Annotated in this window: 50 protein-coding genes and 2 pseudogenes (1 of these 52 running past the window's edge); 22 read left to right on the top strand and 30 right to left on the bottom strand. The window is 62.3% G+C overall.

Annotation, left to right across the window (positions count from 1 at the left end; genetic code table 11):
- Positions 1–181 precede the first annotated feature (181 nt).
- From BIWAKO_RS36890 to BIWAKO_RS29195, 8 genes and pseudogenes are all read right to left on the bottom strand, one after another.
- A pseudogene (locus BIWAKO_RS36890) lies at positions 182–313 on the bottom strand (NAD(P)H:quinone oxidoreductase); the annotation flags it as partial.
- Between the two features lie 983 nt (positions 314–1,296).
- The gene (locus BIWAKO_RS29225) at positions 1,297–1,827 is read right to left on the bottom strand and encodes a cucumopine synthase-related protein (protein WP_069881627.1); all 531 of its coding nucleotides are present in this window, start codon (positions 1,825–1,827) and stop codon (positions 1,297–1,299) included.
- Between the two features lies 1 nt (position 1,828).
- On the bottom strand, positions 1,829–2,251 hold the full coding sequence (locus BIWAKO_RS29220; RefSeq protein WP_069881626.1) for a hypothetical protein: 423 nt from the start codon (positions 2,249–2,251) through the stop codon (positions 1,829–1,831).
- 39 nt (positions 2,252–2,290) lie between these two features.
- On the bottom strand, positions 2,291–3,070 hold the full coding sequence (locus BIWAKO_RS29215) for an ABC transporter permease (protein WP_069881625.1): 780 nt from the start codon (positions 3,068–3,070) through the stop codon (positions 2,291–2,293).
- Between the two features lie 15 nt (positions 3,071–3,085).
- The gene (locus tag BIWAKO_RS34535; RefSeq protein ID WP_074471627.1) at positions 3,086–3,925 is read right to left on the bottom strand and encodes an ABC transporter permease; all 840 of its coding nucleotides are present in this window, start codon (positions 3,923–3,925) and stop codon (positions 3,086–3,088) included.
- The gene (locus BIWAKO_RS29205; protein ID WP_084651985.1) at positions 3,922–5,025 is read right to left on the bottom strand and encodes an ABC transporter ATP-binding protein; all 1,104 of its coding nucleotides are present in this window, start codon (positions 5,023–5,025) and stop codon (positions 3,922–3,924) included. Before BIWAKO_RS29205 ends, BIWAKO_RS34535 begins: the two co-directional genes overlap by 4 nt.
- A gap of 36 nt (positions 5,026–5,061) precedes the next feature.
- Positions 5,062–6,186, bottom strand: coding sequence for an ABC transporter substrate-binding protein (locus BIWAKO_RS29200; RefSeq protein WP_084651983.1), 1,125 nt, complete (start codon positions 6,184–6,186; stop codon positions 5,062–5,064).
- A gap of 496 nt (positions 6,187–6,682) precedes the next feature.
- Positions 6,683–7,597 carry a LysR family transcriptional regulator gene (locus BIWAKO_RS29195; RefSeq protein WP_069881622.1) on the bottom strand — a complete coding sequence of 305 codons (915 nt, stop codon included), beginning with the start codon at positions 7,595–7,597 and terminating at the stop codon, positions 6,683–6,685.
- Between the two features lie 324 nt (positions 7,598–7,921).
- Between BIWAKO_RS29195 and BIWAKO_RS29190 the strand changes: the two genes are divergently transcribed.
- Together BIWAKO_RS29190 and argC are read left to right on the top strand one after the other, a co-directional pair.
- Entirely contained in the window at positions 7,922–9,352 is a 1,431-nt protein-coding gene (locus BIWAKO_RS29190; protein WP_069879486.1) for an IS1182 family transposase, read from the top strand.
- A gap of 748 nt (positions 9,353–10,100) precedes the next feature.
- The gene (gene argC, locus BIWAKO_RS29180; protein ID WP_069881620.1) at positions 10,101–11,075 is read left to right on the top strand and encodes an N-acetyl-gamma-glutamyl-phosphate reductase; all 975 of its coding nucleotides are present in this window, start codon (positions 10,101–10,103) and stop codon (positions 11,073–11,075) included.
- A gap of 234 nt (positions 11,076–11,309) precedes the next feature.
- Here argC and BIWAKO_RS29175 read toward each other — a convergent pair whose 3' ends face one another.
- Positions 11,310–11,864 carry a GNAT family N-acetyltransferase gene (locus BIWAKO_RS29175; RefSeq protein ID WP_069881619.1) on the bottom strand — a complete coding sequence of 185 codons (555 nt, stop codon included), beginning with the start codon at positions 11,862–11,864 and terminating at the stop codon, positions 11,310–11,312.
- Positions 11,865–12,002: 138 nt separating this feature from the next.
- Between BIWAKO_RS29175 and BIWAKO_RS29170 the strand changes: the two genes are divergently transcribed.
- A complete protein-coding gene (locus BIWAKO_RS29170; RefSeq protein WP_069879486.1) occupies positions 12,003–13,433 on the top strand; it encodes an IS1182 family transposase in 1,431 nt (476 codons plus the stop codon).
- A gap of 166 nt (positions 13,434–13,599) precedes the next feature.
- On the opposite strand, the gene BIWAKO_RS29165 is transcribed toward BIWAKO_RS29170, so the two are convergent.
- Complete coding sequence (locus BIWAKO_RS29165) at positions 13,600–14,412, bottom strand: nickel-binding protein (RefSeq protein ID WP_069881618.1); 813 nt, start codon at positions 14,410–14,412, stop codon at positions 13,600–13,602.
- Positions 14,413–14,691: 279 nt separating this feature from the next.
- On the opposite strand from BIWAKO_RS29165, the gene BIWAKO_RS29160 reads away from it, so the two are divergent.
- Entirely contained in the window at positions 14,692–16,122 is a 1,431-nt protein-coding gene (locus BIWAKO_RS29160) for an IS1182 family transposase (protein ID WP_069879486.1), read from the top strand.
- A 179-nt stretch (positions 16,123–16,301) separates the two neighbouring features.
- Here BIWAKO_RS29160 and BIWAKO_RS29155 read toward each other — a convergent pair whose 3' ends face one another.
- Positions 16,302–16,679 (bottom strand): winged helix-turn-helix transcriptional regulator, encoded by a 378-nt coding sequence (locus BIWAKO_RS29155; protein ID WP_069881617.1) that lies wholly within the window; start codon positions 16,677–16,679, stop codon positions 16,302–16,304.
- A gap of 87 nt (positions 16,680–16,766) precedes the next feature.
- Here BIWAKO_RS29155 and BIWAKO_RS29150 point away from each other — a divergent pair, with 87 nt between their 5' ends.
- Entirely contained in the window at positions 16,767–17,768 is a 1,002-nt protein-coding gene (locus BIWAKO_RS29150; protein WP_069881616.1) for a zinc-dependent alcohol dehydrogenase family protein, read from the top strand.
- A 174-nt stretch (positions 17,769–17,942) separates the two neighbouring features.
- Here BIWAKO_RS29150 and BIWAKO_RS36535 read toward each other — a convergent pair whose 3' ends face one another.
- From BIWAKO_RS36535 to BIWAKO_RS29135, 5 genes are all read right to left on the bottom strand, one after another.
- Positions 17,943–18,323 carry a hypothetical protein gene (locus BIWAKO_RS36535; protein ID WP_210185099.1) on the bottom strand — a complete coding sequence of 127 codons (381 nt, stop codon included), beginning with the start codon at positions 18,321–18,323 and terminating at the stop codon, positions 17,943–17,945.
- 17 nt (positions 18,324–18,340) lie between these two features.
- Complete coding sequence (locus tag BIWAKO_RS37440; RefSeq protein ID WP_176733432.1) at positions 18,341–18,592, bottom strand: TackOD1 domain-containing metal-binding protein; 252 nt, start codon at positions 18,590–18,592, stop codon at positions 18,341–18,343.
- 8 nt (positions 18,593–18,600) lie between these two features.
- Positions 18,601–19,656, bottom strand: a complete 1,056-nt coding sequence (locus BIWAKO_RS29145) for an HlyD family secretion protein (RefSeq protein WP_069881615.1) — start codon at positions 19,654–19,656, stop codon at positions 18,601–18,603.
- Between the two features lie 13 nt (positions 19,657–19,669).
- The gene (locus BIWAKO_RS29140; RefSeq protein WP_069881614.1) at positions 19,670–20,920 is read right to left on the bottom strand and encodes a glycosyltransferase family 2 protein; all 1,251 of its coding nucleotides are present in this window, start codon (positions 20,918–20,920) and stop codon (positions 19,670–19,672) included.
- 131 nt (positions 20,921–21,051) lie between these two features.
- The gene (locus BIWAKO_RS29135; protein WP_069881613.1) at positions 21,052–21,429 is read right to left on the bottom strand and encodes a hypothetical protein; all 378 of its coding nucleotides are present in this window, start codon (positions 21,427–21,429) and stop codon (positions 21,052–21,054) included.
- 277 nt (positions 21,430–21,706) lie between these two features.
- Between BIWAKO_RS29135 and BIWAKO_RS29130 the strand changes: the two genes are divergently transcribed.
- A complete protein-coding gene (locus tag BIWAKO_RS29130; RefSeq protein ID WP_141740281.1) occupies positions 21,707–22,951 on the top strand; it encodes a hypothetical protein in 1,245 nt (414 codons plus the stop codon).
- Positions 22,952–23,202: 251 nt separating this feature from the next.
- Here BIWAKO_RS29130 and BIWAKO_RS29125 read toward each other — a convergent pair whose 3' ends face one another.
- The 3 genes from BIWAKO_RS29125 to BIWAKO_RS29115 form a co-directional block, all read right to left on the bottom strand.
- Entirely contained in the window at positions 23,203–24,150 is a 948-nt protein-coding gene (locus tag BIWAKO_RS29125; protein ID WP_069881611.1) for a G1 family glutamic endopeptidase, read from the bottom strand.
- Between the two features lie 20 nt (positions 24,151–24,170).
- Positions 24,171–25,097 (bottom strand): phosphatase PAP2 family protein, encoded by a 927-nt coding sequence (locus BIWAKO_RS29120; protein WP_141740280.1) that lies wholly within the window; start codon positions 25,095–25,097, stop codon positions 24,171–24,173.
- 402 nt (positions 25,098–25,499) lie between these two features.
- The gene (locus tag BIWAKO_RS29115; RefSeq protein WP_176733431.1) at positions 25,500–27,308 is read right to left on the bottom strand and encodes an adenylate/guanylate cyclase domain-containing protein; all 1,809 of its coding nucleotides are present in this window, start codon (positions 27,306–27,308) and stop codon (positions 25,500–25,502) included.
- An 818-nt stretch (positions 27,309–28,126) separates the two neighbouring features.
- Between BIWAKO_RS29115 and BIWAKO_RS29110 the strand changes: the two genes are divergently transcribed.
- The 4 genes from BIWAKO_RS29110 (at position 28,127) to BIWAKO_RS29090 (ending at position 31,636) form a co-directional block, all read left to right on the top strand.
- Positions 28,127–28,339, top strand: coding sequence for a hypothetical protein (locus BIWAKO_RS29110; RefSeq protein ID WP_069881608.1), 213 nt, complete (start codon positions 28,127–28,129; stop codon positions 28,337–28,339).
- 335 nt (positions 28,340–28,674) lie between these two features.
- Positions 28,675–29,337, top strand: coding sequence for a PAQR family membrane homeostasis protein TrhA (gene trhA / locus BIWAKO_RS29100; RefSeq protein WP_069881607.1), 663 nt, complete (start codon positions 28,675–28,677; stop codon positions 29,335–29,337).
- Positions 29,338–29,574: 237 nt separating this feature from the next.
- Positions 29,575–30,234, top strand: a complete 660-nt coding sequence (locus BIWAKO_RS29095) for a methyltransferase family protein (RefSeq protein WP_069881606.1) — start codon at positions 29,575–29,577, stop codon at positions 30,232–30,234.
- Between the two features lie 340 nt (positions 30,235–30,574).
- Positions 30,575–31,636, top strand: coding sequence for a methyltransferase (locus tag BIWAKO_RS29090; protein ID WP_069881605.1), 1,062 nt, complete (start codon positions 30,575–30,577; stop codon positions 31,634–31,636).
- Positions 31,637–31,815: 179 nt separating this feature from the next.
- On the opposite strand, the gene BIWAKO_RS29085 is transcribed toward BIWAKO_RS29090, so the two are convergent.
- The 4 genes from BIWAKO_RS29085 to BIWAKO_RS29075 all read right to left on the bottom strand — a co-directional run bounded on the left by BIWAKO_RS29085 (position 31,816) and on the right by BIWAKO_RS29075 (position 34,780).
- A complete protein-coding gene (locus BIWAKO_RS29085) occupies positions 31,816–32,118 on the bottom strand; it encodes a hypothetical protein (RefSeq protein ID WP_069881604.1) in 303 nt (100 codons plus the stop codon).
- A complete protein-coding gene (locus tag BIWAKO_RS29080) occupies positions 32,115–32,927 on the bottom strand; it encodes a DUF2092 domain-containing protein (RefSeq protein WP_069881603.1) in 813 nt (270 codons plus the stop codon). Before BIWAKO_RS29080 ends, BIWAKO_RS29085 begins: the two co-directional genes overlap by 4 nt.
- 213 nt (positions 32,928–33,140) lie before the next feature.
- Positions 33,141–33,617: a hypothetical protein gene (locus tag BIWAKO_RS34530; protein WP_244523579.1), complete on the bottom strand. Its 477-nt coding sequence runs from the start codon at positions 33,615–33,617 to the stop codon at positions 33,141–33,143.
- Positions 33,618–34,099: 482 nt separating this feature from the next.
- Complete coding sequence (locus tag BIWAKO_RS29075; protein WP_069881602.1) at positions 34,100–34,780, bottom strand: DUF2270 domain-containing protein; 681 nt, start codon at positions 34,778–34,780, stop codon at positions 34,100–34,102.
- Between the two features lie 436 nt (positions 34,781–35,216).
- On the opposite strand from BIWAKO_RS29075, the gene BIWAKO_RS34525 reads away from it, so the two are divergent.
- The 7 genes from BIWAKO_RS34525 to BIWAKO_RS29045 all read left to right on the top strand — a co-directional run bounded on the left by BIWAKO_RS34525 (position 35,217) and on the right by BIWAKO_RS29045 (position 42,255).
- The gene (locus tag BIWAKO_RS34525; protein WP_084652371.1) at positions 35,217–35,372 is read left to right on the top strand and encodes a DUF1127 domain-containing protein; all 156 of its coding nucleotides are present in this window, start codon (positions 35,217–35,219) and stop codon (positions 35,370–35,372) included.
- Positions 35,373–35,886: 514 nt separating this feature from the next.
- Positions 35,887–36,195: a hypothetical protein gene (locus tag BIWAKO_RS35625; RefSeq protein WP_141740279.1), complete on the top strand. Its 309-nt coding sequence runs from the start codon at positions 35,887–35,889 to the stop codon at positions 36,193–36,195.
- A 387-nt stretch (positions 36,196–36,582) separates the two neighbouring features.
- Positions 36,583–37,491, top strand: a complete 909-nt coding sequence (locus BIWAKO_RS29065) for a LysR substrate-binding domain-containing protein (RefSeq protein ID WP_069881600.1) — start codon at positions 36,583–36,585, stop codon at positions 37,489–37,491.
- A gap of 97 nt (positions 37,492–37,588) precedes the next feature.
- Positions 37,589–38,647 carry a D-2-hydroxyacid dehydrogenase gene (locus BIWAKO_RS29060; protein WP_069881599.1) on the top strand — a complete coding sequence of 353 codons (1,059 nt, stop codon included), beginning with the start codon at positions 37,589–37,591 and terminating at the stop codon, positions 38,645–38,647.
- 64 nt (positions 38,648–38,711) lie between these two features.
- The gene (locus BIWAKO_RS29055; RefSeq protein ID WP_069881598.1) at positions 38,712–40,358 is read left to right on the top strand and encodes an ABC transporter substrate-binding protein; all 1,647 of its coding nucleotides are present in this window, start codon (positions 38,712–38,714) and stop codon (positions 40,356–40,358) included.
- Positions 40,359–40,422: 64 nt separating this feature from the next.
- Positions 40,423–41,343 (top strand): ABC transporter permease, encoded by a 921-nt coding sequence (locus tag BIWAKO_RS29050; protein ID WP_069881597.1) that lies wholly within the window; start codon positions 40,423–40,425, stop codon positions 41,341–41,343.
- A 33-nt stretch (positions 41,344–41,376) separates the two neighbouring features.
- Positions 41,377–42,255: an ABC transporter permease gene (locus BIWAKO_RS29045; RefSeq protein ID WP_074471626.1), complete on the top strand. Its 879-nt coding sequence runs from the start codon at positions 41,377–41,379 to the stop codon at positions 42,253–42,255.
- A gap of 163 nt (positions 42,256–42,418) precedes the next feature.
- Here the strand turns inward: BIWAKO_RS29045 and BIWAKO_RS29040 are convergent, their stop codons facing one another.
- From BIWAKO_RS29040 to BIWAKO_RS29030, 3 genes are read right to left on the bottom strand one after another with little or no spacing between them, the layout of a single operon-like run.
- On the bottom strand, positions 42,419–42,685 hold the full coding sequence (locus BIWAKO_RS29040) for a hypothetical protein (RefSeq protein ID WP_069881596.1): 267 nt from the start codon (positions 42,683–42,685) through the stop codon (positions 42,419–42,421).
- Positions 42,686–42,739: 54 nt separating this feature from the next.
- Positions 42,740–44,083: a GAF domain-containing protein gene (locus BIWAKO_RS29035; protein WP_069881595.1), complete on the bottom strand. Its 1,344-nt coding sequence runs from the start codon at positions 44,081–44,083 to the stop codon at positions 42,740–42,742.
- Positions 44,080–44,553 (bottom strand): pyridoxamine 5'-phosphate oxidase, encoded by a 474-nt coding sequence (locus BIWAKO_RS29030; protein WP_084651975.1) that lies wholly within the window; start codon positions 44,551–44,553, stop codon positions 44,080–44,082. The genes BIWAKO_RS29035 and BIWAKO_RS29030 overlap by 4 nt, the downstream gene beginning before the upstream one ends.
- Before the next feature lie 375 nt (positions 44,554–44,928).
- On the opposite strand from BIWAKO_RS29030, the gene BIWAKO_RS29025 reads away from it, so the two are divergent.
- From BIWAKO_RS29025 to BIWAKO_RS29010, 3 genes and pseudogenes are all read left to right on the top strand, one after another.
- Positions 44,929–45,774: an arylamine N-acetyltransferase family protein gene (locus BIWAKO_RS29025; RefSeq protein WP_069881594.1), complete on the top strand. Its 846-nt coding sequence runs from the start codon at positions 44,929–44,931 to the stop codon at positions 45,772–45,774.
- 719 nt (positions 45,775–46,493) lie between these two features.
- Positions 46,494–46,667: a hypothetical protein gene (locus tag BIWAKO_RS36530; protein WP_210185098.1), complete on the top strand. Its 174-nt coding sequence runs from the start codon at positions 46,494–46,496 to the stop codon at positions 46,665–46,667.
- Between the two features lie 28 nt (positions 46,668–46,695).
- Positions 46,696–47,798 (top strand): annotated as a pseudogene (locus BIWAKO_RS29010) (IS3 family transposase); the annotation flags it as partial.
- 338 nt (positions 47,799–48,136) lie between these two features.
- On the opposite strand, the gene BIWAKO_RS29005 reads toward BIWAKO_RS29010, so the two are convergent.
- Entirely contained in the window at positions 48,137–49,348 is a 1,212-nt protein-coding gene (locus BIWAKO_RS29005; RefSeq protein WP_069881593.1) for a M24 family metallopeptidase, read from the bottom strand.
- 395 nt (positions 49,349–49,743) lie between these two features.
- On the opposite strand from BIWAKO_RS29005, the gene edd reads away from it, so the two are divergent.
- The gene (gene edd / locus BIWAKO_RS28995; RefSeq protein WP_069881591.1) at positions 49,744–51,600 is read left to right on the top strand and encodes a phosphogluconate dehydratase; all 1,857 of its coding nucleotides are present in this window, start codon (positions 49,744–49,746) and stop codon (positions 51,598–51,600) included.
- Positions 51,601–52,004: 404 nt separating this feature from the next.
- Here the strand turns inward: edd and BIWAKO_RS28990 are convergent, their stop codons facing one another.
- Complete coding sequence (locus BIWAKO_RS28990) at positions 52,005–52,352, bottom strand: hypothetical protein (protein ID WP_069881590.1); 348 nt, start codon at positions 52,350–52,352, stop codon at positions 52,005–52,007.
- 540 nt (positions 52,353–52,892) lie between these two features.
- On the opposite strand from BIWAKO_RS28990, the gene BIWAKO_RS28985 reads away from it, so the two are divergent.
- Positions 52,893–54,323, top strand: coding sequence for an IS1182 family transposase (locus tag BIWAKO_RS28985; protein WP_069879486.1), 1,431 nt, complete (start codon positions 52,893–52,895; stop codon positions 54,321–54,323).
- Positions 54,324–54,398: 75 nt separating this feature from the next.
- On the opposite strand, the gene BIWAKO_RS28980 is transcribed toward BIWAKO_RS28985, so the two are convergent.
- On the bottom strand, positions 54,399–54,956 hold the full coding sequence (locus BIWAKO_RS28980; RefSeq protein ID WP_141740278.1) for a hypothetical protein: 558 nt from the start codon (positions 54,954–54,956) through the stop codon (positions 54,399–54,401).
- A 120-nt stretch (positions 54,957–55,076) separates the two neighbouring features.
- Positions 55,077–56,994: the 3' portion of an autotransporter outer membrane beta-barrel domain-containing protein gene (locus BIWAKO_RS28975; protein WP_069881588.1), read on the bottom strand. 227 nt of this gene lie beyond the right edge of the window; only the last 1,918 of its 2,145 coding nucleotides appear in the window; the start codon falls outside the window, past its right edge; it ends in the stop codon at positions 55,077–55,079.

Raw genomic sequence — 56,994 nt, 5'->3', positions numbered from 1 at the left:
CTCGCGCGCGGAGCGGATGTACCCCTTGCCCGGAACCGGGCATTCGCGGACGGGGCGGGCAGCGTCGGCTGGCGAACCGACTGCGACATTCGCGGCGAGCCACTGAACGGTCAAAAGTGGCCCTTCTCAGACGCCGGGAACGTCCGCTCCCGGGCATTCTGGTTCGGCTGGCGATGGGGTGCGCGCCTTGCCTCCGCAGGCCGCCGGCCTGGTCGAGAAAGGCTGCCATCTGCGAGGTCATCCGCCCGCAACGGGTCCGGGTCCCGACGATGATGGTGTCGTAATTCTCAACCTCGGCGACAGGCACCGCACGGCTTCCAGCTGCAGTTCTGTACCGGCCCGACCGTCTCCCGCTTCGGCGCCGGCAAGGCCCGCCGAACCTCGAAGCCACCGAGGTCTCGGGCTTCGGCTCGGGCTCTCTAGTCGATGTCAAAGCGTGTTCAGCCCTAAGGTCCGGTTCCGGGCGACAGGCTAATGTCCGCAACTGGCGCTATGCCACCTCGAGGCTTCCACCCGCGACTAAGCATTGGATTGGATGGAAAACTGACATTCGCCCAACCTCTTCGGCAGATCGCATTGGTGCCAGGGGCGGACACTGGGCCATCGCCCCGGAACTGGGCATTCACACGCTCTTGAGCGGCGTCGGCTTTCGTTCAGCGAGAAAGCCGACGCCTTCCCCCCAAGGGAAACTAAGGCTCAACACGGCGATTTATCTAGGGGGATTCGTTCCGATGTCTCAAATCACGACTTGCCGCGTTAGCAGGAATGGACATTGCGCGATGTGGCTGGGGCGCTTTGTGGCCACCCTTTGAACGTCAGCGAAGTCCCTAACGCAGCCAAGCGAATGGCCAAGCTTAACGGCGGGCAGGTCATCCTAAGCGAAGAGGCAGAGCCTCACCTTGCCGCCTTGCCAATTCGAGGCCTTCGGCCGAATTCGACTAGCTTGAACTGTTCTGTCAATGCGCGTTCCGACCGAACTTGGCCCGATCTCTGGACGGGCATGCACGAGGGGAGGCTTCATTAAGCTATTGAATCAGATTGAGAATTAGAGCGTCATTCGAGATAATAGTGCGGACATAGGTCTTGCAAGAAGGTGCTGCCGACCAACAGGCGGCAGCACCTCTTTGAGACCGGTCATTATCCTTCCTTGCTTCGCGGATTGCTACTCACCGATCCGGAAAGCAATGAATTTGGCAACAGATTGCCGTCCCGCGAAATCCCTCCGCCGGTGCGTTCTGAATTCTGTTGCTGTCAGATTTCGCCGGTCTTAGCTCGGCGGCGACAACTCCGAAGGAGTTATACGATACCGGCCAGGCTCTTGATTTCCGCAGGCGAACGGTGCGGGAAGGCAACGCCAAGCTTCCATGGGAACATCAAATGGATCCACTGGTGAAGCTTGATGATGTACGTGTGCATTGATCCGGTGAGGTCGCGATACTCTTCCTTCGTGGTTACCAGGTCGAGCGCCTTATTGTAGCGATCGCCCAGTTCATGCATTCCGGTCAGGCCGAGGTCTTCCATGAATTCAAAGAGATGGAAGGTGCCGAACAGGAATTCCCTCGTGACGGTCACCATCTGATCGAGGCCGATGTTCTCGTGCAGCGAGCTTTTTTGAAAGCGGAAAATGATGTCCTGGCTGACGATCATGAGATACGCTTCCAAGTGAACAAGCACGCTGAAGACCTGCTTGCCCGAGCCGGCGCCGCTGTCTATCACGCCGGCGACGACCTTGCGCAGTTCCGGAGGCTCTTCAAGCCAGATCCGGTCGATATTGCTTTCAATGTCCTTGGCGACGTCGCGCCAATCCTTGACTTCTACATTTTTCATCTTACCACTCCTGAATGTTGACTTGGACGACGTGACGGACTGGGTTCGCCACGGTATCGGCCCAGACCTTGCTGCCAAGGTCACGAAGCGCGTCCAAATCCTCCTGAATGACTTCAGCGAACTGGTTGACGGTGGCGCTTTCGGTGATCTCGCCGTAGCAGAGGTTGATCTTCTGGCTGGGCTGGTAAAAGAACACCGATCCAAAGACACGGGGGACCATCACGCCAGGGCCATCGTAGCGAATTCGCGTAACCGCTCCCACCGTTTGACCTGACACGACGACGTGAGAGAAGATCGCTTGGGTCGGAACGGCCGCCTTGAGCACGCCGATCAGCCGCGCATTCCTTTCGAGCCAGCGAGCTCTTACCGTGAAATCGTATCGCGGCATGTAAAAACTGATTCCATTACCAGATGACATTGTCATTCCTTTGCTTCCTGGTGAGGGGCGGGGAGGGAAATCCGGCTAAATAGCCTTGAATTGCTTGACGCCCATGGCCCGGCTGACGAGCACGATAAAGGGGATCGCGATCAGGAACATGATGATGCCGTAAGCAGCGGCCAACGAGTCGTATTCGTTTGCCATGTAAGTAAACAGCTTCATGGCGAACATCTGGTTGTTTGACGTTCCAAGGAACGTGCTGATCGAGGCATCGTTGAAGACGGCGACGATCGCCATGACTGCGGCGATGACCGCGCCTCGACTGACCGCTCGCATGGTTGTTTCCATGAAGGCGCGAGTTCGCGACATGCCGAAAACGCGAGCGGCGTTCTCCACATCAGTATTGGCGTGCTGAAGAGAGCCGACAAAAGCCCGGTACATCAGAGGAAAGGCCACCGAAAGATAGGCGATGAAGAGGATCGTGATCGACCCAAGCAAATTGAACGATGCCGCCATGATCAGCATGGCGAACGCCATCACGCTGTGAGGAATAAAGATCGGCAAGACGGCAAGGAAATTGAGCGGTTTAAGCCATCCGGAACGACCCCGCGTGACGGCGACCGCCAGCAACATCGCCAGGACACCCGACACGATCATGACAGCCAGGCTGACGAAGGCGGATCTGCCAGCGGCCACAAGGTAATCTGAGCGAGACAAGGCCTCCTTAAACCATTCCAGACTGAACCCGGTCACGGGGTACGGTACGACGTTCTCATTGACCGATGCCACCGCCAGAAAGATGACTGGCAAGCAAATGATGAAGAGAACGAAGTATGTGAGCGTGCGACTTGCGATCATGCCCATGGCGAAATCCCTCCTTCAGACAACCTTGCGACGTGCCAGCCAATATTGAATGGTGAGGATGATGCCGCCGCTGATCATCAACAAGATAACCGACAGGCTGGCAGCAAGTGGCCAGTTGGCGCCAGAAAGACCCGATGATGATTGGTAGATCTGCGTCGAAATCATGTTGATGCGCCCTCGTCCAAGTAGCATCGGAACTTCGAAGGCAGCGATGCTTGGAGGCAAGGTGAAGACGATGCAGGTCAAGATGCCTGGCATCGATAGTGGCAGGTGGACGTGGTAAAGCCTCTGCCATCGGTTGGCGCCGAAGCAAGCTGCGGCATCTCTGTAGTAGTGCGGTATTTGCTCGAATTGAGAAAGCAGGACGAGGATGGTGATCGGGAGTGCCGTATAGACAAGGCCGATCACGATCGCCAATTCGGTTCCCATGAATATAATGGGGCTTGTAATCAGTCCGGCGCCTTTCATCATTTCGTTCAGCGGCCCGGCCGGCGCGAGGATGATCGACAGTGCAAATATCTTCACGATGAAGCTGACCATGTACACGGCCAGGATCACCGAAACGATCGTGTCCTTCTTCTTCTCGTTTCGGGAGATGTGAAACGCGACGAGATATCCGATGACGATGCAGACGATCGTTGACGTAATTCCGAGATAAATGCTCCGAACTACGGATCGATAAGCGAAAGGCGTTGTAAACACGGACCAGTAATTGCTTGACGTCAATGGAAATTGATAGAGAGATCGCGGATCTGAAGACGAAAAACTGACGAAGACAACCCAGATCACACTGGCGCAGAATAAAGCGATCAGCGGAAGCGCCGGAAGCGCGAGAAGACCGACCCTACTCTTCATCGGCCGCCCCCCTTTGCATCACTGCGGACGATCCGCAGGTCACGGTAATTGACGAAGAGGTCCACCCGATCCCCAATTCCATGATCGAACCCATCGCGTGCACGGATCGTGCAGAACGTATCCAGTCCGAATTCCGGAATGACCAAGGTTAATCTGTATTGATCACCCCGATAGATGATCGAAACGATCTCTGCCGGAAGGTGGAGGCCTGGGCGAGTATCCGCTGTGCCGATCGAAACATCCTCTGGGCGGACGAGCACGCTGTCTCCGCCGGCGACGGTGTCGGAGCCGAGTGCCGCCCGAAGAGAGGACATAACGGCTTCCGAGAAACGTCTGGTCGGCCAGATGTTCGCCTCACCCAATGTCTTTGCCGTCACGGCGAAATCAGGATCGCGATAAAGACGGTTCGGATTGTCGATCTCCACGATCCGGCCGCCGTCCATGACGGCGATTCGGTTCGACATCGATAATGCCTCGGACCGATCGTGGGTCACGTAGAGGACCGACAGCTTAAGCTTGCGCTGAAGGTTCATCAGTTCGACGCACATGTTTTCCCGAAGCTGTGCGTCCAGATTGGATAAAGGCTCATCGAGAAGCATGACGTCCGGCTCGGTGACGATGGCGCGCGCAAGCCCGACCCTTTGTTGCTGGCCGCCGCTGAGTTCCTTTGGGTGCTTGTGCTTGAATTCTTGAAGTCCGATCAGGTCGAGTACTGCCTCGACCTTTGCTGCGCGTTCAGCGACGGGCATTGCCCGTTTCATTTTGAGGCCGAAGCCGATATTGTCGAATACGTCCATATGCGGAAAAAGCGCATAGTTCTGGAACACCATGGAGATGTTCCTTTTCTCTGGTCCGACGTTTGTGACGTCCTTGCCGTTCACGGAAATCGTTCCAGAGCTTGCGTTGAGAAGGCCGGCGAGCAGCTTCAGCGTGGTCGTTTTTCCGCAACCACTGCGGCCCAGGAGCGAAACGAATTCACCTTTGCCGATTTGCAGGTTCAGTTTATCAATGCTGCCGCGTCCGATCGCATCGTATTTGAACGATATATCCTTCAATTCTACCTGTAGATCAGACATGCGCTCCCCTTCGATCTCATGCATCCGCACGTGTGCGCGGATGCGTGACTACGAGTTTTATTAATTTTCGACTGCGGCCAGGAAAGCTTTCCCGAGTTCCGACGAGATCGGCGTGATCTTCTGCCACGGAAGCTGCATGATCTTGGCGACGTTTTCCTCGCCTTGCGTAATTTGCCCGTCAAAGCTGGGGCTCAATTGCGTAGAGGCGTTCACCGGCCCGTAATATCCGCACTCGGCGAAGGCTTTCTGGTTGCTCTTGTCCAGCATCGAATCGATGAGCTTGTGGGCCCAGTAGTTGTTCTTCGTCTTGGTAACGCCGGCCTCGGTGGTGAGGATGTACGAGCCTTCCTTTGGCGCGGCCCATTTGATGTTGAGCCTGTATCGCTTCGCCATGGCGATTGCCACGTTCTGAGGTCCAACAGTCAGAGAACTGCGCGGATCGTCGACAAATGAGGACTGCATGGCGCCGGCACTCGGCAGCACGGTTCCGAGCTTGGGCTTCAGCTTGGTGCGCATCAACTCGACGACTTTGTCATAGTCCGAGAGCTTGGTCGGCCAATCGCCGTTGACGGACTTGGCCATGATGGCTAGCCACGCAACGGTGTTCTGAGTGTCCGGCATCCGAACGTTCACGATGCTAGGTGTGGAATCCGCGGTAAGATCAAACCACGAGCCAGGCGGTGTCTTCCAGAGATCGCCGTTATAGATCAGTCCCGTCGGATTGTAGGTGAATACCACCGAGTAACGCTTGCCCTCATCTGTGCCGATATTCACCAACGACTTGTAAAGGTCGGGTAGATTAGTGAGTTTCGTCGGGTCGATATTGGTCAGGACGCCGAAATCATGCGCCGCTTTCATGTCCGACTGACCGGCAACGAAGACATCCAGATCGGGATTGTCGCCTTGGGCCTGCAGCTTGGCGAGCGGCGGCTGGGTTGTGACGAGATTGACCTTTATTCCCGTCGCTGATTCGAAGGTGGGGACGAGCGTCTTTCTGATACAGGCCTCGTAGACGCCGGAGAATGCGTTCACGGTGAGAGATTTCGGCTTTGCCGGCTCTTGTGCGGCTGCCAAAGAGATACCGGATGCCGAAACAGCAAGCGCGGAAGCCAGCATGGCCAAAGAGCGCCGCCTTTCGATTGTGCCTCCCAGTCCTGCTGTCCTGCCTGACGTTGGTTTGGTCATTTTCGTTCACCTCGGTTGTTATTATGAGCGCAGGCTACCGGCCGCTAATTGGCATGGCCAATTCAGTTTTCTTTGCAACCTATGCCCAGAGAGAATGTGTCGCCTCCGCGATAGGCGGAAAGCGGATGAGGCAAAAAATGGTAAGAAAGAGCGGAAAAATGGGCTCGTTGCGAGGAAGTCGCGTCGTTTGGACCGTTGCTCCACTCTACGTGCGGTGACTAAAGCTGCCTATTTGGTCGTCTTCGGCCTACCGAAGCGGCGAGCTGCACAAAAAAGGAATGCCTTGGCGTTTACGAATGAGTGTCGCGGCTCCAGATCGTTGGGGGCCATATCGCCGGTCGTGTCCCCGATGGTGGTGTAGCTTCTATTAGACACGACGCTTGCCGGCTGGGCCGGGACGGTCAGGCCGCCAGAGTTGGCATGCCGACGATGGGATCATCGCCCAATGGGGGGTGCTTTCCAGCGTAATGTAGGTCCGTCGCCACGCCGCGGATTGTCAGGGAATTTGCTGGGGGGAAGTCAATCGCTGTAGCCACGTTGATGCAACCGCTCTGATCGCTTCCAAAAATTCGGTGACGAGAAGTGAATTACGAAGCGTTGGACTTGAAATCACACGATAGTCCCAAGGGATCTCAGGTTGGAAAGGTTTCCAGACGATGGGCGAGTGTGCGTCGATCAATGCGAAAGGATGGACGACGGAAATTCCGACCCCTACTCCGACCAGTTCCACAAGCGTTGGTGTCGTCGTCACGATGGCGCGCGCATAAATTTTCACGCCGCACTCGCTGAGCACATGATCGACGCGAGATTGCATAGGGCTATCGCTCTCGAAACCAACGCAGTCGTAGTTTAGCAAGTCCAACGCGCCGACGTGAGACCTGCTGTTGAGGGGATGGGCAACGGGCATGATGCAGATCATCGGCGCGGTCGCGATGTTGACACCAGCACCAGAGATCAGGTCATGGACGATCGCGAGATCGAGGCGCCCTGAATTGACCCAGCTTCGGAGGATCACCGAATCCTTCACAACGATGTTGAGATCAAAGTCTCGCTGTTCGCGCTCGACATGGGCGAGAACGTCCGCGATGAATCTGGAGCCCAGAAGGGGCGGTACTCCGATCCGAACGGTTCGCCGCGATGTGCGGGACACCGACTCCATGATTCGATAAATGTTATTCGCCTGATCAAAGAGCGCGTGGACATCTTCATACATGATCATCGCAGTCGGCGTGGGCGATATGCCTCGCCCTTCGCGAACAAACAATTCGGTGCCGATAGAGGCTTCGAGAATTTGGATGTACTTGCTGACGGAGGGTTGCGACAGGTTGAGCAGTCGCCCGGCACCCGTCATGGAGCCGGTCTTCATGACCGCGTGGAAGACCTCTATCAGATATAGATTCCTGAACTTCATTCGGGCTCCCCAAACGTGCGTGTCAGGCGCTGTGACGACTCATTCTCGATAGCAGAGCAGGCGACCGGAACGCGCTAGAATGATGCTGGTAGCCGGATATTTCGTAGGTTGAAACGGCGGCGCTGGTTGCCGAGCAGTGCAGATGGGTCGGGAGCCGACGCCAGGCGAGCACCTTGGCAACGTCTGCTTCCGGGCAACCGTCCAATGTCCGTTCATGGCGCGGATCGGCAGAAACTGGGTGTGTCGCCGAACTACCGCTAACCACCGAGGCTGTGTGGAAACGGGCTGATCTGGTAGGCTTTCTGGAGCGATCCGAGGGCTTGCATGGCGCGCTACATCGAAGGCGAGACCCGGCTGCAGAGACTGCTCCTGCCCGACTGTCTTGAGGACTACGTCAGCGAAGATAATCCGGTCCGGGTGGTGGATGTCTTCATCGACGAACTCGATCTGGGAACGATGGGCTTTGCCGGCCCGGCCTCGACGGGGCGGCCTGGATACCACCCCGCTACCCTTCTCAAGCTGTACCTCTACGGCTACCTCAACCAGGTTCAGTCGAGCCGCCGGCTGGAGCGCGAGGCCGGCCGCAACGTCGAGGTGATGTGGCTGACGGGCAAGCTTGCGCCCGACTTCAAGACCATCGCCGACTTTCGCCGTGACAATGGGGCTGCGATCCGGGCTGCCTGCGCGCAGTTCGTCGTGCTGTGCCGCCAACTCGGCCTTCTGGCAGGCGGCACCGTGGCCGTGGACGGCAGCCGGTTCAAGGCCGTCAACACGCGCGACAAGAACTTCACGCCCGGCGCGATCCGTCGCCGGATGGAGCAGGTGGAGGCAAGCATCGCACGCTATCTGTCGCTGCTCGATACGGCCGACCGGCAGGAGGATGACGTCGCGCAGATGCGCAGCATCCGCCTCAAGGACCGGCTTGATCGCCTGCGTCAGCAGATGCGTGACCTCCAGGCGATGGACCACGTCGTCGCGGTGGCGCCAGACCGTCAGGTCTCGCTGACCGATCCCGACGCCCGCGCCATGGCCACCAACGGCAAGGGCACTGGCCTCGTCGGCTACAACGTTCAGGCGGCGGTCGACGCCAAACATCATCTGATCGTGGCTCATGAGGTCACCAACATCGGCCACGACCGCAGCCAGCTCGCCAGCATGGGGCGTCAGGCAAAGGATGCGACAGGAGCCGGTGCGCTGACTGTGCTGGCCGATCGCGGCTACTTCTCAGGCGAGGAGGTCCTGGCCTGCGACGAGATCGGCATCTCCGCCATCGTCCCCAAGCCCCTGACATCAGGGGCCAAAGCCGACGGGCGCTGGGGCAAGCAGGACTTCACCTACGATGCTCCGAGCGACACCTATCGCTGTCCCGCCGGCGAGACGCTCACATGGCGCTTCTCATCGGTCGAGAAGGATCTGACACTCCATACCTACTGGGCCGACGGCTGCGGAGCCTGCCTGGTCAAAGACCAATGCACCACCGGCAAGCAGCGCCGCATCAAGCGCTGGGAGCACGAGGTGGTGATCGAGGCCATGCAGCGCCGGCTCGATCGCATGCCCGACGCCATGCGGATCCGAAGGCGCACGGTCGAGCACGTCTTCGGCACGATCAAGGACTGGATGGGCCGAAGTCACTTCCTGACCCGCCACCTCCCCAATGTCGGAACCGAGATGAGCCTCCATGTGCTGGCCTACAATCTCAAGCGGGCCATCGCCATCCTCGGCGCGGCGACGTTGATGAAGGCCATGAGAGCCTGACCCTCAGACCCTGTCGCATCGTCAGAGCACGACCCTGAAAGACGTTTCCACACGGCCTCCACCCAAAGCCGTCGCACCTTGCGGAGGCTTACAGAGCGTTCTTGGGGTCGAATAGCATCCCAATCGCTAGAAGAAGCGCCGCGAGGCCGATCGGGTTTAAGATAAACAGGACCACAAGCGCCTGCACGATTGTGAATGCGAGTACCCCAAGGACGCCGCGCCAATCCAAAACTTGGGCTCCGCAATACGATAAAGGCTTATCCCGTTCGCTCAGGCGCATACCGGATATGGCTCGGGCAAGACGCGCCGAAGGATGGCAGATGGCCGCCCCGGAGGCGGGGAGAGCCGCCTCGGCTGCCGCTCTTTGGCGCTGACGAGAGCAGTTCTGCGCAGGCTCGGGCGTGAACCCGGAGGTCGGTGCCCGGAGATCCGCAGGCTCGTGGTTTAAGGCCGGCGAGCGGGCTGTGCTCTTTTCGCTTGGGGCGCGGTCAGAAGACATTCCACTTGACGCTGAATCCGGGCAGCGACAGTGTTACTGCATGCTCTGGAACCGGAATCTTTGTGACCGACGCCGACGCCGCTCGACCCAAGCGGCAGCTCTTCGGGCTGCGCGTCGCTCAGCGTCCTTCCGCATGGTGACTGCCTCGCCGTAGGCCCACCCGCAGAAGCGGCCCGGCCCGCGTTCCTGAACCTCCGCAGCCCTCGGCTCCGGGGGTTTTCTTTTGCCCAAACCCATAAGGACATCACCATGAGCATTCGCGTCGGCATTGTTGGGATCAGCGGTTTTGGCGGCGGCGAGGCGTTGCGCCTGATCGCGAGCCATCCGTCTTTCGAGCTGGTCTACGCTGCGGGCGAAAGCAGCGCCGGCAGCCGCTTGGTGGATCGCTTCCCCGGTGTGCCGGGCAAGCTGGCCGAGTTGGTGATCGAGAAATGGGACCCTGCGACCTTGCCGAAGCTCGACGTGCTGTTCGCGTCGCTGCCTACGGGCGCCTCGGCCGAGGCTCTCGCTCGCGTGCCCAAGGATGTGAAGATCGTCGATATCGGCGGCGACCACCGTTACGTGGAGGGCTGGGCGTATGGCCTGGCCGACATATGGCCTGCCCAGATCAAGGGGCAGACCCGCATTGCCAATCCCGGCTGCTTCCCCGCCGCGACGCTGATCGCGCTGGCGCCGCTGCTGGCCGACGGGCTGATCGAGCCGGGTAATATCGTGATCGACGTCAAGACGGGCATCTCCGGAGCAGGCCGGGGTGGCGACAGCATGTTCGGCTACGCCGAGAGCAATGAGAACCTGATCCCCTACGGTCTGCTCAACCACGTCCACATGCCCGAGATCGCCAAGACGATCGAGCGGTTGAGTGGCGGCAACGCAGCCGGGCTGGTGTTCACGCCGCACTTGGTGCCGATGACGCGCGGCATTCTCGCCACCATCTACTGCCGCGGCCGCGCCACCACGGACCAGTGCCTGGACGCGGCGCGGCGCTTCTATGCCGGGCGTTCGTTCGTCCGCGTGACCGCCAAGCCGCCACAGACCAAATGGGCTACCGGCTCGAACCTCGCGTTCGTCAGCTATGGGGCCGATCCCGAGCGCAACCTGGTTATCGCGATGGGGGTGGTCGATAATCTTGGCAAGGGCGCGGCAGGTCAGGCGGTGCAGAATGCGAACCTGATCTGCGGTCTGCCTGAAACGACCGGGTTGGACGGCGCGCCTGTGTGGCCTTGATGATGGCGGGCGCCGAAGGAGCTATTCAATCCGCCTCGTGCCGCCTCGTGCGTCCGATGGTTCAGGCTACGGCGAGCGGGCTGTCCTTGTCCTCAATCAAGGGGCAACGCCCGTTCCCCACCCAACTCAGACGTTGGCGGCGCGTCTCCGGAATCGCCCCATAGCGGACGTCACTTCGAGCATGGAGCAGGCGGGAACGGTCGACCGATCTTCGGCCTCACCCTACGCAGGTCATCAATTGCGCCACTCGCGGGACAGGAGGGCGTAGAGCAGATCGTCCCGCCAAACATCACCCACACGCAGATTGTCTCGCAGCACCCCTTCGCGACTGAAGCCCAGTTTCTCGACCAGCCCGATCGACGCGCTGTTGTCGGGATGGATAAAGGCTTGAATGCGGTGCAGGCCAAGTTCGGCAAAACAGAAATCAAGCATGGCCGTAACGGCCTCTGCGGCCAGACCCTGCCGATGCCGAGCGGGGTTGATCATATAGCCGATGCTGGCGCGCCTGCTGCGAATGTGACCATCGTGGTAATTGACCAGCCCCAGGCATCGATCATCGGCCTCGTCGGCCACCGCCCAAAATCGATAGTAGGATGGCGTGCAATCGATGAAATTGCGCACCGAGCGCTCGGTTTCGACGCGCTTTGTGTAGACCGGCTGGTTCCAAAACCGCATTGTCTCGGGATCGGCGAAGCATTTGTGCATCTCGTCCGCATCATCGGCGCGAAACTGGCGCAAGCGCAGGCGAGCGGTCGAGAGCGTGGGATGGGGTATGGGGCGCTTAGCCATAGGAGCGAGCCTCACGAAACGATCAGCCAGCAAAGGCCGAGTTGGCCAGCCCACGTCAATCGTAAGGTCCGCTCCCCGCCGAGGCTGTGTGGAAACGGGCTGATCTGGTAGGCTTTCTGGAGCGATCCGAGGGCTTGCATGGCGCGCTACATCGAAGGCGAGACCCGGCTGCAGAGACTGCTCCTGCCCGACTGTCTTGAGGACTACGTCAGCGAAGATAATCCGGTCCGGGTGGTGGATGTCTTCATCGACGAACTCGATCTGGGAACGATGGGCTTTGCCGGCCCGGCCTCGACGGGGCGGCCTGGATACCACCCCGCTACCCTTCTCAAGCTGTACCTCTACGGCTACCTCAACCAGGTTCAGTCGAGCCGCCGGCTGGAGCGCGAGGCCGGCCGCAACGTCGAGGTGATGTGGCTGACGGGCAAGCTTGCGCCCGACTTCAAGACCATCGCCGACTTTCGCCGTGACAATGGGGCTGCGATCCGGGCTGCCTGCGCGCAGTTCGTCGTGCTGTGCCGCCAACTCGGCCTTCTGGCAGGCGGCACCGTGGCCGTGGACGGCAGCCGGTTCAAGGCCGTCAACACGCGCGACAAGAACTTCACGCCCGGCGCGATCCGTCGCCGGATGGAGCAGGTGGAGGCAAGCATCGCACGCTATCTGTCGCTGCTCGATACGGCCGACCGGCAGGAGGATGACGTCGCGCAGATGCGCAGCATCCGCCTCAAGGACCGGCTTGATCGCCTGCGTCAGCAGATGCGTGACCTCCAGGCGATGGACCACGTCGTCGCGGTGGCGCCAGACCGTCAGGTCTCGCTGACCGATCCCGACGCCCGCGCCATGGCCACCAACGGCAAGGGCACTGGCCTCGTCGGCTACAACGTTCAGGCGGCGGTCGACGCCAAACATCATCTGATCGTGGCTCATGAGGTCACCAACATCGGCCACGACCGCAGCCAGCTCGCCAGCATGGGGCGTCAGGCAAAGGATGCGACAGGAGCCGGTGCGCTGACTGTGCTGGCCGATCGCGGCTACTTCTCAGGCGAGGAGGTCCTGGCCTGCGACGAGATCGGCATCTCCGCCATCGTCCCCAAGCCCCTGACATCAGGGGCCAAAGCCGACGGGCGCTGGGGCAAGCAGGACTTCACCTACGATGCTCCGAGCGACACCTATCGCTGTCCCGCCGGCGAGACGCTCACATGGCGCTTCTCATCGGTCGAGAAGGATCTGACACTCCATACCTACTGGGCCGACGGCTGCGGAGCCTGCCTGGTCAAAGACCAATGCACCACCGGCAAGCAGCGCCGCATCAAGCGCTGGGAGCACGAGGTGGTGATCGAGGCCATGCAGCGCCGGCTCGATCGCATGCCCGACGCCATGCGGATCCGAAGGCGCACGGTCGAGCACGTCTTCGGCACGATCAAGGACTGGATGGGCCGAAGTCACTTCCTGACCCGCCACCTCCCCAATGTCGGAACCGAGATGAGCCTCCATGTGCTGGCCTACAATCTCAAGCGGGCCATCGCCATCCTCGGCGCGGCGACGTTGATGAAGGCCATGAGAGCCTGACCCTCAGACCCTGTCGCATCGTCAGAGCACGACCCTGAAAGACGTTTCCACACGGCCTCCGCCCATCGCGGACATGTGCGATCGGTCCTCGCAACGTCTCAAAACGCCCCCTTGCGGACGTACAGCGCGCCCCGGCGTGTCAACATCATCGGCGAAAATTATGATCTCAGTGCCAGTTCACCTCGAACGCTGCAACGGGATGCACGAAGCCTTTCAAGGCTTTATGACCAAGAGAAACGAGGGGGAATCGGTTCAAAACCAAAGCCGATACCGCTCCCGACACGACGATGGTGTCCGGTTCAGCCGCCTGACATAGGCGAGCCGCAGTCTGAACTGTCGCTCCGAACAGGTCATTACTGTCGGCAACGGGCTCACCAGCGTCTAACCCGATCCGCACCCGTAACTTCTCCTTGCTCGCGAGGTTGAAGGCATCAAAGGCCTGCTGAATTGAACGAGCACAATCCACCGCTGCAACGACGTCATCGAAAGAAGCCATGATCCCATCCCCGGTGTGCTTGACCTCGCGTCCCCCCTTGTCGTTGAGGGAGCGGCGCACCAAGGAATCATGGGCTCTGGTCATCTCAACCGCCCTTAGATCGCCTAGCCTTGCGGTCATGCCGGTCGAGTCGACAATGTCGGTGAACATGATGGCGCGTAAGGCCGGATCAAACATTGCATGAGGGCTGTCGCCTTTTGGAGCTGGGTCCGAGACGCGACCGAGAAAGGCTTCGACAGCGGAAAGATCTACCTCGATGACATCTTTGGCTAAATCTCCGTGAGCCTCGTCATGCACCCGCATTGCTGCCTGGATGTCAGGTGCGTCTATGAGGCAGAAGCCTGTACCCCTTGCTTCGTCGAACCAATAAGTCAGAAATCGTACGCCGTAACGCTCCTGCACCTCCAAATCCTTGCGATGGGCTTCGGCGATATCTGCTGCGGTCAGACCCCTCAAGTTATGTCGATCAAGAAAAATGGGCATCCTTCTCTCCGTCCCGACATTCCGGCGAAAGGCGAGGATTGAGCCCCCCGCAAGGCTAATACACGAAAACGGAGTGATGGGCTCTTGCTCTGTGATGGCCGACCTAATCAGACTGCTCTCGATCGTCAGCTCTAACTTAGGTCCACAGACAAGTGTTGGCGGCGGTTGAAGGTCCTGAGATGGGGTATCGCGAATACGCGTGGCGATTTCCGCTATCCACCGAGGCTGTGTGGAAACGGGCTGATCTGGTAGGCTTTCTGGAGCGATCCGAGGGCTTGCATGGCGCGCTACATCGAAGGCGAGACCCGGCTGCAGAGACTGCTCCTGCCCGACTGTCTTGAGGACTACGTCAGCGAAGATAATCCGGTCCGGGTGGTGGATGTCTTCATCGACGAACTCGATCTGGGAACGATGGGCTTTGCCGGCCCGGCCTCGACGGGGCGGCCTGGATACCACCCCGCTACCCTTCTCAAGCTGTACCTCTACGGCTACCTCAACCAGGTTCAGTCGAGCCGCCGGCTGGAGCGCGAGGCCGGCCGCAACGTCGAGGTGATGTGGCTGACGGGCAAGCTTGCGCCCGACTTCAAGACCATCGCCGACTTTCGCCGTGACAATGGGGCTGCGATCCGGGCTGCCTGCGCGCAGTTCGTCGTGCTGTGCCGCCAACTCGGCCTTCTGGCAGGCGGCACCGTGGCCGTGGACGGCAGCCGGTTCAAGGCCGTCAACACGCGCGACAAGAACTTCACGCCCGGCGCGATCCGTCGCCGGATGGAGCAGGTGGAGGCAAGCATCGCACGCTATCTGTCGCTGCTCGATACGGCCGACCGGCAGGAGGATGACGTCGCGCAGATGCGCAGCATCCGCCTCAAGGACCGGCTTGATCGCCTGCGTCAGCAGATGCGTGACCTCCAGGCGATGGACCACGTCGTCGCGGTGGCGCCAGACCGTCAGGTCTCGCTGACCGATCCCGACGCCCGCGCCATGGCCACCAACGGCAAGGGCACTGGCCTCGTCGGCTACAACGTTCAGGCGGCGGTCGACGCCAAACATCATCTGATCGTGGCTCATGAGGTCACCAACATCGGCCACGACCGCAGCCAGCTCGCCAGCATGGGGCGTCAGGCAAAGGATGCGACAGGAGCCGGTGCGCTGACTGTGCTGGCCGATCGCGGCTACTTCTCAGGCGAGGAGGTCCTGGCCTGCGACGAGATCGGCATCTCCGCCATCGTCCCCAAGCCCCTGACATCAGGGGCCAAAGCCGACGGGCGCTGGGGCAAGCAGGACTTCACCTACGATGCTCCGAGCGACACCTATCGCTGTCCCGCCGGCGAGACGCTCACATGGCGCTTCTCATCGGTCGAGAAGGATCTGACACTCCATACCTACTGGGCCGACGGCTGCGGAGCCTGCCTGGTCAAAGACCAATGCACCACCGGCAAGCAGCGCCGCATCAAGCGCTGGGAGCACGAGGTGGTGATCGAGGCCATGCAGCGCCGGCTCGATCGCATGCCCGACGCCATGCGGATCCGAAGGCGCACGGTCGAGCACGTCTTCGGCACGATCAAGGACTGGATGGGCCGAAGTCACTTCCTGACCCGCCACCTCCCCAATGTCGGAACCGAGATGAGCCTCCATGTGCTGGCCTACAATCTCAAGCGGGCCATCGCCATCCTCGGCGCGGCGACGTTGATGAAGGCCATGAGAGCCTGACCCTCAGACCCTGTCGCATCGTCAGAGCACGACCCTGAAAGACGTTTCCACACGGCCTCCACCCGACCCAGACGGTGGCCTCGCGTCGTCGCCACTTCCGGAATCGACCCCACCTCTGACATTCGCGATGTCAGCTCCCGCTCAACGATGGCTCGATGCCACCTCGACCGAATGCGCCCTCACCGCGGAGGGCAGCTCCGTGCCATTTCGGTTTGGTCCCTGGCCTGCAAAGCTTCGCCCCAGTCTCGCAAGCTGATCAGAACGGGTTCCAGCGTGCGGCCAAACTCGCTCAATTCGTATTCAACGCGCGGGGGCACCTCCGGGTAGACGGTGCGGCATACGACGCCATCGGCCTCGAGCTCGCGGAGTTGGATCGTCACCATCCTGGCCGTGGCGTTCGGCGTCAGGCGGCACAGCGCATTGAAGCGCAATCGTCCTTGGAGAAGGTGGAACACCAGCACGGGTTTCCAGATTCCACCCAGCACGCTGAGCGTCGCCTCGACTGCGCAGCCCGTCCGGGTCGCCTTGCGGCGTGCCTGCCTGACAGTATCATTCATGATAGTACATGTGCCTTTTGATCGTACTTACGGATATGTCCTTACCTCCCTAGGTCTGGCGCGCCAACACAGACCAAGGAGACGGCATTGCGCGCTTATCGAATGAACGGAACGAACGCCCCGCTGACACTGCACGAGACCGTCGCACCGACGCCGGGCCCAGGAGAGGTGCTCGTCGACCTCAAGGCGGCCACGCTCAACTATCGGGACCTGATCGTCAGGGAAGGGCGCTATGGCGGGGACCAGAAGCACGATCTCATCCCGCTTTCCGACGGCGCCGGCATCGTGACCCAGGTTGGAGACGGCGTGTCGCGCGATCGGATTGGCGAGCGCGTCGTGCTCGGCTTCATGCCTGGCTGGCTGGACGGCTCATTCTCGGCCCGCAAGCAGGCGACCGCGCTCGGCGGCGGATTCGTTGATGGCGTGCTCGCCGAGCAGATCGTCCTGCCGGCTGCCGCTGCGGTCCCATTCCCTGATGCCTGGAGCTTCGAAGAGGCTGCGGCATACCCCTGTGCGGGCGTGACGGCCTGGAACTGCCTGTTCGGCGGCCGTGGCTTGCGCCCCGGTGACAGCGTTCTGATAGAAGGCACCGGCGGCGTATCGACCTTCGCACTGCAATTCGCCCGGGCCGCCGGGGCTCGTGTGATTGTCACCTCGAGTTCCGACGAGAAATTGGCCTGGGCCCGCAAGCTGGGTGCGGCAGCGACGATCAACTACCGCACCACGCCGAATTGGGGGGAGGTTGCCGCGGGCATGGCCGGCGGAGAGGGCGTGGACTTTGTGGTCGAGGTTGGTGGCTCCGGGACCTTGAACGAGGCGCTTCGAGCGGCTCGGCACGGGGGCGAAATTGCGCTCGTCGGCGTTCTCACGGGCGTCGCGGGCGAGATCAACACCGGCGCGATCCTGATGAAGGCCATCAATCTCCGCGGGGTTTACGTTGGCTCCGTCGCCGATCTGGAAGCCGCGATGGCGACAGGGGTCAGGCCGCTCGTCGACGAGATTTTTGCCTTCGAGGCGGCGCAGGAGGCGTTCGACCGGCTGCGCAGCGGGCAGCATCGCGGAAAGGTCGCCATCACCATTTCAGCCTGACCGTTCAGGCCGACTTGCGATCCGCTTCTGAAACAGCAGAGGCGGATACGCTTCGTGGAGTGCTCCCGGACATTTGCAGGCGAGGCGAGCAGCGTCGGCTGGCGACCCTTAGGCGACGTTGCGAGCATCCGGTTCAGGGCTGAGCGGGTGGCCCCTTACACGCGCGCAGCGATCTCAATGAAGCTCGCTTTCGCGGAGGGCGCGGAGGAATGCTCCCAGGAGCGCACGGGCTGGAGAGGTCGCAAGTCCTTTGAAGCATTTCGAGTTTTGATCGTCTGCGCGCATAGAGGCCCGGCAAATGGTTCGGCCGTCATATTTGCCAGTGGCTTGCCATTCCCACCCCGGTAGCCGCCACTGAACAAGTTCTATAACTAGGTCTAGCGACTTTGTAACATGTCGGGACGTTTGCCAGATCGTCATTCCGGCAATATGCCATCGGCCGTCTCTGCCCAAAGTAAATCCCATTGCATTCAGAACATCGGAATCCAGATTAGGGTCGAAACCTTCGCCATTTTCAACATTCTCGATGAGTTTTTCTGTGATCACCACAGGCATCTCCGCGAATTTTCTTGCTAGACGCGCGTTCCCAATCTCTCATCACTGCAGCCCATGCAGCGATAGCTCGTCCCGACCACCTCCCAATCGCTACTATCTTCCGAGCGTAAGAGCCGGAGGCATTTCGGACAGCGCCGTTCGTCCCCCGCTGCGTCGAAATCATACGCGGGCCCGACATATGCGCAGATCATATGATGCAGAATCGCGTGCTCACTCGAAAGACTGGAACCGCAGATGCCGCATGGAGCCTGGGCTGGTTCGTTTGGCATGAGTGGGCTCAATCCAAGTTGAAAAGCTGGACGAGGAATCTGGCCAACTGCTCCGTAAAATGACTGTAGAACATGCGGACTTGGACGGTTGAATTCAGAGTAGGTGGATGAACTCCGGCATCGAAGCGAACACGCCCGATTTGCCCGACGGATGGCTCGCGCAAGATCGAGCTGCGCCTGGATTCCAGCAGCTCCGAAATGGGCAGAAGCTCGGTCAGAGTGCCCGCCAACCGCGCCTTTCCCCATATCACAAAGACTCTTTGGCCAGGCTGAGGATCAACCAGGCGAAAGTCCGGGATGTACCAGTCAACGAAAGTATCTCCCGCCACGTAAATCTCTGCCAGCGAGGTGCCGGCCGTAACGGTTTCTCCCGATCTGCGAGTGGACGACGCGACGATACCACTCGTCGGAGCGACGATGCGGCCCTCATCGAACCCTTGCCTGACTTGATCGTACCGCCCGCGAATCTGCTCACGCACGTCGCGCAAGCGCTCGAGCTGGGCCGACGCCTCGTCTGCTTCGGCCTCAAGAGCTGCAACGTTTTGCACCGCCAGCGAGCGTTCACGGTGCACTTCGCCCCGATATATGAGGCTAGCCGTCTCCAGACCCGGATTGCCCTCCAGCCGTTGCATGGCCTCTTCCGCCATCGTCGACCGGGATTTCGCAGCGTCGAGTGAGGCCTTCGCGACTCGCGCCTTGACGCGCAAGTCGGCCTCTCGGCCCGACACATCTGCAAGCGCGCGCAACAAACTGGCGGTGATTTCGTCAACCTGCGGCGAATCGATCACAGCGATCAGGTCGCCGGCCTGGACCGTTGCGCCTGGCCCCACGTCGATCCGCTTAACCTGCGCCAAATAGGGAAGTGAAACAGCCAGGCGCGGCGCTGAGACGACACCGGGGCCGCTCAGAAAGATCAGAGGCGACCCAAACCGCCATAGGAAGAACCCCATGATCAGGAGAATGAACGTCGCATAGACCCAGCGAACGACGCGACCAGCACCCACCCGGCGACTTTCGACAGGATCGGGCAGATCTGGTGCGAGACGATGAATGTCGGGGGGCATGGCGCGCACTCCGTCAGCTAAGCCGGGTCGAGAGGGCCTTTCGAACGCGTGGCGGCACGTAATCGTCGTGACGCGAGGTCGCAAAGAGCAGTTCTGCCGTAAAGGCCCAGAGTCGAACCGTTTTCATTAACAAGCCGTTGTAGAGCGGAAATATCGGAGCGGCCAACAAGTTGAAGAAACGGGGCTTGGAACTGAACATGACGCTCGCTAGCGCAAGGTTGATTAACCCGAGAGCCGAAATCAACACACTCACCGCGGCGAGAAACAACGGAGCATCGGCTCCGAACAGAGCGACACAATAGGCGATATAGAACGGCAACGTGACCGTTGGGATCAGGTCGAACACGATGAAGTCAAGCCGTTGAAGCGTGTCTGCCAGACCTTCCGATCTGAACGGCCACATCTCCCTGAACTGGATCAATCGAACCCGCAGAGCGTCCCGGTCCCAGCGTAGCCGCTGCCGCGCGAGCGCGATGAAGCTTTCGGGAACCATGGTCGCAGCCCAGGCTTCGGGCACGAAACCGACGTGGTGCCCCATGCGCCGGAGCCTGAGAGTGAATTCGATATCCTCGCCCGGACCGACATCGAGCCCGCCGGCATCCAGAAATGTCGTGCGGCGATACATGGAGCATGCGCCGGAGCAACAGGAAATCGCTCCGAGATGGGCGAGGAATGCCTTTCCGGCGCTTATCGACAGCAGATATTCCAAACCCTGAAGTTCGGTCCAAAGGCTTGCACTCTCGTTCTTCACTCTCAGATTGCAACTGACCGCGGCCGCTCGCCCGTCACGGAACGCGCCCGCCATATGGGCAAGGGCGTTGGCTTCGAACACGGTGTCCGCATCCACCGTCAAGATAAGATCGCCGCGCGCGAATCGAGCCGCCGCATTCACCGCAGGACTACGCCCGCAGCGCGTGCGATGGGGAATGATGTGATCGATAAGCCCTGCATCGCGGGCCGCGCGCGCGATTGCCCGGGTTCGATCAGTCGAGCCGTCGTCGACGACGATGATTTCGTAGGGGGGGTATGTCTGCCGCCGTAAGGAGGCAATGGATTGCAGCAGCCCGTCCCCTCCGTTGAAGGTGGGAAGCACGACGCTGATACTATCTGTTGGCGCAGTCGCCTTCCTGCCCGTCCGGCGGCTCAGAGCGAGCCACCCAAGCGAGACCAGAGACACCGAATAGCGCGGCACTTCGAAGATCAGAACCGAGAATGCGAGCAGCACCCAGTCTGCGTGCCAAAGGAGCAGCAGGATTTCGCCCATGGCCGATGGTCCCCGCTTGCGTCCATAGTTGAAGCGGGATCAGAAACGGGTCAAGCGACGTCGCATAGTTCGATCTGACCGTCCGGTTTCGGGCGCTGCTCCGATGCCTGCTACCGACCCATAGCGGTATTCTAATCGCGAGGGCCTTTCGGTGCAGGGGACGTCCACGGCCCAGGATACTCCTTAGCTAGAGCTTCGGAGTCGGGGACATTCTGACTGGCGTCCAGCTGCCTTAAGCGAACTAACGCGACGTCCAAATCCGCTTTCAGCTGCTCAACTGACTGAAGGTCGAGATTGACAAAACTGGTCATGCCGCCCTCTGGCCCATAGGCGTAATCGGGATTCAACTTGGCACCAAGATAGCAGCGGCCATCTGCGTCTCGCTTCAGGCGCCAGGAAATTGAACCGCCGGTACGTCCTCGAATTGCGGGCGTCTCAAACAGCACATCGCCTATGATCGCTTTGAGAAACGAGAACTGTGAAAATAAGCGCCCAATGACCCCGACCATAGAGAGCCCTCTGTCATAAGAGGTAATTAGCTCATTTGGCGCCTGGCGTCTGCTCGGCAGAGCCAAGGCAACAAGTCCGCTTCCACCCATTGTCGACATTGCCCTTATGGGACGCTCATCGGCCAGACCGCTTCTGCTGCGTCGCCCGATGATTCAGCCAACCCACCGCGTCGAGGCCATCTTCGAAACCTGTGACGTTGGGGCCGACGGCCTCGACGGGCATGGGCACGACGTGCGTAATGTTGCCGTCGAGCCCATCGCTCCGGGAGGCCTTTTCATGCATGCGGCTATTGTTTTCGGGATTGCCCAGGGGCGAAGCTTGCAGCGCGGCGCCAGGCCGCTTGGCGCTCTGCTGGGGCTAGTCCTGACCGTCTTCGGACCAGGCTCCGCCGCCGCCTTTGAGGCCCCGCCAATGGTCACTGCTGCTTCAGTGCTTGGCGCGCAGGCCTCCGGTCCGAACTATCGCGTCGATCCGGAGGTGCACAGCGACGGCCTGCTGCGGCTCTTTGTGCTCAGGACCGCATTCGGCACGTTTGAGATCGCCGGCGAGGGCCTGATGCGTGAGCGCATCCGGGAATTATCGGCCCTTCGCAAGCTGAACGAGATGTCCGCATCGGACGTCTTCGTAAAATCCCTCGAGCGGCAAGCCACTGCTCCCCTGCGCTTTGGCGCCGACCTCATCACGTCGCCTGCGGAGACGCTGAAGCGATCCGCCTCAGGTGTCGCCAATATGTTCAGCCGGATCGGAACCGGCATCGCCAACACCAGCGCCAGCCGCGACAGCGTTGCCGGCGGCCTTCTGGGCGTCGATGCAGCCAGACGGGCTCTGGCGGTCCAGCTGGGCGTCGATCCCTATACCGATTTCCCGCCCCTTGCGGCGAAGCTGAACGACATTGCCACAGCCAGCGCGATGGGCGGGCTTTCCGTCAGGGGCATGATGCTGGCGATCCCGGGTGGCGCCGGTGTCGCCATCAGTTCCACGACGACCGTCGACAGCGTTCGGGCAACTCTGGCCGAACGGACTTCGACCCAGATCGTGGAACAGGTGATCGGCATGCTGACGCGAATGAAGGTCTCTCGTGCACTGGCGGAGCGCTTCGTCCAGAACCGGTCCTATACTCCGACTGACCTGCTGCTGATCACAAAGGCACTGGCGTCGCTCAAGGTTGACGGAAACGCACTCTTCGTCGCGAAGGCCGCTGAGGCAACGACGCGTGAAGAGGCCTATTTCCAGCGCAGCCGCGCCCTGCTGCTTGCGTCCAACGCCAAGGCGCTCGGCATCGGTCCGTTCGTCGGGGTCGGCGGCTTTCCGCTGAACCGCTTGAAGGACGGCCGTCTGCTGGCCCTGTTTCCGCTCGACGAGATTGCCTGGACCGAGACTGTCGCCGGCCTGTTCGGCAAGGTCTCATCTGTGCCCCCCGGTGATGGAAAGGCTCCGGTGCTGGCGACCAACGGCACGCTCACGCCGATGGCGCAAGCCGAGATCAGCCAGGCGGGCTGGACTGTCGAGCGCGTCAAATAGCGAGCGGCTGCGCAAGGCCTCCGGCCACAGGCGAGCATCGTCCAGAATACAGGAGGGCATCGCAGCGCGTCTGCCCTCGGCAGCGAGAACGACGGGATGAGCGCCTCCATTCAAGCGGAGGGAAGCCCGATGGCGACATCATTCCACGAAGATTGCCGTTGGCCGAATGGTGGGACCAGGCCCCGCGGGGCCCCGTCGTGACTGAGGTCAGAGGTCCGTTTGCTCGGTAAGGAGAAGTGCAAGAAGACCAGCTACGGCGGTCCTACATACGTCATGCCAATCTCGTTACGCGTCCGATCGATCGTGGCGCGCGACACCAGGATGCCTGGTTGCGGGCGATAGTTCCAAAGGTTCATCCGCATGGCGCGAGCCTCTTCGACAGGCGCTCCATCAAAAGCGAAAAAATTCTTGAAGGTCGTGCTTTGATAATTTCCGAGAATAATGTCACGCGGCACGTAAGGTTTGGGAAGCAGGGGCAATTCGACGATGCATTCGGCCGTGCGTCCTTCGATCCTCGGCGGTCTCGGTCTCGGCGTTCCGTCCTCCATTGTCGAGGGAGCCCGTATTTCCTCACAGAACGCTTCGCCGGTATCCAGGTTCGTCAGAAGAAACTGGGCGATATCGTCTCCCGTCCTCGTGATCTGAGCAAAGACGGTGTGCCCCTCGCCAACGAAGGATATTGGGTTATGTAGTCTAGCGAGATCGAACCGGTCCCACCATTGCCACCATGAAACCAGTAATAGTACCGGTGCACCGGGCGTGGGTATTTGGTAAGCGGCGACCCCGATCTGTGGCATTAGCCGGCTTGCAGGATCATGACCGTCCAGCCCGACCCACATGGACCAGGGGCGTGGAGGATAGGAGATTGGCGGGGGCGCAGGCACTTTCCAAACGGCTTGGACCATCCGAATCCTTTTGCCCGGCTCGGACCGCACATATGCACCTGACCAGTTGCGGCTCGATTCCTGCGTGCCTTGGTTGCCCCGCGACACGTTCGTCAGTCTAAGCTGTCTGACGATCTCTAGATCTAGCACCTGACCGCTCAGAAAGGTGACGCCGTTCAGGGCGCTATTCCAGACGTCCAAGGCCGGCCCGGGAGGAGGGCGCTTCGGCAAGCCGTATTCGTTGATGAACTCATCGGTCGCGTTGAGCGGATCAAACGCGCCTTGCAGGGTTACTGGCCGGATTTCGTAGTCCATTTGGGTTCCTCACCATCGGCCTACCATTCCGCGATAGCCTTTGCCCGCGTCGCCTCATACAGCGGCAACTCGGCTTTCCTGCCTTTCAGTAATTGAACATGGATTTCCTCTGCGAGTGCCTCCCCCGCCGCCGTGTCTGATGCATAGTGGAAGCCCGCGATCTCGCGATTGACCGAAATTCGCTTTGCCAGCGCGAGTAGCACGAGGGTCATGTCACCCTTTCTGGTCACCTTCCACGGTGGGGCGTCGGGCAATGCATCGATTGCGCAGCGCGCCATGAGGCGAGCCTGCGTCGCATGCCCACTGGGCCAGGACGCGTGCCCCGGAACGACGAACGGGGGAAGAAGCATTGGAAACAGTTCCGAAGGCCTTCGTCGATTTACAATGCCCTTGTAGTACATGGCAGTGAATGTAGCGAAAAGGTTCGCCATATGCAGAAGGCGGTGAGTGTAGGGGTGAGATGTCGGAGTGGCTCCCAGTACGCCCATGAAGTAACTCAGAAATTCGTCTTTCTGAGCGACAATCTCATTCATTGCGTCGGCGCGTTCGAACATCGCCTTATCAACGAGCGCATTCAGTTCAATCTTGATATCATTAACTACGGGTACGTCCTTATTCAACAGGAGACTGTCCCAGCCTTGGGTCGTTGGCGCCAGGTGGCTTCCAGGTTTTGGCTGCGGAAGCGCCGTTGGTATCGGAGGTTGGGCCGTCAGCTTGACGTACTCCGGCAGGGCTCGCCACGCATGCCAGACTGCACTCCAGTATTGATCCGGGCGGTTCTCTCGAATGAGTTCATCCGGTGGGTGCAGAGCAGGAATGGCGTCCACAAACGGCAGATTGACGCGGTCCTGGAAGATGTAAGAAGCGCCCGGGTCGCCGCTGGCGCTCGAATTCCCTGCGTTCGAAGTGTTGGAAGTGTTCGACGTATTTGAAGTGTTAGACGTCATAGCATCGCCCTCCAACGACTGGTACGTAATCCCAGTCATTTCTTCGACACATATCTGACCGTTGCAGGATGGGCCGCCGGCGCCATCTATGCAACGTGAATTTGCATCCGCGTCACTCTCCACGTCAGTGGGATGTAAACCTTCTCGCCGACCACCATGTCGCGAGGTCCACTCTGGAGTGCCTCGCTTCTTGCCACGACTTTCCCATCCAGCCGGCCAGCCTGCTGTCCTCGGCAGGCCGATCATGCCGGCGGCCGAGATGAGCAGGGCGATCGCCCAGCATGTGAACCAAGCGCGTTTCAGTGCCCAGCGAGTTGCTGGTCCTTGGTCAGCAGCGGATCGACCTTCGCGTCACACATCAAACCTGTCCGCAGCGCCGTCATGAGCCAGCCGGGCAAGGTTTCAGGTCTGAGGCGCTTCGTCCGGCAGTCCGGCACGACGCAGGCGCTCGATCCAGGGCTCAAGCACGGCCGGTACGAACGGACACCGCTTTCGATAGCTCAACAGAGAAAACGCAGGCGACGCTCGCATGATTTGTCTTGCGACATCAGCGGCTTCCTCGAGCTTGCCCAATGCCACCAAGGTTGCCGTTCTGGTGCGCATGTTGAAGAACCCCGACCTTGAATGGTGCGATGAACGGACGGCCCATTTGAGCGCTTCATCAAAATTGCCATCGACGTAGTGAGCCTGCGCCAAAACCCCCTCGTACCAAAATACGTGCGCATCCAAAGGCGAAAGGCGGAGTGCCAACTCTGCGCGTTGAACGGCGAGCGCTCCGTCGCCAATGAAACTCGCTGCTGCACTACCCAGCGCCAAGGCGCCCGCCGCATTCGGGCCGATGTTCAACGCTTGTTCAATGAACATCAACCCACGGTCGTGCTCACGGCGCATGTAAGAGAGAACATAGCCAAATATTGCGACGGCCATTGGGTCGTTGCCGTCCAGATCCATGGCCGTTTGCGCAGCATTGGCTGCCTCTGCCGCGTCAGCTTCTACATCCCGCGACCAGCCCTCTCCAATCCGGAATACGTACAAATGTGCCAAGGCGGTATAGGCGGCGGCATAATACTGATCAATTTGAATGGCTTCGCGGAGGAGCTCTTCGGCGCGAATGTGCTCCGCAAACTCCATGCGATCCGAAAGCGCCTGGGCTTGCAGTAGTCGGTCATAGGCAGTCAGATTCTCCGGCGGTTTGCGTTGCGCACGCTTCAATTCGCGTTCACGCACACGTGGCGCAATGGAGCGAAGCACTTGAACCGAGATGCGCCCCTGGAGTTCAAATAAATTCTCGAATTGGCTATCGTAACGGTCCGTACGAATAATTTGACCTGAAAGGGTATCGCTGAGCTCGGTAATGATACGCAGGCGATTATCGTCCCACCCGATACTGCCGGATAATACGTATCGCACGCCAAGTTCACGTCCGATTGAGCGCGCGTCTACGGGGGCGCGCGAGAAACCAATGATTGACGCACGAGCGATGACGAATAGTTCACTGACGCTTCCGAGCATATGAATGATCTCATCCACCACGCCGTCAGCGAAATACGCTTGTTGAGGATCAATGCTCGTGTCCTGAAATGGAATAATAGCGATAGATGGTTTGTCTGGAATAGAAAGAGTAATTTTCTCTCTGGATAGCTCTGAATCATATAAGCAGTGAATGTTGGATTTGCGTCCGGGATCGATGCTGTAGGTTCTGATGGGACGATTTATATTCTTAAAGATCATGTTGCCTTTGTATGTAAATGACGTATCTATCTTGTTATTTATCTCGTCGCGAACCACAGAGCTGATAGATATTGTCCCAGGTTCAGCAGATGTCTCCAGCCGCGCGGCGATATTGACGTCATCCCCGTAAACCCGTGCGCCGTCATAGACCACATCACCTGAATGAACGCCCATCCGGAATCGAAGCGCCTTCTCTCCTGGTATGCCGCGATTTCTTGCCGCCACCGTCTCTTGGATCGCAATGGCGCAGCGGACAGCAGCGACCACGCTGTCAAAAATGGCAAGAATGCCGTCCCCCGCTAAATCGACGATCGTGCCGTCGCTCTCGGAAATCAAAGGAAAGATAGCGTCCTGATGCCCCTTGAGGCTTTGGATCGTGCCGTCCTCGTCTTCACCCATCAGTTTGGAATACCCAGCGACATCTGCGGCTAACACGGCCGCCAGGCGCCTGCGCGAAGCCTGAGGTTCGATTTTGGCCATTGCCCTCCCCGTCGGGTGGTCTCTGGGACATCTATTGTATTGCAGTGTTTGATCCGAATGCAGTCTCAAGATGACTTTTGAGCAGGCTGGGCCAAATTGCTTTTCACTGGGCATCCGGTCATGCCCAAACACGCTCGTGAGTTTGCCGCGATCGGGGCGGGGGAGCAACTTGTGGTCGGTCACCGATTGGCCGCAAGTTAGGGCGAATCCCCCGTCCTTGTGGCGCTTCACGGTTTCCGCAAGCGTCCCACCGCCAGGCGGGGGGGGGCGCGAGATCAAACAAATCGGGAGATCCCTGCGCTCCCGCGCGTTCGCGAGGCGTCTACATCCGCACCCCGATGTCCTCTTCAATCCGCTTAACCGGTAGTCGAATTGGCTTTCCGCCGAGACCTCGTCGGCGCGCAGCGCGAAGAGACGCACCGGCTGTTCGCCAAACGTCACGAGCTTCGCAACCTGGAGCCTGAATTCCCGGCAGGAGAGGGGGGGCTTGGGCCGTTTCGATGCGCAGCGAGCTTTCCCGTGCTCCCCAGGGCTTGCGTCAGCTTGCTGCGTTGCGATTGCGGAAACCCGGAACATCCGGGCGTGCTGCCGGGTTAAGACGAGATGCGGCTCGCACCCTCATGAACTCGGCCATCGCCTTGAGGAAGGCCTAGACAGGGCGGGTTGATCGATCTGTCGGCGCGACAACACATCGAACGATCGCACAGTGCATAGCGCCGAGTGCACGGCGTTTACCTCTGCTTCCCCGGAAGCGGTGACCCGGCGATCCGCCGCCACGATGCCAGCCGAAATCCGTGTGCGATCAAAAGGACAGTTCGATGACCGACGCCAAGAAACCAGACAGCGAATTCGACCGCGCCCGTGCAAAGATTGAAGGCACGGACAAGAAGCCCGTCGGGAAGCCCGACAAGACGATGTCCGCGGCAGGCCCCCATGTGAAGGAGGGCTCGACGAACCATGACGCGACGCCAGGGGCTGGTGCACTGCCCTCGGCCAAGCCGCGCAAGGACGTTGACGCCGGGACGGGCTGAGTGAGCCGCAGGCCTCCCCAGTACGAGCTCTCGATGCTCGCCGCTGAAGCGCATCAGGCGATATGGCTGCGCACCATCAGGCTGTCAGCCGGCGGATCGGCCGCTGGCCGCGAGGCCGAGTTGATGGTGAGGGAGAAACTGGCGGCCGCGCAGCAGAGGTTATCGCGCCTCGCGGCCGGGACGTCTGCGATCGGAATCGGGCGTGCGTATCGCTCAAAACTGCGCTTGAATGACAGGCGCTTGTCACGGCGATAGGAGATCTCCCGCTCCGATCGTGTGGGCGAGGGGGGGGGCGATCTTTCCCGATCTCCCGACAATTCCTGAAGGAATCTGACATGCGCCAGCCAACGCATGGACGCTTCGATTTCACCCGCGCCGAGCTTTGGGCCGACGGCGCCGTCCATGTGCTTGGCATCGCCCTGGGGCTGGGCGCGGTCGCCATCCTGATCGCGAGAGTGCTCGCGACGGCTTCGCTGTCCGATCTGATTTCCGTCGGGATCTACAGCGTCGCTTTGCTTGCCGTTCTCAGCGTTTCCGCCCTCTACAACATGTGGCCGGTGTCGCCCATGAAATGGCTGCTGCGACGCTTCGATCATTCGGCCATCTTCGTCCTGATTGCCGGGACCTACACCCCCTTCCTGATGAAGCTCGGCGAAGCCGTTGTGGCGCAAGCGCTGTTGGCTGCCGTCTGGATCGCGACACTTGGCGGCGTCCTGCTCAAGCTTGCCCTGCCGGGCCGGTTCGATCGTGTTTCGATCGTGCTCTATCTCTGCCTCGGTTGGAGCGGCGTGATCGTGTGGGAGCTGGTTGCGCAGTTTCCGGCGGTCACCTTGTGGCTCATGCTGGCGGGCGGCGTTCTCTACTCGGTGGGCGTCCTGTTCCACCTCTGGCAGAGCCTTCCGTTCCAGAACGCCATCTGGCACGCCTTCGTCCTCGTGGCGTCCGGCTGTTTCTACGCAGCTGTGCTTGCGACCTACGGTTTGGCTCCATCGGCCTGATGATCCGGCGAGGGCCGCCGGGCGAGACGAAGCGCTCGGGCGGGCCGGGGAGCGCGAAATGCGCACGCAACGCTCCTGCCTCAGTCTCGTCGCGACCAGGGGAGGTGAGGGAGCAGCTGGGCGCGGTGGCCTCGCGGCCGGGTCGCGACCCGTTGCGGACGCTGACGATGAGTGCGGCAGGGGATGCAGGGCCACGCGTGGCATCACCTCGCGTCTCCTGAAATGAAGGAGTAGCCGATGCCGATCTCGGCTTACCTGGAGGCAGGCTTGTTCGTGGTTGCTGCGGCCATCGCGCTGTTCGCAAGCGCCGGCACGCTCGCCATCCCGGGCTTTTGGACGTATCTGGCAATCCTCGCCGTCGTCATGATCGTTTCGTTCGCAGCGCTCGATCCGGACCTGCTGCGCGAACGCATGCGGCCGGGCGGCAACAAACCGCCACTCGCATTGAGGGCCTTCTCGCTGATCCTGTTCCTGCATTGGATCGTTGCCGGACTCGACCGTGGCCGTTTCCATTGGAGCGACAACGTACCCGGCTGGCTGCAGGGCATGTGCCTGTTCACGGTCGGCGCCGGCTACGCCCTGGCACTCTGGGCCATGCGCGTGAACCGGTTCTTCTCCTCGGTCATTCGCATCCAGACCGATCGTGGCCACCACGTCGTCACCACGGGACCCTACGCCTTCGTCCGCCATCCCGGTTACAGCGCCGGGATTCTGATCCTGGTGGCAAGCGGGCCCGCCCTCGGATCGTGGCTCGCGGCTGCGCTCATCTTGATGTTCAGCCTGCCATTCCTGCTCCATCGCGCCATCACGGAGGATCGCATTCTTCAGGTCGAGCTTGCAGGCTATTCGGAATACGCCGCGCGGGTCCGATGGCGGCTCGTTCCGGGCATCTGGTGAGGGCCGAACCTCAACGCATGCTCATCGGCCGCCAGCTCGCCATGCCGGAACCGGGACGAGCCTGTCCTGGCCTGCATTCGCCCGCGTCGTTCCCTCCGCGCTGGAGCCGCAGCAGATCGCGAACCCGTCGACCTGCCCGAAGATGATTCAACCTCATCAATGCCGTGCCGGCGTTGGCCGGGCGTGATATCCTGGGTCGTCGGACCGGACATCGCATCCGATCAGATGATCCGACCTTTTGTGCTTGCACTGGTCTTGCCCCGAAAGCTGCAATCCACCTTTCGGGGCGATGTTTCATGGTTGCGCCACCAGTCCATCCTCGGCCTCTCGGGAGAGTACCATGGACGACACGCCCCACGCCGCTTCGACCCTTGCGCCTACCGCGGCACCGCAGGAGCCTCCCCCGCATGTCACGCTGATCCAGATGGCGACGGCCGCCTGGGTTTCGCGTCTGGTCTACGCAGCGGCGAGGCTGGACCTGGCCGATCACCTGGCGCCCGGCCCTCGCAGTGCCGAGGACCTGGCCGTCCCGCTCGGGCTCCATGCGCCCTCGCTCCATCGCTTCATGCGCTGTCTCGCCAGCCTGGGCGTGCTTGCCGAGCAGGCCGGGCAGCGCTTTGCCCTGACGGCGCTGGGGGAGGCGCTGAAGACGGGCGCGCCCGGTTCGGCGCGGGCCACCATCCTCACAATCGGAAGCCCCTGGTTCGCGGGGGCCTTCGACGACATCGCCTATTCCTTGCAGACCGGCCGGACGGCGTTCGAGAAGGCGCAGGGCGTGCCGCTCTTCGACTATCTCGGCCGGCATCCGGACGAGGCCTCGCTGTTCAGCGAGACGATGGTGGGCTTCCACGGCCGGGAGCCGCCCGCTGTCGCGGAGGCCTATGACTTTTCGACCTTCGGCACCGTCGTCGACGTAGGAGGCGCCACCGGCAACCTGATCGCGGCGATCCTGGCGCGGCACGAGGGGCCGCGCGGCATCCTGTTCGACCGACCCCATGTGGTGGCCGACGCGCCGGCGCTGCTGGCGGAACGGCGCGTGCAGGCGCGCGTGGCGATCGAGGCAGGCGACTTCTTCGAGACGGTCCCCGCTGGCGGCGACGCCTATGTGCTGTCCCACGTCATTCACGACTGGAGCGAGGAGCAGTGCCTCACCATCCTGCGCCATGTCCGCAAGGCCATGCAGCCCGACGGGCGGCTGCTGCTGGTGGAGATGGTGCTGCCCGCCGGCGACACGCCCCATCCCGGCAAGGTGCTCGACATGGTGATGCTGGTGCTGCCCGGCGGCCAGGAGCGAACGGAGGAGGAATACCGCCAGCTCCTCGCCAAGGCCGGCTTCCGCCTGACGCGGGTGATCCCCACCAGCTCCGACGTGAGCATCGTCGAAGCGACGCCGGGGACGTAATCCGGGACGCGGTCGATGAAGCCGGCATGGAAGATGCGGCCCCGGGCGTCCGTCTCGCCGACTGGAAGCGCCTCGGGGTCAAGCCGAAATGGGCTCCGACGGCGTGCGAGCACTGGAAGCGGGCTTTACTCATCCACCGGCGGAAGCCGCGATCGACACGCGCCCCGAGAGCGGGCCGCCTACGGACATTGGTAGACGATCTGGCCGTAGGAGTTCACGACCTGCTGGCAGCCAGGCGCGTAATAATACGCCCCTGCCGCCGCGGCTCCGGCGGCCGCCCCGTAGGCGACACCCCTGCGGGTGGTCCGGCGGGCCACGCCGGCATAGCTCATCGGCGTCAACGGTCGCCCGATCCTCGCCTGCGCCTGACTGGTGAACGCGCCCGATGGAACGGATATGTCTCCGCTCCAGAGCAGGGCCACGCCGCCGGCCAACACCGCGAGCGCGGCGCGGGACATGAACTTCAAAGCTGACCTGTTCATTTCTGACCTCCGGGAACGACGCCGGCTGGAATTTCGTCAATGTCCTTGAGCAGGGTGATCGCAACGCCGCTGGCGCCCTCCGGCGGCTTGAATGCGAACGCATCCGGCGCCGGGCTGACGCCGGTCTTCCAGTCCCTGAGCCGCAGCGTGTACTGGGGCGCGGCACCAACCGCCTTGCTGGTGATGACGTATTTGCACGGCAGCGGCCGGTCACCGACCTCGACCCAGAGCTGCCAGTCGGTGTCGAGATTGCGGAAGGCGAGATGCTCGCATTCAACGCCGCCGACGACGCCGCGGCCGAGATGCTTGGCCTCCAGCACGCCGGCCATCAGCGCCTCGTAGGGCTTCGACAGAAGAAGGTCCGCGCCTGGAATTTCGAGCAGGGTTTCGTTTCGGAGCTTGTCGACGACGGTGTCGAAGGAACCGACGGCAGGAACCTGTGCGAACCGGTTTCCGCCGCGGTCGAAGACCGTCACGCTTGAACCGTCGGAGATCAGTTCGACATCGGCATAGCCGCCAGTCCGGCTGATGCGAAACTTGTTCGGGCGGCTCATGGTGGCCTCGCCCGAGGCGCTGAACTGGATCTTCTCGACGGCCGGGGTCACCACCTCGACATCGGTATCGAACTTTACGGACAGGTTCTCCTGGCGGCTGACGAAGTCCGCCATGGCCTTCACGATGCTCCGGGCGTCACCCTCCTCCGCCGCTGCGACAGGCGGCGAAACGCCTGTCATGGCGATGGTGGCGAGAAGGCCGAGCGCGGACCTTGTGAGCGCAGCGCGCGGATGCAGACAGATCCCTCGGTTCATTGCGTGATCCTCCCTGGGTCTTCTTCGGGAGCGAACCAGCGGGGAACAGGTCTGCTTCGTCCCAAAGGATCAACAGCCCCGCGGGTCACTTTAGGCCTTCCGGAACACCATGAACACCGTGCTCGACCGATGATATTCTCCTCGGCGTTCAGGTCGTCGGCGGGGGGGCGCAAGCGCCAACGCCCGGAAACCTGGCGCAAAGGGTGCTCTTTTCTACTTCAACCGCATCCGACTGGCCGCTTTCGGACAAAGCAATTTGAACTGCGCGATCAGCGGCGGATTACCAGAAGCGCATGAAACGTCGGCATTTGATCGAAGCGGAAATTTCAGATGGCGTGGCGAGTTGGACCCGTACTGGAATTCAAGCAAGCCAGCGGGGCAGTTCGCCATCGCAAGGAGTTCTGAGCCACTTTCAGACTTGAGATAGCGCGCCACGCACTGGCTGATGCCTGACCTGCTGCCGGGCGGCTTGACCTCACCTCCTGGGTCACGCTCGCAGTATTCCTGAAGATCCGCTTTCGTGATGATGCCCTTGATCATTGCGGTTCTGGTGTCGATACCCTCGCGCTCGACGATGGTTCCATTCCAGGTAGCGCAAGAGGCAAGTGGAAAATCCCCGGCTGCTGTTGCAGGAACTGCAACCGTTCCAATAGCGGCTGCGCACAGAGCCGTCCCCAAGGCGCGCATCATGCTGCTTCCTCTGGGCGTGTAAATGCCTCGGCTGGGACCATAATCAGATCGCCTGCGGGTATCAAACGGCGCGAAATGCTGCGTCCGTTGCGGCGTCGGCGTCTGGATTGCCCCACATCGTGGATAGTCCGTGGATTGGCATCTTTGCAGCGATTACCAATGATGGCGCTGCGGCAAAGTCGGTCGCCAGCAGCTGCAGCGTTCAAAGCGCGTGAAGGCGCTACCGCCAGCGCCAGTTGCAGAGATTGGGCGCCTGCGGGAAAGCGGACTTTCGCTCATTGCCAAATCAATACGAGTTCGCAAACGTGAAGCGGCGGCCGTCACCACGCCGAGAAACGACCGCCCGATTGTGTCCCTCGCCGGCAGACAGCTTGTCGTCGAGCTTGACCGGCGCGTAAGGCGCAAGCCCTGATCGAGGTGCCCCCGCTAACGGCAAGCCGTGAGACCTGGAGGGACACGTTCGAAGGTCCGGCATGCAGGAATTATCCCATACCGCTGGCGCTTGGCGCCCGTCCGAACCTGATCCGATCGTTCCACTCACTCCACAGTGCAATACCGAGCCAGGCGCCAAGATAGATCACCCCTGCTGCCGTCACGATCTCCCCTGGGATCGGTCCCACATCGGCCCGGCGCCAAAATTGATCCAGCGTGGCGAGCGGGACCGGATGCACGATCAGCTTGCCGATATAGGACACGGTCTGGATCAGCAGGAGCCAGAGATAGTTGCGCCGCATCCGGCGGCCAACCGCGGTCATGAAAGAAATGTGGTGGTGCGGGTACCAATAGTCCTCGGCGAGGACCTTCTGCCAGCCGTCTTCCAGATGGAGATTGCCGTCCTTGAGCATCGGGGCAAACAGGTGCTTTTCAAGCCACCGCGCCCGGGCTCGCCAGACATTGAAATAGCGATAGCGGCGCGCTTCAAGCATGAGAAAGAACAGGATCAGGATGCCGACCAGAACCAGTGGCAGCGGCGAAGCGTTCGGTGACGAGAACGTGATGGAAAGGGCCACGCCCAATGTCACGACCGCCCAGTTGGTCGTGGTGTCCAATCGGGTGCGCCAGACTGTGCTGCGGTAGATTTCGCCGCGATAGAGATGTGCGAGCGCCGAGAACTCAGCGTTTGTGAGCTTCCGACGCTGTTGGGCCGTATCAGCTCCGGCCATTACGTCCTCCCCGCAGTCAGTTCGGGTCGCACCGGGGTCGGTTGAAGTCTATCCCATCGACTGTTGCATTTCGCGGATCTCTTTAAATTAAGGGGCTGCCCGCACCGGCTGCGGCACGCACATCCGGTGCGCGAAACAGTCGTCCGCGAGCGCATTCCGATCCGAACGACACTGCCCCCAACGCGGTGAATTCCTGCTTTCGGCCATAGCCCGTTTACTAAGCGGAACATCGGTTGCATTTGAAACGAACGATGCGCTCATCGCATGATTGGGCGAACAAATCACTGATTAACAAGCTATTCATGCGATGGGCGCATATCAGAGCTGAATTGATGCCCCTGTTTGCGGCGGGCAGCTCGGCTTATGTGCAGTGCACAACGAGATTGTCGCTGTGGGCACCGCCCCGGTCCGGAATATCCGCCAGAGGAATATCACCATGTTCGTCACGATGATTGCCGCCAAAATCCGCACCTTCCTGCGCTATCGCGAGACGGTTCGCGAGCTGTCGCGCCTGACCAACCGTGAGCTCGCCGATCTTGGCCTGTCACGCTCGGAGATCCCCTTCATCGCCCGCACGCACGCTGCGGCCTGAAGTCACTGAATAGAACCGCCGCGTCACCGGGCGCAGCGCGTTCCAGCTAGTTTCTCCCGGGGCTCATGATTTCCTCCCCTTGAGCTTCGGTCGAAGAGCGAATGCCCGCCTCACGGCGGGCATTTTGCATTTCGGGGCTGCTTTCACCTGAGCCGGAATCCGGCTGCGAACTCGTCCGAGCCGTGAAAGCCCGAGCTCAACCCCTCCTTGTCATCGGAGGCGGCCTCGAGTTTCGACATGCATGGCAGTTCCCCTTGGGGCGCCGCATCCGCAACTATCCTACCAATGATGTGGCTGCGCTGCTTCGAGCCATCCAGCTGCGTGCGAGAAGCGCCAGGTTGAGATCCAGCCGCAAAGCGGACGTTCCGCTGGGCGGGCTTTACTGTTGATGCCGGAGCGCGGCAGCCGTGGATGTTCTGGCTGCAGCGACGTAAAAGGCGCCCAGCGACAGAAGAGCGTTGGCCGTGCTCGTGCGGGCTCAGGGCTTCCGGCCGATAGAAACCGAGGAACGACCATGAGTGAACGCAGCCAGCTTTGGAGGGCGCCTCTACAGGGCAGCGGCCGCTGGCAATACGAAGGCAATGTTGAGATCGCTCACGGTGCCTGGGTTGGCAAAAGCCGGGATGGCCAAAGGCGGAGTGGTGTCACCGTTCGCGGGGTCATGGCTTCCGGAGGGGGCAATTCAAAGGTTGTTATGCAGATCGGCACCGATGACTTCCTGAACCTGTTCCGAGCTATGTGCGCCGAAGACCGAGAGGCAACGATCATCGCCTTTTCCCAGGCGATTAAGGAGTGCATCAGCCTCGGAGAGGCAGAAGCTTAACCGCTTCGTCCCGGGCCAAGGCGCCCGCTTGGGCGTAGAAACGGTCCAAAGGCAGCGCCTCGCCGCTTGGCGAACCCTGATCTCCACACGTCTTGGTCGTTCGGCGTCAGAAGCAGCCGAGTTCCGGTCCGCGCCATTTGCAGACATTGGCGAGTTGCCCAGAAGCAGACGTAGGAGTGCGCTGGCCGGAGTTGTGAGCGAAGCCGTGAGTAAGCGGCGTACAGCGGTTACGTGCCGATGACGCGCACTCATGCTGGAAACGACCAACCCGATCGAGGCGCAACAATTCCGCGGCGCTGTGACAATGCCTGCTGAAGGGCTTGAGTCGCACGCACCTTATGAGAACGACTCCATTGACATGATTAAATATCATGTCAATGGAGTCGGATGCCTGACTTCCCATCCCTGAACGGTCTGCGCAGCTTCGAGGCGACGGCGCGTCTCGGCAGTATGACACGCGCGGCATCGGAACTCGGCGTCACGCAAAGCGCCGTCAGCCGCGCCTTGTCCTTGCTGCAGGCGGAACTTGGCTTTCCGCTGTTCCTGCGCACCAAGCCGTCAATCCAGCTGACGTCGAGCGGCGAAGCGATCTTCGTCGAGTTGCGCCACTCATTCGATCGGATGCGGACGCTGCTCGCGCGCCTTCGCCAAGATCAGAACGCATACGGATTGACCATCAACGTGCTGCCGACCTTCGCGCTGCGCTTCCTGATTCCGCGCCTGCCGGCTTTCAAGGCGCAGCATCCGGACATGCAGGTCGACATCGTCGTCGGTGAGCAGGCGATCGACTTCGCCCTCGACGCCGTTGATGTCGGCATCCGCTATGGAAATGGCGACTGGCCGGGCGTCAAAACCTATCGGATACTGGACGAAGAACTGGTGATTGTCTGCGCGCCGCGGCTGCTCGAGGGCCGCGCGGCGATCGATCCCGGGGCGCTTCGGCCCGAACAGCTCATTCGCCACACCACCCGGATCGAGGCCTGGCCTGAATGGTTCGAGAACCTTCATCTGCCGACGCCGACGCCCGCTGGCCTCGGCTTCGAGCATTTCTTCATGGTGATCGAGGCGGCCGTGGTCGGCATCGGCTTTGCCCTGCTGCCGCGGTTCCTGATTCGGCGGGAGCTGGAGAACGGCGCCCTCGTTATCGCGTCACCCCATATCCTGCGCCGCGAGCAAGGCTACTTCTTCATGTGCAGCCCGCTGCGCCGGTCCGAACCGAAAATCCTCGCCTTCCGGCGCTGGCTTCAGGGCGAGCTGGCAGCCCTAACGGCAGAAGGGCGTCCTCTTGAAATGTGAAAAATTCTCATGATAGTCATGTTGCCGCCTGGATCTGTCCGACAAGCAGACCGGCGCGCCGGGGTCGCCGCATGCCATCAACCAAAGTCCGCGCGCCATGACGTCGTCGCCCGCGCATATCGCGTTCATCACCTCGCCGCTGGAGAGTGAGCATGTCGAGCGCATGCGCGCGGCGGCACCGGCCGGAGTCGACATCATCTTCGCGCCCGATCTGCTGCCGATGACGCGCTATGTCGGCGATCACAAGGGACGCGACGGCTTCCGGCGCACCGGGGCGCAGGAACGCCGCTGGCGTGAGGCGCTCGGACGCGCGACGATCCTCTGGGATTTTCCAACGGGCGCAGAGGATGAGCGAGGCCTTGCGCTCGCGCCGAACGTGCGCTGGGTGCAGACGACGAGTTCAGGGGTGGGACAGCAAGTCCATAGCTTCGGGCTTGCGCCGACCGACCTGATCGTGACCACGGCTCGCGGCGTCCATGCTGACGCGCTGGCGGAGTTCGCTTTTCTCGTGATGCTTGGCCATGTGAAGGATCTGCCGCGCCTGCAGCGCGATCAGCAAGCCCATCGCTGGGAGCGCTATTGCGGCGGAGAGCTCTCCGGCAAGACGGTTGCGATCGTCGGCGCCGGCAAGGTCGGCGCCCGCATCGCCGCACTCGCGCGTGCGTTCGACATGTCGGTGACGGCGGTCGTCAACAATCCGTCGCCAGCACGGAGCGCCGAATTGTTCACGACGGATATCTACGGCCAGCCGGACCTGCACAAGGCGCTCGCCAGCGCGGACTATGTCGTTCTCTGCACGCCGCATACGCCGCAGACGGAACGCATGATCGATCGCACGGCGTTCGCCGCGATGAAACCCGGCGCCGTTCTGATCAACATCGCGCGCGGCCAGGTTGTCGACGAGGCGGCGCTGATCGCGGCGTTGTCGAGCGGGCGGATCGCGTTCGCCGGGCTGGACGTCGCCGCGGTCGAACCTCTACCGCCGGGATCGCCGCTCTGGTCGATGCCGAACGTGCTGATATCGCCGCACTCGGCCAGCACCGCGCCGAGCGAGAACGGCAAGATCGTCGACATCTTCATCGAGAATCTCGGCCACTACGTCGCCGGCCAGACGGAGAAGATGATCAACGTGCTCGACAAGGCGCGCATGTATTGAGCCAAAACCTGCCGCGGCCAACGGCGCGCGCAGGATGCGGCGAAGAGGAACGAGGGAGAAGAGCATGATGAAGGCCCGGTGCAAAAGCCTGCTTGCTGCGTCGATCGCCCTGGGCGCCGCGCTGTCGGTGCCTGCCGCCGCGCAGGAGGCCAAGCCGCAATATGGCGGCGAACTCGTGCTCGCTGGACAGCTCGACAAGACGATGTTCCCCGGCCGCAACACGGACGCCGGCGGCATGGACGTTTACTTGAACGCCTGCGAGACGCTGGTCGAGCTGACAGCCGATCGTCAGATCAAGCCAGTGCTGGCTGAGAGCTGGACAACGTCCGAAGACAAGAAGACCGTGACGTTCAAGCTGCGGCCGGGCGTGCAGTTCCACGACGGCACACCGTTTAACGCCGAGGCGGTCGCCTTCGTCTTCAACGAAGCACTCGCCAAGAAATTCCTTTATGTCAGCCTGCTCGAGGGATTGCAGAAGGTCGTCGCCGACAATGACGGCCAGGTGTCGTTCCAGATGTCGGCGCCGTCGGCAGCGCTTATTCCCAATCTCGCTTACCGCACGATGTGCATCTTTAGCCCGACTGCCTACAAGGCCAAGGGGGAGGAGGGCCTCGGCAGCAACATCATCGGCACAGGCCCCTTCATCAACACCGGCTATGCGAAGGGCGAATACGCGCTCTTCAAGAAGAACGACAAGTACTGGCAGACGGGCAAACCTTATCTCGACAGCATCCGCATCCTCTTCGTACCGGATGTGACGACGCGCCTCGCGATGCTGGAGAGCGGCGAGATCGACCGCGCCCCGGGCATTCCGAATTTCGACATTCAGCGGCTGGCCAAGGACAAGAGCATCGCGCTGCGGACCATGCCGAGCCTGCAGCAGCATTATGTCGTCATAAACAATCTGGTGAAGCCGCTCGACGATCCCAAGGTGCGGCAGGCGCTCAACATCGCCGTCGACAAGGCCGGCATCGTGCAGTCCGTTTTCGCAGGCACCGGCGCCACGTTATCGCAGGCTCCGACATTATCGCCCGGCGTGTTCGGCTTCGCCGATATGCGCGAGCCCGGCAAGGACACGATCTTCCCGTTTGATCTCGCCAGGGCGCGGGCGATGCTGAAGGAGGCCGGATACGAGGATCGAAATGGCGACGGCTTCGTCGAGGACGCGCAGGGCAAGACGCTGTCGCTCAAGCTTTATGGCCGGAAGGCTGGAACGGGCGACTACGAAATCGCGCAGCTCGTGAAGACGTTCCTCGAAAAGCTTGGCGTCAAGACCGAGCTCACGATCCTGGAGAGCGCGACGTTCAGCGCTGCGCTCTCTGTCGGGCCGAAGGATGCGAAATACGATCTCGCCGTATTGTCCTGGACCGTGCCGACGGCCGATCCAGACGAGCCGATGATGTATATGACGCATACCAAGGCGTGGAAGCCGGCCGGCGCCAATCGCATGTTCTTCTCCAATCCGGAGACGGACAGGCTGGCGGAGGCGGCGCATGTGGAGAGCGATCCCGCGAAGCGCGCCGAAATTGTGCGGCAATGGATGGCCGAGCTTCTGAAGCTCGCGCCGGTCATCTACCTGCCGACGCTCAACCTGACCGACGCGACGCGCAGCTATGTGCATGGTGGCGTCTATCTGCCGTCGAATGTTTATGACGGGACCTTCGCCTGGATCGATCAAGCCGAGCGCAAGCGCCAGGGGATCAACCGCTGACGCTCATGAAAGCCGCTCTTCGCCCGATCCTCGCGCCGGCGGCGTGCCGGGAGCCTGACTGCGCATGATGAAGATGATCGCCAGCCGACTGGTCTTCATGATCGTTGCCGGGCTCCTTTTGCTGACGTTTCTGTTCTGCTTGTTCCATGCGATCCCCGGCGATCCCGCGCGCTTGATCGCCGGCGACAGCGCGCCGGAAGAGCTGGTCGCGAGCATCCGCACGGCCTACGGGCTCGATCAACCGCTTGGCGCACAATATGTCGCCTATATGGGCAAGGTGCTGACGGGAGATTTCGGCGTTTCGAACTTCTCGCGTCAGCCTGTGCTCGCGATCGTCGGTCCGCGCCTGTTGAACACCGCTCTCCTGGCTGCCTGGGCGATGCTTTTCGCGACGACGATCAGCCTCGTCCTCGGCTCGCTCTCCGCCATGTACTGGAGCCGGCCGATCGACAGAGGCGTGTCGCTCGTCTCGCTCATCGGCATCTGTACGCCGATCTTCGTGTCGGGGATCGTCGCGATCTATTTTTTCGGGGTCTATCTGCGCTGGCTGCCGATCGGCGGCATGACCACCTGGCGTCACTTCATCATGCCGGTGTTGACGCTTGGCTTTGCGCAAGCGGCGGGCTTCACGCGCATGGTCCGCGCCTGCATGATCGATGCATTGCAGCGCGATTTCATCGTGACCGCGCGCTCCAAAGGCGTCCCCGAGCGCACGATCGTCTTCAAGCATGCACTGCGCAATGCATTGCTGCCGATCATCACCTTTTTCGGCCTTGGCCTCGGCAGCATGCTCGGCGGCGCCGCAGTCGCAGAATCGATCTTCAATTGGCCCGGCCTTGGCCGGCTCATGGTCGATTCGATCCTCACGCGCGATCTTCCACTGACACAGGGCTGCATCTTCGTCTTCGCGATGATGTTCGTGCTGGTGAATCTGATCGTCGACCTGCTCTACCGCTGGGCGGATCCGAGGCTAGCCCATGATTGATCGGACAGCCTCGCCGCACCGGGCACGTGGCACATGAATCTGTTCAGGCACTATGCCCGCGATCGCGTCGGCGTTTTCTTCGGCGTGATCCTGGCCCTGTTCTACCTCGTCGCGGTTCTCGCGCCGTGGATCGTTCCGTCCGACCCGCTGGAAACCAACCTGACGGCGGGGCTGTTGCCGCCATCCGCCAGTCATTGGTTCGGAACGGACCAGTTCGGGCGGGACACGCTGGCACGCGTGATCCTTGCGACGCGCGTGACTTTGCAGATCACGACGGCTGCGCTGCTGTTCTCGTTGCTGCTCGGCGTGCCGATCGGCATGGTCGTCGGCTATAGCGGAGGTCTCGCCGACGCGATCGTGATGCGCCTGACCGACATGATGCTGATCTTTCCGACGATCATGATCGCCATCGTGATCGTGGTCGTCGTTGGTCCGTCGGAAAGGGGCGTGGTGATCGCGCTTGGACTGTCGCAGCTCCCGAACTTCATCCGCATCGCGCGCAGCGCCGCTCTCTCGGTCCGACAGGAACTCTATATCGAGGCGGCGATCGCCTCTGGCGCCAGCTGGTCCGACATCCTGGTTCGACACGTGCTGCACAACATTTCCGCTCCGGTGATCGTCAAGGCGACCATCACGCTTCCCGGATTCGTGATCGGCGCGTCCTCGCTCAGCTATCTCGGCCTCGGCGTGCAGCCGCCGATGCCGGAATGGGGGCAGATGCTGAACGAGGCGAAGGGCTTCCTCACCCGCGCACCCTATCTGATTATCGGTCCCGCGGTCGCGCTATCCCTCTTCGTGCTCGCTGCGAACCTTGTCGGCGACAGCCTCAACGAGGCGCTTGATCCGAAGCTGCGCAGCCGCCGCCTTCTGCCGCTGGCGATGCTGCGCCGACGCCAGGGGCAGAAGCCATGACCGCGCTTCTCGAGGCAAGGATTTGCGCGTCCAATTCGTGACGCCGTCAGTTCCACCCGCTGAATTCCAGTCATCAAGAGAGAAGTCGTCGCGTTCTGCGTCGCCCTCCCTGTCGTCAGAGCCGCTCGTCGGCGCCCGTGCAAAGCACTGACCGGACCGGGCCTCACGCCCGGCGGACGTTCCAGAACAGCGGGGAGGACGCTGTCAGGATGCCCTGCAGGTTCCGGCGATAGGCGGTTTTTGGGATGATCTGGCCGAGCGGCGCGACAGATAGGTTGGCGAGCGCGCTGCGCTGGACGTCTCCCAGCAGCTTTTGCGTCTGCGCCTCAATGGTGCTGGCCAGCCATTGCGCGGTGAGCGTCTCTATTTCCGGGCTGTCATGCCAGTCGAACCAGCCGGACGCGCCGACCCCAGGCCCGCTCGCGGACATCACCGGCTCGGGTGAGGGGCCTTCAGCCCGTCATGCTCGCGCCAGCCGCGGCGATTATTCCGGTGTAACCGCGAGCGTCGGTCTTCCCTCCGCCTCCAGGCGAACGCGGCCTCGTCCGATGCGAACGATCCGGAGCGGGGCTTGTTTCTCTTCAAGCCGCCGGCGCAAGAGCAGCAGCCGGGTCTCGAGATTGTCCTTGATCTCCGGCATTCGCGTGCCGGCGGCGAGCCGCATTTCCCGGTTGGTGAATTCGCTCTGGCCACCGCTCAGGTGCCTCTCGAGCATCAGGCGCAGCAGCGCGCCGGCAACGCCCTTCACGATATAGGTGCCGTCGACGAACACGCTGTCGTCAAAGCGGTGATGGACGACGCGAATCTCCCGCCCGGCGCCTGCCGGTTCCGGCGGGGGCGGCGCCTGCCTCGGTTCAGTGGCGGCGGCCTCCCGTTCGCTGGCCCGCAAGGCGCTCGCGGCCTGTCCCGCCAGCATTTCGAGGGCGGCCTCGTCTTCCTCGCGAAAGGCCAACCGTTCCTCGCTTTCGACGAAGAGCACTCCGGCCACGGCACCTCCGGCCATCATGGGAACCGCGATCTGGCTCATCGCTGTCGGCAATTGCGGGAAAGCGACGATGCGCGTGGTGTTTTCCGTCGCCTCCGCCTCCAGCCCGATCGCCTCACCGAACCGGCGGACGCGGCTCATGTCGCTGACCTTGATCGTCTGGCCGCTGCTTGCCGCCGCGCCGATCAGTCCCTCGCTCCCGGCGATTTCCGAACCAAGCCCCGAGCGCTCGTAGCCGATGCTGCCCGTGGTGATGAGCGAGCCGCGATGGCTGTCGTGAATGAGCACGAGCGCATGACCATATCCCAGCACCCGCCGGACGCCGCAAAGCAGGCTTTCAATGATCTCGTCGGCCTCCACCTGCCGTTCGATGGCCTTGATCGCTTCCGAAAGAGCGGGAAGGCCGATCGGACCACGGCCGGCCACGGCCGGCGCAGTGTCCACGGGCGATGGCACCTTCTCGATCCCGTGGACCCGGAAAATATCGGCGCTCCTGAGGCGCATGACGTCCGACATGCCGACCTGCGCGCTGCTCGCCTTGAGCTGGCGGGCGATCTTGTCGAACAGCGCGCCGCCATCCACGGACCGCACGAAGCCGATCTCGAGCAGGAACTGGTCCCCGGTAAAGCCGTCGACGAGGATCAGCGTGACCTTGGGATTGGCTCGCACATTCGCCGCCGTCTTGGCGAAGAACTGGTTGGAGAGCGCGACATGCTCCTCGTCGACCCGCACCACATGGGAAAGATAGGAAATGTTCGGCATGCCGTCGGCCGAGGCGGTCGCGATGATGGAGGGAATGACGCCTTCGAAACAGGCGGAAAGGTCGGAGAGGCGAAGGCTCACTGCGGCCTCGCACCGGCCAGCATGCCGGCGAGCGGGCCGGGGGTCTGGATGTAGATTTCGCTGATGTCGAGGCGCGCGACACGCGCCTCGCGGGCGGTCAGCCATGGCGCGATGATGCGCCGGGGCACGCCGAGGGATTCAAGCTCGTTCGTCGCCGCCGCCACGAAGCGCTCCGCGCGATCAAGGTCGTGCCCCTCCGTTCCCCGCATGACGGCGGCCCCCTTGAGCTGGAAGCTGACATAGTCGCAAGGACTGACGAAGGTGGTGGCGATCCGCCCCGTCTGCCGGATGGAGGGCTCGAGCCGTGGCCATTGCCAGGCGGAAAAGATGACCTCTATCGCCTCCCGGTCCTCCAGCACATGGAAGCCGACGCCGCGCCCGGCGGACGGACGCCCGGTCTCGTCAGCCACGGCAATGATGCACATCAGCGGCCGGTTGAAGAAGTCGAGGAGCTTGTCGTCGAGCCTCACCACGATCCCCCGTTTGCGTGTCCCAGGCTGCCTGGATCATCGGACCTAATATCGTATCCAGTCCGATGATTTGAGCCTTTGTCTTTGCATCGGCTTTCCCGAAAGACCGCAATCCGCTCTTCGGGCCGATGCTTTAGCAACCTTTTAGGATAGTCGGCCCGGATTGCAGGTTCATTTAGGAACGCCCGTTTTCCAGGCGCGCTATGGAGGCGCCGCACCGGGCCGAAGGGTGGGGAGCAACAAACCGCCTCTCGCTGGCGGGTGCGCGTCGCCCTCGCGTGCCCGCTGCCGCAGGATTGCCTGGTCCGGCGACAGACGAGCCTGAAACACCGCATTTGGGAAACCAAGAACGATCCATGGAAAGGAGACCGAAGGATGACGCATGCGCCTTCAACCGACAACGCAATGACTCTGACGACAGCTCAGCTTGACGCTTATCTCGCAAGGATCGGCGTCACGCAGCCGGTTTCCCTCGATATCCGCGGCCTGTCGACGCTTCACCGCGCCCATCTCATGAGTTTCACCTGGGAGGCGCTGGACGCCTTCATGGGATGGCCGTCCTCGATCACGCCGAGATCCGCCTTCACCAAGATGGTGGAAGGCAAGCGGGGCGGCTGGTGTTACGAGATGAACGGCCTCTTCGGCGCTGCGCTCAGTGCCCTTGGCTTTCGCGTCACTCGCCTTTGCGGCGGTGTCGACCGCGAAAGGCTCGGCGATATCGCCATCGGGAATCACCTGACCCTGCGCGTCGACCTCGACCGGCCCTATCTTGCCGAGGTCGGCGTGGCAGATGCCATTATCGAGCCCGTGCCGCTTGTCGTCGGGCCGATCAGCCAGCGCGGCTTCGATTTTTCAATCGTGCCGACCGACGGCGGTTGGCTGCGCTTCAACAACCATCGACGCGGCATCGCGAAGAGCTTCGATTTCCGGCCCGGGCAAAGCGACGAGGCCGCCATGGCCGCAACGCGCGGCTGGCTGATGCAGGATCCCGGCTCGCCCTTCACCAATGCGCTGGCGGTCCTGCGGCATACCGCGGATGGCTATATCGCCCTGCAGAACGACGGACTGCGCCGCGTCACGGCCAATGACGTGCGCGAGCAGCGCATCACGAGCGCGGACCATCTTGCCGAGACGTTTGAAACAGTCTTCGACCTCGCCGTTCCGGAAGCAGGGTGCGTCTGGGAAAAAATCCAGGCGATCGGCAGCAGCAAAGCCGCCTGACCTTTGAGGTCGATGCCGCGCCGATCAGCAGGAGTGGCAGGCGCGCCGTCACCCTCACGGCGCTTGCGCGATCGGAGGCAACATGCGGGAACTGCTGACATCACCGATGCGTGAGTGGCCCGACACCGCAAACGGGTGTCAACCTAGGAGTGTCACCGCAGGTCATGCCGGCCTGCTGCGGCACGGTGCCCGAAGACGCACCGGATCACGACGCTTCGGCGCCGGCATTGCCCCGTCAATGCAGGCGCTCGCCCACAGAAGGCGACTACGACGTTTCTCACAACGCGATAGGGAGCAAACCGCCATGAAGCCAATTGTCTCCGCCAGCCGCTGCGCCATGACCCTCGCCCTTGCGCTGGGCACATCGCTCCTTGCGACGATGGCATTTGCGCAGGAGGGCCCAAACCTGCGGACAATGCAGTGCGCGGACGCGAAAGCCCTCGTCCAATCGAAGGGCTCCGCCATTCTCAATTCGGGCCCCAACATCTTCAACCGGTATGTCAAGGATTCCGCGTTCTGTGCGGAGGACATGTATCTTACGCCCGCCTGGGTCAGGACCCAGAATTCGAGATCGTGCTTCGTCGGCTACACATGCTCCGACAATCGTGACGACTAGAAGTCCTGAGTGGGGCGGCCTCAGCGCTTGAGATCCGCGCGTCCACGCAAAACCTGGGCGGCCAGCTGCAGGGTCGGCCGCCCGGGCTGAATGGTTGTCGCCGATGTCAGCGCATCAGTTCGTTCTGCTCGGGCGGATATTCATCGCGAGCGTGTCTTCGTCGACGCGCGGCCGGATCATCACCTTGGCCTTCTGCGAGGCCCATGCCGTGCCGATCAGCACCAGCGGCAGGCGCGGCCGTGGTCTGCCCCCTGAAAAGTGGCCCTCCCTGAAGTAGGCTTTCGAGCCTTTGGAGGATGCCCGTGATGCCGCAGAAGAAACATAAGCCTGAAGAGATCGTCGCGAAGCTACGTCAGGTCGACGTGCTGTTGTCCCAGGGGCGCCCAGTCGCGGAAGCGATCCGAACGATCAGTGTGACGGCGTTCACCTATTACCGTTGGCGCAAGGAGTTTGGCGGCCTGAAGTCCGACCAGGTGAAACGGCTCAAGGATCTGGAGAAGGAAAACGAGCGGCTACGGAAGGCTGTCTCGGATCTGACGCTTGAGAAGCTCATTCTCAAGGAGGCTGCCTCGGGAAACTTCTGAGCCCCTCCCGCCGCCGACGCTGCATCGACCACGCCATCATGAAGTTTGGCGTGTCGGAGCGGCTGGCGTGCCGGGTCCTGGGGCAGCATCGGTCTACGCAACGCAGGGTGCCGGTGGGACGGAGCGACGAGGCAGCGCTGACAGCCGACATCGTCGAGCTTGCGACCCAGTATGGCCGCTATGGCTATCGCCGGATCGCAGCGATGCTGCGTTCGTCAGGCTGGGCCGTGAACGTCAAACGTGTCGAGAGGATCTGGCGGCGCGAAGGGCTCAAGGTCCCTGCAAAGCAACCGAAGAAGGGCCGCTTATGGTTGAACGATGGATCCTGCGTTCGGCTACGACCGGAGTGTCCCAACCATGTCTGGTCCTACGACTTTGTGGAGGATCGCACCCACGATGGCCGCAAGTTCCGCATGTTGAACGTGATCGACGAGTTTACCCGGGAATGCATCGCGATCCGGATAGACCGGAAGCTCAAGTCCACCGATGTCATTGACGTCTTGTCGGACCTCTTCGTCCTGCGCGGCGTGCCGGGGAATGTTCGTTCGGACAATGGTCCCGAGTTCGCCGCCAAAGCGGTGCGGGAGTGGATCACAGCGGTCGGCGCGAAGACGGCCTTCATCGAGCCAGGCTCGCCTTGGGAGAACGGCTATTGCGAGAGCTTCAACTCCAAGCTTCGCGACGAGCTCCTCAACGGCGAGATCTTCTACAGCCTCGCCGAGGCAAAAGCCGTCATCGAAAGCTGGCGAAAGCACTACAACACCGTGCGGCCCCACTCATCGCTCGGATACAGGGCTCCGGTACCGGCCGCCATTATGCCTCCGCCAAATCCATCTCAGACATGGCCGCAAAGCCGACCATGCATTAGACTGAAACCGGGCCACCCAATGGGGGCAGACCAAGCTCACGAAGCCGGGCTGGTCCTTGGCCACGTAGCGATAGCCGTGCTGCTCCAGCGCCTGGTAGGTCGGGCGCGATTGAGCGATCGCCGCCGTTGTCCCGACAAGGCCGAGCAAGGCGATCATGGCTGCCGTGAGCTTCACCATCCGGCGTCTCCCAATGCGTCGACAGCGCGCGGAAACCGCGCCGGCATTCTGCCGGACGACACGCCTGCAGCCATGTCAGGACAGGCGTGCCGCGACTTGCCTTTGCCGCGAGGCCCTCAGGCCTCGTAGCCGAAGGGATCGTCGACGCTATGGGCCGGCTGCGTGAACCAGCGCGCACCGCCTTCCGCCATATAGGCGATGTCCTCGAGGCGAACGCCGAACTCACCGTAGATGCACATCATCGGCTCGACCGAGAAACACATCCCCGCCGCCAGCGGCGTGCGGCTGCCCTTGACCATGAAAGGCTCCTCGTGGATCTCGAGGCCGAGGCCGTGTCCGGTGCGATGGGGCAGGCCCGGCACCTTGTAGCCGGGGCCGTAGCCGGCGGCCTCGATCACGCCGCGCGCAGCCTGGTCGACATTCTCGCAGGGCGCGCCGAGCACGGCCGCCTCGAAGCCGGCGAGCTGCGCGCGCTTCTCCAGGTTCCAGATCTCGCGCTGGCGCTCTGTCGGCTCACCGAAGACATAGGTGCGGGTGATGTCGGAGTGATAGCCGCCGAGCCGGGTCCCCGTGTCGATGAGCACCATGTCGCCCTCTGCCAGCGTCTGCGCGTAGGGGACGCCGTGGGGATAGGCGGTGGCTTCGCCGAACTGCGCGGCGCCGAAGGTCGAGGCCAGCCCGAGCTTGCGATGGGCGCGGTCGAGGAACTCGACCAGCTCGGTCGTCGTCAGGCCGACGCGCAGCACCCGCGCCGCAGCCCGGTGAACCTCCATGGTGATGTCCATGGCGCGCTGGATCAGGGCGATCTCGGCGGCCGATTTCAGCTGGCGGCAGGACGCGGCGATCGGGCCGCCGCTCGCGAAGCTGTAGCGGTTGCCGGCCTTGCGCAATCCGTCGGCGATGAAGAAGGGGGTATGCGGGTCGAGCGCGACCGTGCCGCTCTCATAGCCGAGGCTGCGGATCGTCTCGACGACGAGCGCGGTCGGGTCCTCATGCTCTTCCCAGCAGCGCACGTCCTCGCCGAACTGCATGTATTCGCGCGTCTTCGGCTCCTCGAAGGCCGGGCTGAGATAAACGATGTCGCCTTCGGCCGGGATGATCGCGCCATGCAGCCGCTCGGTGAGCTTGAGCTGGATGCCGGTGAAATAATGCAGGTTGGCCGAGGTATCGAGATAGAGCGCCTGCAGCCCCTGTTCGCGCAGGAGCGCCTGCGCCTTCTCGATGCGGGCCTTGAACTCGGTGACCGCGATCGGCGCGATGCCGGACGTCATCGGATTCAGCCTGGCGAGTTCCGCCTCGAAGCTCGAGCCTCCCACCCCAATCGTCATTGGTCGTCAACCCCTTGGTTCGTTTCGGTCCCGGAATGCTGTTCCGGCGCGCGGGCACGGCTGGGCCATCAATCCTGGCCCGTCGTCCCGATGCAATGCGCGTCGATAGTGCCTTGCATATTATTCGTCGACAATGACGCGAAAGGCATCCCCGGGTTGCGATAGCGCGTCCTCCGCGTTGGCTGTCCTCCTCGCAATGGGCTGGACGAGCGCGCGAGCAGCGCCGATCAAGGTCGGGTCGGCGTGGACGAGAGCATGCTTGCTGCGAAAAACCGTGGCCAGCTTTTTGCAACATGCTTTGGCGGCGTGCTCTGGCGGCGGGCGATGCATGAGCGCGCGAATGCCCTGACCATGCCGTGTTCGTCGCCCATTGATATCTGCGTCAGGAGGTCCCGATGACCGGCCAAGCCAGCGACACGCCCTTCGATTCCCGCCTCGATGCCCGCCTCGGCGAAGTGACGGAGCGCATCGTCCGGCGCTCCCGCGACACACGCCGGCGCTATCTCGACCGGCTTGCCGCAGCCGCGGAAGCCGGGCCGCGCCGCCAGCGGCTCGGCTGTGCCAACCAAGCGCATGGCTTTGCCGCCTGCGCGCCAGGCGACAAGGCGATGCTGCGCTCCGGCACGGGCGCAAATCTCGCCATCGTCACCGCCTATAACGACATGCTTTCGGCGCATCAGCCCTATGAGCGCTTCCCCGAGCTTATCCGCGCCACGGCGCGGGCGGCGGGCGGCGTCGCCCAGGTCGCCGGTGGCGTTCCTGCCATGTGCGACGGCATCACCCAGGGCGAGGCCGGCATGGAGCTGTCGCTGTTCTCGCGCGACGTCATTGCGCTGTCGACCGCGGTTGCGCTGTCGCACCAGAGCTTCGATGCGGCCGTGTTCCTCGGCATCTGCGACAAGATCGTGCCTGGCCTCATCATCGGCGCGCTGTCCTTCGGCCACCTGCCGGCGGTGTTCATTCCGGCCGGCCCGATGACGTCCGGCCTCTCCAATGACGACAAGGCGAAGGCGCGCCAGCTTTTCGCCGAGGGCAAGGTCAGCCGCGAAGCGCTGCTCGAGGCCGAGGCGCAATCCTATCACGGCCCCGGCACCTGCACCTTCTACGGCACCGCCAACACGAACCAGATGGTGATGGAGATCATGGGGCTGCACCTGCCGGGCGCCTCCTTCGTCAATCCCAACACGCCGCTGCGCGATGCCCTGACCCGGGCGGCGACCGAGCGGGCGATGGCGATCACCGCGCTCGGCAACGACTATATTCCGGTCGGGCGGATGCTGGACGAGCGCGCCTTCGTCAATGGCGTGGTCGGCCTGCATGCGACCGGCGGCTCGACCAACCACACCATGCATCTCGTCGCGATGGCGGCTGCAGCGGGCATCCAGCTGAACTGGGATGATTTCTCCGACCTTGCAGAGACGACGCCGCTGCTCACAAGGATCTATCCAAACGGCAAGGCCGACGTGAACCATTTTCATGCCGCCGGCGGCATGGGCTTCGTCATTCGCGAATTGCTCGGGGCAGGGTTGCTGCATCGCGACGTCGAGACGGTCTGGGGCAGCGGGCTCGACGCCTATGTCCAGGAGCCCGCGCTCGGCGCCGACGGTGCGCTGACCTGGCGCGACGGTGCGATAAGCAGCGGCGACGAGGCGGTGCTGCGCGGCGCCGGAGCCCCGTTCCAGCCGACCGGCGGGCTCACGGTTCTGAGCGGCGATCTTGGCCGGGCTGTGATCAAGACCTCGGCCATTGCCAGGGAGCGCCATGTCATCGAGGCCCCGGCCCGGATCTTCCACAGCCAGGAGGCCCTGCAGGCCGCCTTCAAGGCCGGCGAGCTCACAGGCGACCTCGTCGCGGTGGTGCGTTTCCAGGGGCCGCGGGCCAATGGCATGCCCGAACTGCACAAGCTGATGCCGCCGCTCGGCGTGCTGCAGGACCGCGGTTTCAAGGTGGCGCTGGTCACCGACGGGCGGCTGTCGGGCGCCTCCGGCAAGGTTCCCGCCGCCATCCATGTCACGCCTGAAGCTGTCGAAGGCGGGCCGATCGCGCGGATCCGCGAGGGCGACCTGATCCGGGTGGATGCGGTCGCAGGCACGTTGACCGTGCTGGTCGATGCCGCGGAATGGGCCGCGCGCACGCCGGCTGAAGCCGATCTCGAAGCCTCGCATTGGGGCGTCGGGCGCGACCTGTTCGCGTCGTTTCGCGCCGCCGTCGGCAGCGCCGATACGGGCGCGACGATCTTTTCGGGGGTGTAGATCATCGGGCCGTTGCTTGAGCGGGGCAGGGAGCCGGCGTCGTTGCCACTGACCGGGAAAACGGCGAATGCCATGCTCCGCCGAAATCACCGCGCTGCTTGGTCGGCACAAGGGGCGGGCCTGTTCCGCTCTGCCCTGGCTGCGGCTGGCACCGGACGGATCCGTTCGGCCGTGCCTGAGCCTTGAGATGGTCGATCTGCCATGTCCGGCGCCGGCGAGGCCAGAGTCTGCTCCCGACCCATCTCGGACGCTGCTCTCATGGCCGGGAACGGGAGGGAGGCGGCTTCGGCTCGGTGCACATGGCGGTATCCGAAACGGGCCGGAAGCGGCCGTTCGACCTGGGATGTCAGCGCGATTACGCGCTATCCGCAGGCACTCTCACGAAATGTGATCAGCAACTCGTTCTAATCGCGTGGCTCTCGCGTGACCGAGTAACTCAAGAGCGCCGCCAGGATCAGGTGAAGGACCACTGCTGGCCACAGAAAGGCACCGGTCAAACCGCCCGCAAAGCCGAGGTAAGCAAGATACAGCGCGACGGCCGTGCTGTAGGCCAGCATGCCGAGCAAAGGAGGGCCGGGCCAGCAGGCGATCCCCAGCCCGATCAGGGCCAGGCCCGCCACGCGCGCGATCGGCAGGGCGACGCCGTTCAGTTCCTCGCCGAGCAGCAGCGAGGCGACGAGCGACGGCACGAACAGCAACGCCAACCCTGTCGCAACTTCGCCGACTGAGGCGAACATCAGCACCTTTTTCATTGCCTCAACGACACTTGGGTTTGCGTTCTCGCGACTCGTTCAAGAAAAGCCGGAGTCAGCTAAGGCCTCGCGTCGTTCACTGTACGGGCTCAAGCTTGAACGTCAGCTTGTTGATCGTGCCCGTGATTTGCAGCGCAACCGCGTAACAATAGCAAGATATGCAGCGCTCTATCTGCGGAATTTCTACAAATTTTCGGGGAAGTTGCGACTGTATTTTGCCAATGTAGCGCTCCCGTGGCCTGAAAAGGGGGGCGGTGCACTTTGGTGAAAATGTCCTCGCAATATGCGCGCCCAAATTTGACACGGGTCAAGCCTGGAACTTGGACAAAACCGGGGGGGTGACTGCTCAAATGGATATATCAGAGGGTTTTTGGAGTATCCGCGATCAATCGACAGAGCTACCTGATCCGCGATCGATGGACGTCCACAATTGAAGCGCGAGCAGGCGTTAGCTCGACGGTGCGGCATGTCAGCAAACCACCGAGGCTGTGTGGAAACGGGCTGATCTGGTAGGCTTTCTGGAGCGATCCGAGGGCTTGCATGGCGCGCTACATCGAAGGCGAGACCCGGCTGCAGAGACTGCTCCTGCCCGACTGTCTTGAGGACTACGTCAGCGAAGATAATCCGGTCCGGGTGGTGGATGTCTTCATCGACGAACTCGATCTGGGAACGATGGGCTTTGCCGGCCCGGCCTCGACGGGGCGGCCTGGATACCACCCCGCTACCCTTCTCAAGCTGTACCTCTACGGCTACCTCAACCAGGTTCAGTCGAGCCGCCGGCTGGAGCGCGAGGCCGGCCGCAACGTCGAGGTGATGTGGCTGACGGGCAAGCTTGCGCCCGACTTCAAGACCATCGCCGACTTTCGCCGTGACAATGGGGCTGCGATCCGGGCTGCCTGCGCGCAGTTCGTCGTGCTGTGCCGCCAACTCGGCCTTCTGGCAGGCGGCACCGTGGCCGTGGACGGCAGCCGGTTCAAGGCCGTCAACACGCGCGACAAGAACTTCACGCCCGGCGCGATCCGTCGCCGGATGGAGCAGGTGGAGGCAAGCATCGCACGCTATCTGTCGCTGCTCGATACGGCCGACCGGCAGGAGGATGACGTCGCGCAGATGCGCAGCATCCGCCTCAAGGACCGGCTTGATCGCCTGCGTCAGCAGATGCGTGACCTCCAGGCGATGGACCACGTCGTCGCGGTGGCGCCAGACCGTCAGGTCTCGCTGACCGATCCCGACGCCCGCGCCATGGCCACCAACGGCAAGGGCACTGGCCTCGTCGGCTACAACGTTCAGGCGGCGGTCGACGCCAAACATCATCTGATCGTGGCTCATGAGGTCACCAACATCGGCCACGACCGCAGCCAGCTCGCCAGCATGGGGCGTCAGGCAAAGGATGCGACAGGAGCCGGTGCGCTGACTGTGCTGGCCGATCGCGGCTACTTCTCAGGCGAGGAGGTCCTGGCCTGCGACGAGATCGGCATCTCCGCCATCGTCCCCAAGCCCCTGACATCAGGGGCCAAAGCCGACGGGCGCTGGGGCAAGCAGGACTTCACCTACGATGCTCCGAGCGACACCTATCGCTGTCCCGCCGGCGAGACGCTCACATGGCGCTTCTCATCGGTCGAGAAGGATCTGACACTCCATACCTACTGGGCCGACGGCTGCGGAGCCTGCCTGGTCAAAGACCAATGCACCACCGGCAAGCAGCGCCGCATCAAGCGCTGGGAGCACGAGGTGGTGATCGAGGCCATGCAGCGCCGGCTCGATCGCATGCCCGACGCCATGCGGATCCGAAGGCGCACGGTCGAGCACGTCTTCGGCACGATCAAGGACTGGATGGGCCGAAGTCACTTCCTGACCCGCCACCTCCCCAATGTCGGAACCGAGATGAGCCTCCATGTGCTGGCCTACAATCTCAAGCGGGCCATCGCCATCCTCGGCGCGGCGACGTTGATGAAGGCCATGAGAGCCTGACCCTCAGACCCTGTCGCATCGTCAGAGCACGACCCTGAAAGACGTTTCCACACGGCCTCCACCCGTTCCGGTTGTTCAGATCGCCGCGAGGTAATCCTTGAGCGGACGATCATCCCAGATTTGAACCTCAATGAACCTGCCGTACTTCAAGGCGGGCTCAGTCTTCCAGCGATCATCTGGCAATCCGAATTCGGCGACAACGGATCTGATCTCGTCGAGCGTGAATACGTGCCCGTGATATGGCTTTCTGTGAGCTCGATGATCGTCCCGAGTCGCAATTGGAAGGCTTGCCATGCTGTCAGGGTAGGTGAACGTCAGTGTCTCCGGAGGAAGATCTTGCAGCCGCATTACGATCGACGCCGAGCGCGAGGCATCCTTTCCATCCGCGAAATCACCGAGAAAGAAATAGATCGGTCGCTCCAGCTTGGTTGCACCAAGCTTTTGGCGGCGTTCTCGAATCAGCCAATCTTCTGTGAGCCTTCGCCGCGGCAAGTAGTCCAGCTTGATCGAACGCAGGCCCGACTTTCGGATCTCCTGAAGAATCCGCTCTGCTTCGATTTCTGGAAGCTCACAAATGTTCATAAATGGCCCGCGAGCCGGATCGTAGTTGTGGGTAACGACGTCAGGAATCATTTCCATTTTGGGAGAGTACACGAGCTGAAGTTCGCATATCTAAGCCAGCTCGCCGGTTGGCGCGTTGGCCAACGACCGCTCACCGCGCCGGGACCAGGGAGCAAGCCCCGCCGAGTGAGGTCAGAACCGATAGGACAGGTTGAGCCGTCCTTCCCAGACATCGAGGCCCTGCTGGCCGAAGCTCAGATAGCCGGCGCTGGCCTCGACCTGCACGGAGCTCGAGATCAGCGCACGGACGCCGCCGCGGGCCGAATAGGACCAGCGTGAGGGCGTCGCCAGCGACAGATCGCCGGTCAGGATCTGGCCCCCGTCTGGCCGGTCGAACTCATATTGCGCGCCGACTTCGAAGTAGGGAATGAAGGCAGTGCCTTCCGAAAGCGTGACGAGCCGGCTGATTTCCAGCGTTGTCTGGACCAGGCCATAGTTGAAATTGGCATCCGGCATCCGCAGGTTGATCGGGATGTTCAGGAGACGGCCCGACAGCCGGTAGGCATCGCTGAAATTGTTGGAATAGGTCACCACGGCCTTGGGGCGAAGAAACACTTCGCCCAGTGTGTACTGTCCATGCAGCGTGACCGAACCCGCAATACGTTGCGAGAGATAGCTGCCTTCCAGAACACTCAGTTCCAATGTGTTTTCGTAAGCGCCATAGGTCAGGGACGCGTCGATCGCCCAGTTGGGGGACAGGCGGTACGCGACATAGGGCCCGGCCGTGACCCCGTTGGAGCGGGCCTTCATGAAGCCGTCGAAGCCGCGGGTCCGGCTGCCTTCCAGCGATATCGACAGGCCGGCGACCGTGTCCTCGGTGATGCTGCGGTCGACGCCAAAGACGAAACTGCCCAGCAGACTCTTGACGTCCAGGCCGTGGCGCTGGTCCGACGTGGCAATGGCGCGCGTGTCCGTCCAGGCATTCCATTGCGACGGAGGGCCGAGATCGCGCCCTGTCGTGATCGGCACGATCGGGCTGGGGCCGCGATAGTCCGGGGCTACGGTGGGTTCGGCGTCCCGGCAGATTGTCCGTCCCGCGCGCTCGGCCGGGTCGAGCCGTTCCGCAATGCGTGGGTCGAGGCAGTTCTGCTCTGGCACGGGAGCGCGAAGCCGGGCGCTGGCTCGGGTTTGCCGGCCCGCCACCCCGCCCCCGCCGGAAGGCTCGGGGCGCGCTGATGCCGGAGGCAGGGCCGCAACCGGCGGGGTCACTCCACCCGGACGCTCCGGCGTGAGGCCGCTGGCCGGCGGCACGACGCCGATTGGCGGCGCGACGCCGCCGGGCTGCGTCGGCATCACGCCGGTCGGTGGCAGCGTTGCGATCGGCGGGGCAATGCCGCCCGGAAGCGCCGGCGTGAGGCCGCTGGCCGGAGGCAGGGCGCCGATTGGCGGCGCGACGCCGCCGGGCTGCGTCGGCATTACGCCGGCCGGTGGCAGGGTTGCGATCGGCGGCGCGATACCACCCGGAAGCGCTGGCGTGAGGCCGCTGGCCGGAGGCAGGGCGCCGATTGGCGGGGCGACGCCGCCCGGCAGTGTCGGCATCACGCCGGCCGGTGGCAGGGTTGCGATCGGCGGGGCAATGCCGCCTGGAAGCGTCGGCGTGAGGCCGCTGGCCGGAGGCACGGCGCCGATTGGCGGAGCTACCCCGCCGGGCAGTGTCGGCATCACGCCTGTCGGTGGCAGCGTTGCGATCGGCGGCGCGATACCGCCCGGAAGTGCCGGCGTGAGGCCGCTGGCCGGCGGCAGGGCGCCGATTGGTGGCGCGACGCCGCCGGGCTGCGTCGGCATCACGCCGGTCGGTGGCAGGGTTGCGATCGGCGGCGCGATACCGCCCGGAAGCGCTGGCGTGAGGCCGCTGGCCGGAGGCAGGGCGCCGATTGGCGGCGCGACGCCGCCGGGCAGTGTCGGCATCACGCCGGACGGTGGCAGGGTTGCGATCGGCGGCGCGATACCGCCCGGAAGCATTGGCGTGAGGCCGCTGGCCGGCGGCACGGCGCCGATTGGCGGGGCGACGCCGCCGGGCTGCGTCGGCATCGCGCCGGCCGGTGGCAGC

The sequence above is a fragment of the Bosea sp. BIWAKO-01 genome (assembly GCF_001748145.1).
Classification (GTDB): domain Bacteria; phylum Pseudomonadota; class Alphaproteobacteria; order Rhizobiales; family Beijerinckiaceae; genus Allobosea.
This window is presented reverse-complemented; position numbering and strand designations above follow the sequence as displayed.

Coding starts and splice junctions, on each gene's coding strand:
- BIWAKO_RS29225 (WP_069881627.1), bottom strand. CDS start 1,827: ATGAAAAATGTAGAAGTCAAGGATTGGCGCGACGTCGCCAAGGACATT.
- BIWAKO_RS29220 (WP_069881626.1), bottom strand. CDS start 2,251: ATGACAATGTCATCTGGTAATGGAATCAGTTTTTACATGCCGCGATAC.
- BIWAKO_RS29215 (WP_069881625.1), bottom strand. CDS start 3,070: ATGGGCATGATCGCAAGTCGCACGCTCACATACTTCGTTCTCTTCATC.
- BIWAKO_RS34535 (WP_074471627.1), bottom strand. CDS start 3,925: ATGAAGAGTAGGGTCGGTCTTCTCGCGCTTCCGGCGCTTCCGCTGATC.
- BIWAKO_RS29205 (WP_084651985.1), bottom strand. CDS start 5,025: ATGCATGAGATCGAAGGGGAGCGCATGTCTGATCTACAGGTAGAATTG.
- BIWAKO_RS29200 (WP_084651983.1), bottom strand. CDS start 6,186: ATGACCAAACCAACGTCAGGCAGGACAGCAGGACTGGGAGGCACAATC.
- BIWAKO_RS29195 (WP_069881622.1), bottom strand. CDS start 7,597: ATGAAGTTCAGGAATCTATATCTGATAGAGGTCTTCCACGCGGTCATG.
- BIWAKO_RS29190 (WP_069879486.1), top strand. CDS start 7,922: ATGGCGCGCTACATCGAAGGCGAGACCCGGCTGCAGAGACTGCTCCTG.
- argC (WP_069881620.1), top strand. CDS start 10,101: ATGAGCATTCGCGTCGGCATTGTTGGGATCAGCGGTTTTGGCGGCGGC.
- BIWAKO_RS29175 (WP_069881619.1), bottom strand. CDS start 11,864: ATGGCTAAGCGCCCCATACCCCATCCCACGCTCTCGACCGCTCGCCTG.
- BIWAKO_RS29170 (WP_069879486.1), top strand. CDS start 12,003: ATGGCGCGCTACATCGAAGGCGAGACCCGGCTGCAGAGACTGCTCCTG.
- BIWAKO_RS29165 (WP_069881618.1), bottom strand. CDS start 14,412: ATGCCCATTTTTCTTGATCGACATAACTTGAGGGGTCTGACCGCAGCA.
- BIWAKO_RS29160 (WP_069879486.1), top strand. CDS start 14,692: ATGGCGCGCTACATCGAAGGCGAGACCCGGCTGCAGAGACTGCTCCTG.
- BIWAKO_RS29155 (WP_069881617.1), bottom strand. CDS start 16,679: ATGAATGATACTGTCAGGCAGGCACGCCGCAAGGCGACCCGGACGGGC.
- BIWAKO_RS36535 (WP_210185099.1), bottom strand. CDS start 18,323: ATGCCTGTGGTGATCACAGAAAAACTCATCGAGAATGTTGAAAATGGC.
- BIWAKO_RS37440 (WP_176733432.1), bottom strand. CDS start 18,592: ATGCCAAACGAACCAGCCCAGGCTCCATGCGGCATCTGCGGTTCCAGT.
- BIWAKO_RS29145 (WP_069881615.1), bottom strand. CDS start 19,656: ATGCCCCCCGACATTCATCGTCTCGCACCAGATCTGCCCGATCCTGTC.
- BIWAKO_RS29140 (WP_069881614.1), bottom strand. CDS start 20,920: ATGGGCGAAATCCTGCTGCTCCTTTGGCACGCAGACTGGGTGCTGCTC.
- BIWAKO_RS29135 (WP_069881613.1), bottom strand. CDS start 21,429: ATGGTCGGGGTCATTGGGCGCTTATTTTCACAGTTCTCGTTTCTCAAA.
- BIWAKO_RS29130 (WP_141740281.1), top strand. CDS start 21,707: ATGCATGCGGCTATTGTTTTCGGGATTGCCCAGGGGCGAAGCTTGCAG.
- BIWAKO_RS29125 (WP_069881611.1), bottom strand. CDS start 24,150: ATGGACTACGAAATCCGGCCAGTAACCCTGCAAGGCGCGTTTGATCCG.
- BIWAKO_RS29120 (WP_141740280.1), bottom strand. CDS start 25,097: ATGACGTCTAACACTTCAAATACGTCGAACACTTCCAACACTTCGAAC.
- BIWAKO_RS29115 (WP_176733431.1), bottom strand. CDS start 27,308: ATGGCCAAAATCGAACCTCAGGCTTCGCGCAGGCGCCTGGCGGCCGTG.
- BIWAKO_RS29110 (WP_069881608.1), top strand. CDS start 28,127: ATGACCGACGCCAAGAAACCAGACAGCGAATTCGACCGCGCCCGTGCA.
- trhA (WP_069881607.1), top strand. CDS start 28,675: ATGCGCCAGCCAACGCATGGACGCTTCGATTTCACCCGCGCCGAGCTT.
- BIWAKO_RS29095 (WP_069881606.1), top strand. CDS start 29,575: ATGCCGATCTCGGCTTACCTGGAGGCAGGCTTGTTCGTGGTTGCTGCG.
- BIWAKO_RS29090 (WP_069881605.1), top strand. CDS start 30,575: ATGGACGACACGCCCCACGCCGCTTCGACCCTTGCGCCTACCGCGGCA.
- BIWAKO_RS29085 (WP_069881604.1), bottom strand. CDS start 32,118: ATGAACAGGTCAGCTTTGAAGTTCATGTCCCGCGCCGCGCTCGCGGTG.
- BIWAKO_RS29080 (WP_069881603.1), bottom strand. CDS start 32,927: ATGAACCGAGGGATCTGTCTGCATCCGCGCGCTGCGCTCACAAGGTCC.
- BIWAKO_RS34530 (WP_244523579.1), bottom strand. CDS start 33,617: ATGATGCGCGCCTTGGGGACGGCTCTGTGCGCAGCCGCTATTGGAACG.
- BIWAKO_RS29075 (WP_069881602.1), bottom strand. CDS start 34,780: ATGGCCGGAGCTGATACGGCCCAACAGCGTCGGAAGCTCACAAACGCT.
- BIWAKO_RS34525 (WP_084652371.1), top strand. CDS start 35,217: ATGTTCGTCACGATGATTGCCGCCAAAATCCGCACCTTCCTGCGCTAT.
- BIWAKO_RS35625 (WP_141740279.1), top strand. CDS start 35,887: ATGAGTGAACGCAGCCAGCTTTGGAGGGCGCCTCTACAGGGCAGCGGC.
- BIWAKO_RS29065 (WP_069881600.1), top strand. CDS start 36,583: ATGCCTGACTTCCCATCCCTGAACGGTCTGCGCAGCTTCGAGGCGACG.
- BIWAKO_RS29060 (WP_069881599.1), top strand. CDS start 37,589: ATGACGTCGTCGCCCGCGCATATCGCGTTCATCACCTCGCCGCTGGAG.
- BIWAKO_RS29055 (WP_069881598.1), top strand. CDS start 38,712: ATGATGAAGGCCCGGTGCAAAAGCCTGCTTGCTGCGTCGATCGCCCTG.
- BIWAKO_RS29050 (WP_069881597.1), top strand. CDS start 40,423: ATGATGAAGATGATCGCCAGCCGACTGGTCTTCATGATCGTTGCCGGG.
- BIWAKO_RS29045 (WP_074471626.1), top strand. CDS start 41,377: ATGAATCTGTTCAGGCACTATGCCCGCGATCGCGTCGGCGTTTTCTTC.
- BIWAKO_RS29040 (WP_069881596.1), bottom strand. CDS start 42,685: ATGTCCGCGAGCGGGCCTGGGGTCGGCGCGTCCGGCTGGTTCGACTGG.
- BIWAKO_RS29025 (WP_069881594.1), top strand. CDS start 44,929: ATGACGCATGCGCCTTCAACCGACAACGCAATGACTCTGACGACAGCT.
- BIWAKO_RS36530 (WP_210185098.1), top strand. CDS start 46,494: ATGTCAGCGCATCAGTTCGTTCTGCTCGGGCGGATATTCATCGCGAGC.
- BIWAKO_RS29005 (WP_069881593.1), bottom strand. CDS start 49,348: ATGACGATTGGGGTGGGAGGCTCGAGCTTCGAGGCGGAACTCGCCAGG.
- edd (WP_069881591.1), top strand. CDS start 49,744: ATGACCGGCCAAGCCAGCGACACGCCCTTCGATTCCCGCCTCGATGCC.
- BIWAKO_RS28990 (WP_069881590.1), bottom strand. CDS start 52,352: ATGAAAAAGGTGCTGATGTTCGCCTCAGTCGGCGAAGTTGCGACAGGG.
- BIWAKO_RS28985 (WP_069879486.1), top strand. CDS start 52,893: ATGGCGCGCTACATCGAAGGCGAGACCCGGCTGCAGAGACTGCTCCTG.
- BIWAKO_RS28980 (WP_141740278.1), bottom strand. CDS start 54,956: ATGATTCCTGACGTCGTTACCCACAACTACGATCCGGCTCGCGGGCCA.